Annotated in this window: 49 protein-coding genes and 4 pseudogenes; 34 read left to right on the top strand and 19 right to left on the bottom strand. The window is 61.6% G+C overall.

Going from position 1 to position 57,671, the window contains the following annotated elements:
- Positions 1–167: 167 nt before the first annotated feature.
- From P9230_RS30505 to P9230_RS30465, 9 genes are all read right to left on the bottom strand, one after another.
- Positions 168–1,151 (bottom strand): beta-ketoacyl-ACP synthase III, encoded by a 984-nt coding sequence (locus P9230_RS30505; protein WP_063169256.1) that lies wholly within the window; start codon positions 1,149–1,151, stop codon positions 168–170.
- Positions 1,148–2,413 (bottom strand): adenosylmethionine--8-amino-7-oxononanoate transaminase, encoded by a 1,266-nt coding sequence (locus tag P9230_RS30500; protein WP_063169255.1) that lies wholly within the window; start codon positions 2,411–2,413, stop codon positions 1,148–1,150. Before P9230_RS30500 ends, P9230_RS30505 begins: the two co-directional genes overlap by 4 nt.
- Positions 2,413–3,048: a dethiobiotin synthase gene (gene bioD, locus P9230_RS30495; protein WP_063169254.1), complete on the bottom strand. Its 636-nt coding sequence runs from the start codon at positions 3,046–3,048 to the stop codon at positions 2,413–2,415. Before bioD ends, P9230_RS30500 begins: the two co-directional genes overlap by 1 nt.
- Entirely contained in the window at positions 3,045–4,184 is a 1,140-nt protein-coding gene (locus tag P9230_RS30490; protein WP_024505572.1) for an 8-amino-7-oxononanoate synthase, read from the bottom strand. The genes bioD and P9230_RS30490 overlap by 4 nt, the downstream gene beginning before the upstream one ends.
- Positions 4,181–5,149: a biotin synthase BioB gene (gene bioB / locus P9230_RS30485; protein ID WP_224570943.1), complete on the bottom strand. Its 969-nt coding sequence runs from the start codon at positions 5,147–5,149 to the stop codon at positions 4,181–4,183. Before bioB ends, P9230_RS30490 begins: the two co-directional genes overlap by 4 nt.
- Before the next feature lie 174 nt (positions 5,150–5,323).
- Positions 5,324–6,205, bottom strand: a complete 882-nt coding sequence (gene nadC / locus P9230_RS30480; protein ID WP_063169252.1) for a carboxylating nicotinate-nucleotide diphosphorylase — start codon at positions 6,203–6,205, stop codon at positions 5,324–5,326.
- 1 nt (position 6,206) lies between these two features.
- Positions 6,207–7,748, bottom strand: coding sequence for an L-aspartate oxidase (locus tag P9230_RS30475; protein WP_063169251.1), 1,542 nt, complete (start codon positions 7,746–7,748; stop codon positions 6,207–6,209).
- Positions 7,745–8,719 (bottom strand): quinolinate synthase NadA, encoded by a 975-nt coding sequence (gene nadA / locus P9230_RS30470; RefSeq protein ID WP_063169250.1) that lies wholly within the window; start codon positions 8,717–8,719, stop codon positions 7,745–7,747. Before nadA ends, P9230_RS30475 begins: the two co-directional genes overlap by 4 nt.
- A 62-nt stretch (positions 8,720–8,781) precedes the next feature.
- Positions 8,782–9,744, bottom strand: coding sequence for a membrane protein (locus P9230_RS30465; protein ID WP_024505567.1), 963 nt, complete (start codon positions 9,742–9,744; stop codon positions 8,782–8,784).
- Positions 9,745–9,915: 171 nt separating this feature from the next.
- On the opposite strand from P9230_RS30465, the gene panB reads away from it, so the two are divergent.
- From panB to P9230_RS30445, 4 genes are all read left to right on the top strand, one after another.
- Positions 9,916–10,752 (top strand): 3-methyl-2-oxobutanoate hydroxymethyltransferase, encoded by an 837-nt coding sequence (gene panB, locus P9230_RS30460; RefSeq protein WP_063169249.1) that lies wholly within the window; start codon positions 9,916–9,918, stop codon positions 10,750–10,752.
- Complete coding sequence (panC, locus tag P9230_RS30455) at positions 10,749–11,657, top strand: pantoate--beta-alanine ligase (RefSeq protein WP_063169248.1); 909 nt, start codon at positions 10,749–10,751, stop codon at positions 11,655–11,657. The genes panB and panC overlap by 4 nt, the downstream gene beginning before the upstream one ends.
- A gap of 98 nt (positions 11,658–11,755) precedes the next feature.
- Entirely contained in the window at positions 11,756–12,475 is a 720-nt protein-coding gene (locus P9230_RS30450) for a LuxR family transcriptional regulator (RefSeq protein WP_063169247.1), read from the top strand.
- A 92-nt stretch (positions 12,476–12,567) separates the two neighbouring features.
- Positions 12,568–13,200: an acyl-homoserine-lactone synthase gene (locus P9230_RS30445; RefSeq protein WP_063169246.1), complete on the top strand. Its 633-nt coding sequence runs from the start codon at positions 12,568–12,570 to the stop codon at positions 13,198–13,200.
- A 365-nt stretch (positions 13,201–13,565) separates the two neighbouring features.
- On the opposite strand, the gene P9230_RS30440 is transcribed toward P9230_RS30445, so the two are convergent.
- The gene (locus P9230_RS30440; protein ID WP_063169245.1) at positions 13,566–13,814 is read right to left on the bottom strand and encodes a DUF6074 family protein; all 249 of its coding nucleotides are present in this window, start codon (positions 13,812–13,814) and stop codon (positions 13,566–13,568) included.
- A 599-nt stretch (positions 13,815–14,413) separates the two neighbouring features.
- Between P9230_RS30440 and P9230_RS30435 the strand changes: the two genes are divergently transcribed.
- From P9230_RS30435 to P9230_RS30425, 3 genes are all read left to right on the top strand, one after another.
- Entirely contained in the window at positions 14,414–14,884 is a 471-nt protein-coding gene (locus P9230_RS30435) for a hypothetical protein (RefSeq protein ID WP_224570941.1), read from the top strand.
- Positions 14,877–15,011: a hypothetical protein gene (locus P9230_RS30430; protein WP_256754986.1), complete on the top strand. Its 135-nt coding sequence runs from the start codon at positions 14,877–14,879 to the stop codon at positions 15,009–15,011. Before P9230_RS30435 ends, P9230_RS30430 begins: the two co-directional genes overlap by 8 nt.
- A 174-nt stretch (positions 15,012–15,185) precedes the next feature.
- On the top strand, positions 15,186–15,431 hold the full coding sequence (locus P9230_RS30425; RefSeq protein WP_063169243.1) for a hypothetical protein: 246 nt from the start codon (positions 15,186–15,188) through the stop codon (positions 15,429–15,431).
- A 189-nt stretch (positions 15,432–15,620) separates the two neighbouring features.
- On the opposite strand, the gene P9230_RS30420 is transcribed toward P9230_RS30425, so the two are convergent.
- Entirely contained in the window at positions 15,621–16,010 is a 390-nt protein-coding gene (locus P9230_RS30420; protein ID WP_024505560.1) for a hypothetical protein, read from the bottom strand.
- Between the two features lie 706 nt (positions 16,011–16,716).
- Here P9230_RS30420 and P9230_RS30415 point away from each other — a divergent pair.
- The 3 genes from P9230_RS30415 (at position 16,717) to P9230_RS30405 (ending at position 20,121) form a co-directional block, all read left to right on the top strand.
- Complete coding sequence (locus tag P9230_RS30415) at positions 16,717–17,931, top strand: cation:dicarboxylase symporter family transporter (protein WP_210326676.1); 1,215 nt, start codon at positions 16,717–16,719, stop codon at positions 17,929–17,931.
- A 150-nt stretch (positions 17,932–18,081) separates the two neighbouring features.
- Positions 18,082–18,387, top strand: coding sequence for a thioredoxin domain-containing protein (locus P9230_RS30410; RefSeq protein ID WP_126057771.1), 306 nt, complete (start codon positions 18,082–18,084; stop codon positions 18,385–18,387).
- Between the two features lie 732 nt (positions 18,388–19,119).
- Positions 19,120–20,121: a zincin-like metallopeptidase domain-containing protein gene (locus tag P9230_RS30405; protein WP_063169241.1), complete on the top strand. Its 1,002-nt coding sequence runs from the start codon at positions 19,120–19,122 to the stop codon at positions 20,119–20,121.
- A gap of 157 nt (positions 20,122–20,278) precedes the next feature.
- On the opposite strand, the gene groL is transcribed toward P9230_RS30405, so the two are convergent.
- The 3 genes and pseudogenes from groL to P9230_RS30390 form a co-directional block, all read right to left on the bottom strand.
- Positions 20,279–21,934 carry a chaperonin GroEL gene (gene groL / locus P9230_RS30400; RefSeq protein WP_063169240.1) on the bottom strand — a complete coding sequence of 552 codons (1,656 nt, stop codon included), beginning with the start codon at positions 21,932–21,934 and terminating at the stop codon, positions 20,279–20,281.
- Between the two features lie 65 nt (positions 21,935–21,999).
- Positions 22,000–22,293, bottom strand: a pseudogene (gene groES, locus P9230_RS30395) (co-chaperone GroES); the annotation flags it as partial.
- A 62-nt stretch (positions 22,294–22,355) separates the two neighbouring features.
- Complete coding sequence (locus P9230_RS30390) at positions 22,356–22,703, bottom strand: hypothetical protein (protein WP_063169239.1); 348 nt, start codon at positions 22,701–22,703, stop codon at positions 22,356–22,358.
- A 1,010-nt stretch (positions 22,704–23,713) separates the two neighbouring features.
- Here P9230_RS30390 and P9230_RS30385 point away from each other — a divergent pair.
- The 7 genes from P9230_RS30385 to P9230_RS30355 all read left to right on the top strand — a co-directional run bounded on the left by P9230_RS30385 (position 23,714) and on the right by P9230_RS30355 (position 31,681).
- Entirely contained in the window at positions 23,714–24,037 is a 324-nt protein-coding gene (locus tag P9230_RS30385; RefSeq protein WP_024505644.1) for a DUF736 domain-containing protein, read from the top strand.
- Positions 24,038–24,218: 181 nt separating this feature from the next.
- Positions 24,219–24,488: a helix-turn-helix domain-containing protein gene (locus P9230_RS30380; protein WP_024505645.1), complete on the top strand. Its 270-nt coding sequence runs from the start codon at positions 24,219–24,221 to the stop codon at positions 24,486–24,488.
- Positions 24,485–25,033: a S26 family signal peptidase gene (locus tag P9230_RS30375; RefSeq protein WP_024505646.1), complete on the top strand. Its 549-nt coding sequence runs from the start codon at positions 24,485–24,487 to the stop codon at positions 25,031–25,033. Before P9230_RS30380 ends, P9230_RS30375 begins: the two co-directional genes overlap by 4 nt.
- Positions 25,021–25,704: a lytic transglycosylase domain-containing protein gene (locus tag P9230_RS30370; RefSeq protein WP_024505647.1), complete on the top strand. Its 684-nt coding sequence runs from the start codon at positions 25,021–25,023 to the stop codon at positions 25,702–25,704. Before P9230_RS30375 ends, P9230_RS30370 begins: the two co-directional genes overlap by 13 nt.
- 178 nt (positions 25,705–25,882) lie before the next feature.
- Positions 25,883–27,853: a relaxase/mobilization nuclease RlxS gene (rlxS, locus tag P9230_RS30365; protein WP_063169238.1), complete on the top strand. Its 1,971-nt coding sequence runs from the start codon at positions 25,883–25,885 to the stop codon at positions 27,851–27,853.
- Between the two features lie 355 nt (positions 27,854–28,208).
- Positions 28,209–29,195, top strand: coding sequence for an ATP-binding protein (locus P9230_RS30360; RefSeq protein ID WP_024505649.1), 987 nt, complete (start codon positions 28,209–28,211; stop codon positions 29,193–29,195).
- A 17-nt stretch (positions 29,196–29,212) separates the two neighbouring features.
- Positions 29,213–31,681 carry a S8 family peptidase gene (locus P9230_RS30355; RefSeq protein ID WP_063169237.1) on the top strand — a complete coding sequence of 823 codons (2,469 nt, stop codon included), beginning with the start codon at positions 29,213–29,215 and terminating at the stop codon, positions 31,679–31,681.
- A 206-nt stretch (positions 31,682–31,887) separates the two neighbouring features.
- Here the strand turns inward: P9230_RS30355 and P9230_RS30350 are convergent, their stop codons facing one another.
- From P9230_RS30350 to P9230_RS30335, 4 genes are all read right to left on the bottom strand, one after another.
- Complete coding sequence (locus tag P9230_RS30350) at positions 31,888–33,447, bottom strand: E2 ligase fold family C protein (protein ID WP_024505651.1); 1,560 nt, start codon at positions 33,445–33,447, stop codon at positions 31,888–31,890.
- 3 nt (positions 33,448–33,450) lie between these two features.
- Positions 33,451–33,837, bottom strand: a complete 387-nt coding sequence (locus tag P9230_RS30345) for a Mov34/MPN/PAD-1 family protein (RefSeq protein WP_236383243.1) — start codon at positions 33,835–33,837, stop codon at positions 33,451–33,453.
- A 98-nt stretch (positions 33,838–33,935) separates the two neighbouring features.
- Positions 33,936–34,553, bottom strand: a complete 618-nt coding sequence (locus P9230_RS30340; protein WP_024505653.1) for a putative metal-binding protein — start codon at positions 34,551–34,553, stop codon at positions 33,936–33,938.
- A complete protein-coding gene (locus P9230_RS30335; protein ID WP_024505654.1) occupies positions 34,546–34,842 on the bottom strand; it encodes a DUF2604 domain-containing protein in 297 nt (98 codons plus the stop codon). Before P9230_RS30335 ends, P9230_RS30340 begins: the two co-directional genes overlap by 8 nt.
- A 902-nt stretch (positions 34,843–35,744) precedes the next feature.
- Between P9230_RS30335 and P9230_RS30330 the strand changes: the two are divergent.
- From P9230_RS30330 to P9230_RS30250, 17 genes and pseudogenes are all read left to right on the top strand, one after another.
- A pseudogene (locus P9230_RS30330) lies at positions 35,745–36,638 on the top strand (hypothetical protein); the annotation flags it as partial.
- Positions 36,639–36,726: 88 nt separating this feature from the next.
- Positions 36,727–37,771: pseudogene (fni, locus tag P9230_RS30325) on the top strand (type 2 isopentenyl-diphosphate Delta-isomerase).
- 86 nt (positions 37,772–37,857) lie between these two features.
- Positions 37,858–38,089 (top strand): annotated as a pseudogene (locus tag P9230_RS30320) (IS5/IS1182 family transposase); the annotation flags it as partial.
- A 667-nt stretch (positions 38,090–38,756) separates the two neighbouring features.
- Complete coding sequence (locus P9230_RS30315; protein ID WP_063169235.1) at positions 38,757–41,063, top strand: S9 family peptidase; 2,307 nt, start codon at positions 38,757–38,759, stop codon at positions 41,061–41,063.
- Positions 41,064–41,896: 833 nt separating this feature from the next.
- Positions 41,897–45,361 carry a Ulp1 family isopeptidase gene (locus P9230_RS30310; RefSeq protein WP_063169234.1) on the top strand — a complete coding sequence of 1,155 codons (3,465 nt, stop codon included), beginning with the start codon at positions 41,897–41,899 and terminating at the stop codon, positions 45,359–45,361.
- 219 nt (positions 45,362–45,580) lie between these two features.
- Entirely contained in the window at positions 45,581–47,605 is a 2,025-nt protein-coding gene (locus P9230_RS30305) for a conjugal transfer protein TraG (protein ID WP_063169233.1), read from the top strand.
- A 116-nt stretch (positions 47,606–47,721) separates the two neighbouring features.
- A complete protein-coding gene (locus tag P9230_RS30300) occupies positions 47,722–48,135 on the top strand; it encodes a CopG family transcriptional regulator (protein WP_063170364.1) in 414 nt (137 codons plus the stop codon).
- Positions 48,132–49,100 carry a P-type conjugative transfer ATPase TrbB gene (trbB, locus tag P9230_RS30295; protein ID WP_024502850.1) on the top strand — a complete coding sequence of 323 codons (969 nt, stop codon included), beginning with the start codon at positions 48,132–48,134 and terminating at the stop codon, positions 49,098–49,100. The genes P9230_RS30300 and trbB overlap by 4 nt, the downstream gene beginning before the upstream one ends.
- A 12-nt stretch (positions 49,101–49,112) precedes the next feature.
- Positions 49,113–49,421 (top strand): TrbC/VirB2 family protein, encoded by a 309-nt coding sequence (locus tag P9230_RS30290; RefSeq protein ID WP_024502851.1) that lies wholly within the window; start codon positions 49,113–49,115, stop codon positions 49,419–49,421.
- Complete coding sequence (locus tag P9230_RS30285) at positions 49,421–49,693, top strand: VirB3 family type IV secretion system protein (RefSeq protein WP_024502852.1); 273 nt, start codon at positions 49,421–49,423, stop codon at positions 49,691–49,693. Before P9230_RS30290 ends, P9230_RS30285 begins: the two co-directional genes overlap by 1 nt.
- Positions 49,687–52,137 (top strand): conjugal transfer protein TrbE, encoded by a 2,451-nt coding sequence (gene trbE / locus P9230_RS30280; RefSeq protein ID WP_063169232.1) that lies wholly within the window; start codon positions 49,687–49,689, stop codon positions 52,135–52,137. The genes P9230_RS30285 and trbE overlap by 7 nt, the downstream gene beginning before the upstream one ends.
- A complete protein-coding gene (gene trbJ / locus P9230_RS30275; RefSeq protein ID WP_024502854.1) occupies positions 52,134–52,859 on the top strand; it encodes a P-type conjugative transfer protein TrbJ in 726 nt (241 codons plus the stop codon). Before trbE ends, trbJ begins: the two co-directional genes overlap by 4 nt.
- Before the next feature lie 33 nt (positions 52,860–52,892).
- Entirely contained in the window at positions 52,893–54,215 is a 1,323-nt protein-coding gene (gene trbL, locus P9230_RS30270) for a P-type conjugative transfer protein TrbL (RefSeq protein ID WP_063169231.1), read from the top strand.
- Positions 54,216–54,947 carry a conjugal transfer protein TrbF gene (gene trbF, locus P9230_RS30265; RefSeq protein ID WP_063169230.1) on the top strand — a complete coding sequence of 244 codons (732 nt, stop codon included), beginning with the start codon at positions 54,216–54,218 and terminating at the stop codon, positions 54,945–54,947.
- A gap of 1 nt (position 54,948) precedes the next feature.
- Positions 54,949–55,974 (top strand): P-type conjugative transfer protein TrbG, encoded by a 1,026-nt coding sequence (gene trbG, locus P9230_RS30260; RefSeq protein WP_164548809.1) that lies wholly within the window; start codon positions 54,949–54,951, stop codon positions 55,972–55,974.
- A complete protein-coding gene (locus tag P9230_RS30255; RefSeq protein WP_063169228.1) occupies positions 55,971–57,185 on the top strand; it encodes a TrbI/VirB10 family protein in 1,215 nt (404 codons plus the stop codon). Before trbG ends, P9230_RS30255 begins: the two co-directional genes overlap by 4 nt.
- A gap of 12 nt (positions 57,186–57,197) precedes the next feature.
- Positions 57,198–57,440 carry a DUF2274 domain-containing protein gene (locus tag P9230_RS30250; RefSeq protein ID WP_024502859.1) on the top strand — a complete coding sequence of 81 codons (243 nt, stop codon included), beginning with the start codon at positions 57,198–57,200 and terminating at the stop codon, positions 57,438–57,440.
- A 29-nt stretch (positions 57,441–57,469) separates the two neighbouring features.
- On the opposite strand, the gene P9230_RS30245 is transcribed toward P9230_RS30250, so the two are convergent.
- Positions 57,470–57,671 (bottom strand): hypothetical protein (locus P9230_RS30245; protein WP_206520515.1); only part of this gene is annotated, 202 nt, incomplete at its 5' end.

Raw genomic sequence — 57,671 nt, 5'->3', positions numbered from 1 at the left:
TTGCTGGCCTTCGATGAGCGCTGCGATTTGAGCAAGCGGGTCGATACTTAGACATCGCGGAGCACCGCACGGACCCCAGCTCTATGGAGCTTGCCGGCGACTATTTGCGTATTGAGCCATTCTCATAGTCTCATTCATGAGCAGTCCTGTGCGCAAGCATTGCTTTGCTAAATTCCCACCACAAGCGCGCCGCCGCTGAGACCCGCACCCGCTGCCGCCAAGAGGACTTTCTCGCCAGGCCGAAACGGCTGCGCCCGATGGGCCAGCGACAATGAGAGCGGGATCGTCGCGGCGGAAGAGTTGCCATATTCGGCGATCGTCTTGACGATCGAGTGATCAGCGATGCCGAGGTTCCTGCCGACCGCGTCGAAAATGCGCGCATTGGCCTGATGCGGCACGAAACGATCGAGGTCTTGCGGCCTCAGTCGGGCAGCAGTGAGCGCATCTCTCGAGCAGGCGGTCATCATCTCCACGGCCTTGCTGAATACTTCACGGCCGTCAGTGATCGTCATCCGTGTCTGCGCGAGGTCGAGGTCGGCATGGAACGGAGTGTTGCTTCCCCCGGCGGGAATCTGGATTAGCCCGTAGCGCGAGCCGTCGGAATCCACCGAAGCGCCGAGAATGCCTCGATCCGGGTCATCGCAAGGACTGATCACCATGGCGCCGGCGGCATCGGCAAACAGCACGGCGCTGGCGCGCTCGGCCAAATTGATGCGGTGGCTGAGGATGTTGGCGGCGATGACAAGGCTCGCTTTGCCGTGCAGGCGGGTGAACCCGTCGGCGAACATCAGCGCATAGATGAAGCCGGCGCAGGCGCCGGTCAGGTCGATCGCTCCGGCGCGGCCTAGCCCCAGCCGATGTGCGACCAGCGGCGCGCTTGGCGGCAGAAGGTGATCGGGCGTCGACGTGGCGAGCAAGAGTAGACCGACGTCGCCGCGGTCGATACCGGCATTGGTCAGCGCCATGTCGCCGGCAGAGGCGGCAAGGCCCGACAGCGTGTCTTCGTCTGTTGCCCAGAAGCGCGAGCGAATTCCGGTGCGCCGCTCGATCCAGCCGGGCTCAAGCCCGAGCCGGTCTTCGATTTCCGGGTTCTCGACCTTGCGCGTCGGCGCATGATGGCCGAAGCCGAGAACGCGCGACGATAGGTTCATGGCCGCGAGCCGAAGCGTTCGCCGGCCTCCTCTATCGCGTCATAGAGCCCGTCCAATTCGTCGCTGGTGATGCAATAGGGCGGCAGAAGATAGAGGACATTGCCGAGCGGGCGCACCAACAGGCCGCGCTCAAGGAAAAAAGCGCGCAGTTTTGGCCCGATCTCGGCCAGATAACCGGCTGAGCCGGTGCGTAGGTCGAGTGCCGCGATGGTGCCGGTTGTCCGGCAGTCGGTGAAATATGGATTGTCCCGGAAGCGTTGCAGCCCCGCGGCCTGCCTCGCGCTCAAGACCGCGATCCGCTCGGCCACCGGCTCGTCACGCCAGATCTCGACATTGGCAAGTGCTGCCGCGCAGGCGATCGGATTGGCGGTGTAGGAGCTCGAATGGAAAAACGTCTTCTTGCGATCCTCCGAAAAGTGAGCGTGGAAGATGGCATCGGTGGCGATCGTGGCGGCCAGCGGGATGGTACCACCGGTCAGACCTTTCGAGGTGCACAAGATGTCGGGCGAGACGGACGCCTGTTCGCAGGCAAACATGGTTCCGGTGCGCCCCCAGCCGGTCATCACTTCATCGGCGATCACGAGCGTGCCGGAGGCTTCGGCGATCCTCTTCAATTCGGCAAGAACCCAGGCCGGATACATCAGCATGCCGCCGGCGCCAAGCACCAGCGGCTCGACGATCAGCGCGGCTGCGCGCCGGTCGCGGCTAACGGCCTCGAACCGATCCAGCGTTTCCTGCTCGCGCCCGGCGGCCGGGAAGGGGATGGTGTCGACCTCGAACAGCAAAGGCTCATAGGCGGCGTTGAAGACGCCACGGGCGCCGACGCTCATCGTGCCGATGGTGTCGCCATGATAGCTGTGCTCCATGACGGCGATGCGCGAACGCGACGCGCCGATGTTACGGAAATAGCCGAGCGCCATCTTCAGCGCGACTTCGACTGAGGTCGAGCCACTGTCGGAATAGAACACCCGGTGGAGGCCGGCGGGTGCGATGCCTACAAGCGCCTCGGCCAGCCGTTCGGCCGGCTCGTGGGTGAAGCCCGCGAAGATGATCTGGTCGAGGCTCGAGGCGGTCGTCTCGATGGCCTTCATGATGCGGGGGTGGCGATGGCCATGGGTGACGACCCACCAGGAAGAAATCGCATCGAGGATGCGGAAGCCGTCGGCCTTGTGGAGATAGGCGCCTTCAGTCAGCACGATTTCAGGGAGCGAGGGCTCTAGCGCGTGCTGCGTGAACGGATGCCAGACTCGAGACTCCGCCATCAGTCGCCTCCGGCAATCATGGCCAGGTCGAAGCCGGAAATCATTGCATCTCTCAACGTTTCACCCGTCAGCGGACCGAGGTGCGGCAGCCTGCCCAGCTGCGGCACGCCGCCGAATTCCACGATTGTCCTTTGTGTATCGGCCACCTCTTCGCCAATGAAGGCAATGCCGATGAGCGGGATGGAGCGGGCTCTCAGGGCCTCGATCGACAACAGCGTATGATTGATGGTGCCAAGCGCGGTGCGGGCGCACAGTATGACCGGCAGCCGCCATTGTTCGAATATGTCAATGAACCTTGTCTGTCGATTGAGCGGCACCATCAGCCCGCCGGCGCCTTCGATGACGAGCGGTGTCGGCAGGACCGGAAATGAAAGATCGTCGGCCTCGATCGCGACGCCGTCGATTTCGGCTGATCGATGCGGCGACAGCGGCATCGTCAGTCGATAGACTTCGGGCAGCACGCGTCCGTCGGGCAAGCCGGAAAGCCGGGCGACGACCTCGCTGTCGGTCTCCTCGTTGAGGCCCGATTGCACCGGCTTCCAGTAGAAGCCGTCGAGCAGCCCGGCAAGTCCGGCCGAAAACACTGTCTTGCCAATTCCAGTGTCTGTTCCGGTGACGACGATGCGTTTGGTCATGCTGTGGCCAACACTCCGACGAGAGCCTCGACCATGGCGGAAATGTCGGCTTCGTCGACGTTGAGAGTCAGCGAAATGCGCAGGCGCGACGTACCCTCAGGCACTGTCGGCGGGCGAATGCCGCGTATGTCGAAGCCGCGTGCCTGCAGTCCTGCCGCCACCGCCATGGTGCGGCTGTTATCGCCGATCACAAGCGGCTGGATCTGCGAGCCGCTGGGCATCACGCCGCAGCGTTCGGCCAATTGCCGGCTCGCGAAAGCGACACGCTCGTGCAACTGAGCACGACGCATAGGCTCGTCAGACAGAATAGTCAGCGCCTCACGTGCCGCGACTGCCATCAGCGGCGATGGTGCGGTCGCATAGATGAATGGCCGGCACCGGTTGATAAGATAGTCGCACAGTGTTCGCGGTCCGGTAACGAGCGCGCCGGATGCGCCAAGCGCCTTGCCGCATGTGTGGAGCGTGACGATGTTGTCGCGGCCTTCATACGCGGCGGCCAGTCCCCGGCCGTCCGGTCCCCAGACGCCGGTGGCATGCGCTTCATCGACGACGATGAATGCCTGGTACCGATCAGCCAGCGCGACCAGGCTCTCCATCGGCGCACGGTCGCCATCCATGCTGTAAAGGCTTTCGAAGGCGATCCACACCCGCCCCATGCCGCCTTCGGCGCGCCAGCGGGTGATTGCGTCCTCGACAGCGTCGACGTCGTTGTGCGCGGCCAGCTTGAACTCAGCGCGCCCGGCCTGGGCACCCTCATGCATGCTGGCATGAGCGAGCTCGTCGAGGACCAGCAGGTCGCCTTTCTGCGGCAGGGCCGTCAGCAGAGCGAAGTTGGCGATATAGCCGCTGCCGAAGAACAGTGCACGCTCGGCTCCGAAAAATGCCGCTGCGTCCGCCTCCAGTTGCTCATGTTCCGGTGCATTGCCGCGCAACAGCCGCGATCCGGTGGCGCCCACTGGCGTGCCCCGCGCAATCGCCGTCGAAACCGCATCGCCCAGTCTTTTGGAGGCGGCAAGTCCGATATAGTCGTTCGACGAGAAGTCGAGCCCGGCGCGCGGTGCGAGCGTCCGCAACCGGTCCTTGCGCCCCAGTCCCCGCAAGGTTGCGTCATAGCGGGCAAGAATTGCCTCCTTCATTGCGTGGCGAGTTCCATAGGCTCAATGCCGAGGCGCCGGAACAGAAGGGTATCCTTGTCCTCGCCGGGATTTCCCGCCGTCAGCAGCGTGTCGCCGACAAAGATCGAATTGGCGCCGGCAAAGAAGCACAGCGCCTGCGTTTCGTCGCTCATCGCCGTCCTGCCGGCGGACAGCCTTACATAGGATTTCGGCATCATCACCCGCGCGAGCGCAACGATGCGGACGAAATCGATCGGATCGATGGCGTCGGCCGCGGCAAGCGGCGTGCCTTCGATGGGAATAAGCATGTTGATCGGCACGCTTTCCGGCGGCTCGGGCAGGTTCGCGAGCGTGACCAGCATGTCGATGCGATCGGTCTTTTCTTCTCCCATCCCGACAATGCCGCCGCAGCAGACTTTCATCCCAACCGCGCGCACGTGCCCAAGCGTTTTCAGCCGGTCGGCAAAAGTCCTGGTTGAAATAACCTCGCCATAGTAGCGCTCAGAGGTATCGATGTTGTGGTTATAGTAGTCGAGACCGGCCTGCTTCAGGCGAGCAGCTTGCTCAAGATCGAGCATGCCGAGCGTCATGCAGGTCTCCATGCCGAGGGCCTTGACGCCCTCAATCATGGCGACCACAACGTCCATGTCGCGCTCCTTGGGACTTCGCCACGCCGCGCCCATGCAATAGCGCGTTGCGCCGCCATCACGCGCCTTGGCCGCTTCGTCGATGACATGCTTGACGTCCACCAGCTTCGACGCCTTCACACCGGTTTCGTAATGCGCAGACTGGCTGCAATAGCCGCAATCTTCGGGGCACCCGCCGGTCTTGATGCTAAGGAGCCGCGACAGCTGCACTCGGTTTCGATCGAAGTTCTGGCGGTGGATCGTCTGAGCCAGGAACAGCAGATCGTTGAATGGCATGCCGTAGATGGCCTCGGCCTCTTTGCGGTTCCATCGCGGAGGCGTTCCGTCGACCGATTGCATGGTCTGGTTCACGTCGAACTCCGAGTTCATTCCAATCGTCATCGTCAAACCTTTGTTTGCTAGTCCGGTACGCCTTCTTGGCTTTGGGGCGCACTCGCTAAAGGCGAGCTGCGGCACGTCTTTCCAGCACCTCCTACGCCTGCCGAGCTGATGTTGCTCCTCACGCCGTAATCCTCAGTTCAAGTGCTTGCAGATGTTCTGGTGGTCCGGCATGTCCAGGCCGATGTCGAGGATCGGGGCGCTGTGCGTCAGCCAACCCATGGAGATGAGATCGACACCGGTCGCCGCAATCGCCGCCGCCGTTTTCGGCATCACCCGACCGGACGCCTCGGTGATCGTACGGCCATCCACTATAGAAACCGCGCGGGCAAGATCCTCGACCGACATATTGTCGAGCAGCACCGCGTCAACACCAATCGCGAGCGCTGCATCGAGCTGCTTCAGCGTGTCGACCTCGACCTCGACCTTCACCATATGCCCTGCTGCGGCGCGCGCCCGCTCTATTGCTGTGCGCATATCGCCGGCGATCGCGATGTGGTTGTCCTTTATGAGCACGCCGTCATCGAGGCCGAACCGGTGATTGGCACCGCCGCCGACGCGCACGGCGTATTTCTCCAATGCCCGCAGCCCGGGCGTCGTCTTTCGCGTCGATACAATCCTCGCCTTGTGACCGCGCACGGCCTCAACCATGGCCGCTGTGGCAGTGGCAATGCCGCTCAGCCGGCATAAGAAATTGAGGGCCGTGCGTTCGGCCGTGAGCAGGCCTCGTGCGGGTCCGGACAATCTTGCAATGGTTTCCCCGGCCCCAACCTCGCTGCCATCAGGGCGCCAGATCTGGATGTTGATCGCCGGTTCCACGAGAAGGAAGGCATACGAGACCAGATCGAGCCCGGCAACGACGCCCGCCTGCCTCGCTTTGAGCACCAACGTGGCAGTGCAATCATACGGGATAACCGCATCGGTGGTCAGGTCGCCGGATCTGCCCAGGTCTTCGAGGAGCGCAACGCGCACAATCGGTTCGATCAGGGTCGCGGGGAGGGGGGAGAATGAAGTCATATCAAGTGCTCCGTATGGTAGCCCGGCAATCGAGTGCGGCCGCGGCCCGCATTGCGCTGTGCAGTGTCAGCCGTGATGGGCGCACGTTGGCATCGTGGAGCGGGAAATCGGACCGACAGTGCGCGCCTCGACTCTCTTCCCGCCTCAGGGCCGCCGCGGCGATCATCAGTGAGACCAAAGCCGGACCAGAGGCAGCGACACTATTGGCTGCGATCGGCAGCAGGGTCGCCACCGCTTCGCGCATTGCCTCGCCGTCGCGGATGATACCCAGGGCGGCGGAGACAATCGGGCGGACCACGGAAGCGTCTGGTCGTGGAGGGACGAATGTGGAGCATCTGCGCGGTCGCCGGGTATACGACGTGCCGGCAACGCTTTCGGCAACCCAGCTCGCGGTGACCGCCGCTTCGGTGAGCGAGTTGCTGGCCAGGCGGTTGGCGCCGTGCAGGCCGGTACAGGCCACCTCACCGCAGGCCCACAATCCCTCGATGGAGCTGCGGCCGGCGCTGTCTACGGCGACGCCGCCCATGTGATAATGTGCCGCCGGGCGCACCGGGATCAGGTCGGTCGCTGGGTCGATTCCTGCGCTCCGGCACAATTCGGCGATGCCTGGAAAACGCTTGCCAAATCTCGGGCCGAGACTTTGCCGTGCGTCCAGGAATACGCGGCGTCCAACGGCAAGCTGGTGCCAAATGGCGCGCGCTACGACGTCGCGAGGCGCAAGTTCACCGCCAGGTGTGTCGGCGAGGAAGCGCTCTCCTCGCTCATCGATGAGCACCGCGCCTTCGCCACGCACGGCTTCGCTCACCAGCGGCATCGGCCGGCGCGGACCGTCGAGCGCAGTTGGATGGAACTGTATGAATTCCAAGTCGGCGAGTTCCGCCCCCGCCCATGCGGCGAGCGCCAGCCCGTGACCCCATGAGCCAGCGGGGTTTGTCGTGTCGCAAAACAGCCCGCCGACGCCGCCGGTCGCCAGCACCGCGCGACGCGTGGGCAGAGCGAGCGCGCCGGCTCGTCCTGCTGCGACCACGGCGATGACCGACCCGTCCTGCACGACCAGCCGGCGGACCTCCACATTTTCGATAATGGTGATCGAGGCTGTACGCCGAACCGCGGCGACGAGCGCGCGCACCAACTCGCGACCGGTGGCGTCGCCGGCTGCATGCACAATCCGCCGTCGCGAGTGTGCCGCCTCGAGCCCAAGTCGCAACGCGCGGTCAGGGTGCTGGTCGAAGTCGACGCCGAACCTTTGGATCGTCCTAATCGCTTCGGGTGCAGCTCGTACCACTCGCCGCACCGTGGCCTCATCGCAGAGTCCGTCGCCGGCAGCTATCGTGTCGCAAAGGTGAAAATCTGGGCCGTCGTCGCCCCCGAGACTTGCCGCAAGACCGCCCTGGGCAAGTTCACTGCAGGCTCCGGTTCCAAGCGGCGCGTTGGTCAAAAGCACGACCGGTTCCGGCGCCAGATGAAGCGCCGTCATCAGGCCGGCAATGCCGCCGCCGATGACGACCGGCGCCCCCGCGATTTCGCGAACCTCCAGACTCATAGGGAAAGCATGCGCTCGACCGCGCGGCGGGCGGGGCCGGCAATTTCGGGATCAATCCGGACCTCATGCCGGTTCTGCTCGAGTGCGGCGCGAATGTTGGCCAGGTTGATGCGCTTCATGTGCGGGCACAGATTGCATGGGCGAACGAACTCGACGTCGGGATGCGCGACCGCGACGTTGTCGCTCATCGAACATTCGGTCAGAAGGACGACACGCTTCGGTTTCTCACGCTCGACATAATCCGACATCGCCGCGGTCGAGCCGGAGAACTCCGCCTCCGCGACAACGTCTGGTGGGCATTCTGGATGGGCCAGCACGATGACGCCTGGATGGGCATCGCGCAGTTCCCGGATGTCTGCTGCGGTGAAGCGCTCATGCACCTCGCAATGGCCTTTCCAGGCGATGATCTCGACGTCTGTATCGGCTGCCACGTTCCTCGCCAGATATTCGTCCGGGAGCATCAGCACACGCGCCACGCCAAGCGATTCCACCACCGCCTTGGCGTTGCCGGACGTGCAGCAGATGTCGGACTCCGCTTTTACGGCGGCGGAAGTGTTGACGTAAGTAACAACGGGGACCCCCGGATACCGCAGCCGCATTAGCCGCACGTCGTTTGCCGTGATCGATTCGGCCAGCGAGCAGCCGGCGCGGAGATCCGGGATGAGCACGGTCTTGTTCGGATTGAGCAGTTTTGCCGTCTCGGCCATGAAATGAACGCCGGCAACCACGATGATGTCGGCGTCGACCGTCACCGCCTTGTGGGCCAACGCCAGGCTGTCGCCGACGATGTCTGCCACGCAATGAAAAATTTCGGGCGTCTGGTAATTGTGCGCCAGCACCACCGCATTGCGCTCACGCTTCAGCGCTAAGATGGCTTCAATATCGCCGGCGAACGCGGGCCATTCAACGGGTGGGATCACCCGCCGGACACGCTCATACAAGGACGCAGCCATAGGTAACGCCCCAGTCATTGGCGCCTCGATTATATTCGGTTTGACAATAAGGGAATATATCTACCTTGACTATAAGTATGTCAAGCCCGCGCCAGCGGTAATTTTGTCCCGGCGATAGCCCTGTCGTCGAGGACGGCATGCCGGAAGCGATAAAGCTTCGCCGGTCGGCCGCCCGTGTCGAGGGAGGTCTCCCCGGTCTCCTCAACAAGTTCCTGCTGCTCGACCAATCTCCGGAAGTTCGGCTTGTTGATCAGCCTGCCAGCCAAAGCTTCCACGGTTCGCTGCAGTTGCAGCAGCGTGAAGGAAGGCCGCATAAGCTCGAACACGACCGGCCGGTATTTGATCTTCGAACGCAGCCGCGCGATCCCGGTTGCCAGAATACGACGGTGGTCAGCGACCATTGGTTTGCCAGCCGCGGCCGCAATCGCGTCCCTGCCGCCACCGGCCTCCTCAATCAGAGCAGCTTCATAGAGCAACTCGTAGCGTTGGAGCGTGAGTTCCTCGTTCCAATGGCGGTCGTCGAAGCCGAAGGCTATCGCAGCGCGCTGCCGGCGCTCGCGTTGAGTGGTCGGCTCGCTGGCGCCGCCGGCCCACTCAATCAGGCGGGGCCGCAATCTATCGAGCAGCACAGGCGGCGTGCCGAAGCGGTGGTCCTCCCAGGGAAAATATTCGTACCAACTTTGCCAGCCGCACGCGGCCGAGTTCGTTGCCTGTTCCTTCCTGGTCAATGCGAGATAGCTGATTGAGATGACGCGCTGGTGGCGCTCAGTGCCGATGCGATCGCGATCGGCGAAGGTGTAGAGTTGCTCGATGTATCCAAGTGCATGGCCGGTCTGCTGCTCCACCCACCCCCTCAAACCCGACTGCAGTGATCGATGCTCAAGGGCAAAAGGTCCAGAAGGGAGGGTGTCCGCATGACCGACTGTGAGGACACAGGGCTCACTGTCGTTTACGGCGACCACGACGGCAGTCAGGTCCACTTTGGCTTCGTCAGCTTTGACGGCGGCTTTGCCTTTCTTGGTTCTTCTTGTCTGAGGATCCATGTTTGCGAAAGCGGGTTGGCCCAACGGAGCGCCTTAATCGATTGAATGTAACCTTGGAAGCCAGCACGTCAACACCGGAGTACTCAAGCGCTGTTTTTAGCTCTTCGCAGTCGCACAAAAATATGCCAAACGCGACACCCGCTGTTGGTAACGTAAGGGAAGGGGCCTCGGTTGAGCGCGGCTGGTGAGATAAAAGGGATGACTCCTCCAGATATTCGATCGCGAAAAGGCCAGACGCCACTTGTATGCTTGACGGCCTACACCACGCCGGTCGCGAGGCTGCTCGATCGCCACTGCGACATCGTTCTTGTCGGCGACAGCGTCGGCATGGTGCTGCACGGCCTGTCGTCGACGCTGGGGGTCACGCTCGACATGATGATCATGCACGGACAGGCCGTTCGCCGCGGCCTTGAACACGCGCTGATGGTCGTCGACCTGCCCTTCGGTTCCTACGAGGAAAGCCCAGAGCACGCTTTCGGCAACGCTGCGCGCGTGATGGGTGAGACCGGTTGTTCAGCGGTAAAGATCGAGGGCGGCGAGACCATCGCGGAAACCATCCGCTTCCTTACCGCGCGCGGCGTACCTGTCATGGCCCATGTGGGCCTGACGCCGCAGGCGGTAAACACGTTTGGAGGCTATCGTGTGCAGGGCCGGGGAGCCGATGCAGAGCGGATCAGGCGCGACGCCAGGGCGGTAACTGAAGCTGGCGCCTTCTCCTTGGTGCTGGAAAAGATACCGGAGCAGCTTGCACGGCAGATAACCGCCGATATCGACATACCCACCATCGGCATCGGTGCCTCGCCAGCTTGCGACGGCCAGATTCTGGTGAGCCACGATATGCTCGGGCTCTTCACCTCATTTCGGCCGAAGTTCGTCAAACGCTATGCCGAGCTCGGTGAGCAGGCTGAGGCGGCAATCGCCGCTTACGCCACCGATATGCGGAACCGGCACTTTCCGGCGGTCGAACATCTCTATGTCAACGCCTTGAAGGCCGGTGACTTCACATGAGCGTGCCGATCGCTCGAACCGTGAGCGAGCTGCGCGGCGTCGTTGCGCAATGGCGTCGCTCGGGTGCCACGATCGGTATTGTGCCGACCATGGGAGCCTTGCACGACGGGCATCTGAGCCTCGTGCGGAAGGCGCTCGAAAGGGCCGAGCGGGTGATCGTGACGCTGTTCGTAAACCCCAAGCAGTTCAACAGCCCCGCCGACCTGATTGCCTACCCTCGGACGGAAAGCGACGATGCTGCCAAGCTCGCTCTGCTGGGCACGCATCTGCTCTATGTGCCGGACACAGAGGAAATGTACCAGGTGGGCTTCGCCACGGCCGTTTCAGTGTCCGGCATCAGCGAATGCCTTTGCGGCGCATTCCGGCTCGGCCATTTCAATGGCGTGGCGACGGTCGTGGCCAAGCTCTTCCTGCAGGCCGGCGCTGACTTCGCCTTTTTTGGCGAAAAGGATTTTCAGCAACTTCAGCTTGTCAGGCGCTTGGTCCGGGATCTCGACATTCCGATCACTATTGTGCCCTGTCCGACAGTCCGCGAAGCCGATGGTCTTGCGCTATCGTCGCGTAACGTGCGGCTCTCCCCAGCCCAACGCGCCATTGCCCCAAAACTAGCATCGGTCCTGCTCGATACGGCCGAGCGGCTTGCACGCGGCTCCCCCATCCTGCCTACGCTTGATGAAGCGCGTGCAGCAATTCTGGCTGCCGGCTATCGCGAGCTCGAATACCTGGAGCTTCGCGGAGAAACAGACCTGCAATCGTTAGCAAGCCTTGACCGACCGGCACGCTTGCTTGCTGCGGCTTGGCTTGGCGACACGCGGCTCATCGATAACGTCGCAATATCACCCATCGGTAGTTGGTCAGGTGGGCGGAGCTCTCTCCAATCGGAAGCAGCACAGCAATTGCGGTGATGACGGCGGCGCGTCGTATGCCCTGCAGGGACAGGCCATCATTTAGAACCACGTCTCCGTCGGCTTCCAGCAACCTCCGCGAGGTACGCTAAGCGCAGATGCATCGCGTATTTGAAACCTTGGTCGAGCAACTCTCTGCAAGCGTCGATGCCGTCGATCTCCATGAGGCAATGGCGTCCGCCGCAGCCGGGTTCGACTTTCCGCTCTTCGCTTATTTCACCTACCCATCCGCTTCCGGCGACAGGCCGCGATTGATCTCGAATTATCCATCATCATGGACATCACATTACCTGCAACAGCGCTACCACAGCGTGGATCCCGTGATCCTGCGGGGACTGCGGGGCTGGGATACCTTCGACTGGGGTGTGGACCGCGATCACCGTTATTTGCCGACCTCTCAGCAGGAAGTCCTGGAAAAAGCAGCTGAGTTCGGCATTCGCGGCGGACTGACCATGTCGATGCATGATCATCGCGGCCGGTTCGCCGCACTGACCTTCGCCTCCAACGAGGCGCATCCGCCATTTCTGAGGTCGCTGACGCGCTACGAAAAAGCAATGCAACTGGTTGCGATCAACGTTCATATCCATGCCCGGCGCAGGCTCGCCGAAGATTGCGTGGTAGATGGCATAATGCTCACCCGGCGGGAGTTCGAGTGCCTGAAATGGGCGGCGTGCGGCAAGTCGGCCTGGGATATCAGCCAGATTCTCGGTGTCTCGAAACGCACCGTGACCTTCCATCAGGAAAACGCCAAGGCGAAGCTTGGCGTGCGAACCATCAACCAGGCCGTAGTGCGGATGGCTGCTCGGGCGAGATCCTGATCCTCTCCAAGTCTAGCTGTAAAGGTCTACAGGCTGCATTCATGACGGCTTTGCCCTTCGATTGCGTGGACACATCCCGCACGGAGACGACAATGATGCAGCTGATAACACCCGACTGCTACGCCGAGTTTGCGAGCGAACTCAAGGAAATGCACGGACTTAGGTATCGGGTTTTCAAGAAGCGGCTCGATTGGGAAGTGCAGACCGAAGGCGAAATGGAAACGGACTCGTTTGACAGCCTGAACCCCGTCTACCTGCTTCTCAAGGGGTCCGATTGGCGAACTTGCGGCTGCGTCCGCCTTTTGCCGACCACCGGACCGACAATGTTGCGCGATACGTTTCCGACGCTGCTGGATGAGATGGTGGTCCCTGCGAGTGCCGATATCTGGGAGAGTAGTCGTTTCGCGCTCGATCTCCCTGCGACAGCGCCGAAGGCAGCTGGCGGCCTGGCCCAAGCAACCTACGAGCTCTTCGCGGGGATCATCGAATTCGGCTTGGCCAACAATCTCTCCGGGATCGTAACGGTGACAGATACGCGCATCGAAAGGATCCTTCGTCTCGCGACCTGGCCGTTGTCACGTATCGGACAGCCCAAGCAGGTCGGCAACACCGAGGCAGTCGCCGGCTTCCTCGATATTTCCTACGCCAGTCTCTTGCGCATCCGCTGGAGGGGACGCCTCAACGGGCCGGTGTTGTGGCAACCAGTTCTCATCCAATCGGCATAGCGCCTGCGGATGCTCAGCCGTGACTTGAGTTAAGTCTGCTCACGGCCGCCACCGCCGCCGTGAGGGTGAGCGGACCCGCCCCACGAGCTTTCGACTGTTCCGGTCGATTGGCTCGCGCGGCCGGACTTTGGATTTCCGTAGGCGCAACCCGCAGTCCAGCGTGAGCACGCCAAAATGGCGCCCCTCCGCTTCGTCCAAAGAAGCCAACGTGGCTTCTGAGGTCGTCTTAGAATATTGGACCGGCCGCCGTGAGCGATCGCAACCTCAAAGCTTTGCCGGTATGCCGGTTTGGCCGGACCGTCGGCCAGTCGGAGCAGTCCCCCGATAAGGACCCGAGCTGACGCGCGGTCCAACAGCGCCCGAGCCTATGCTTTGTGCATTACCGTTCGGTTGGCCATGTCGTCCAAGACCGCATGAAGAAGGCTTCCAACCTCCTGCGCAGCGAGCTCTGGCGCAATTCCTACATCGGACAATTGAATGAGCATTTTCTTGGCGGCACAGCGCCAGAACGCGCTCGCCGCCTCGCCGTTCTTGGTCTCGAGGGCCTGGGCGATACTTTCGACCAATATACGTCGCCGATGCAGCGGAAATACGCAAATGTTTGATTCATGCATCAATCACCTCACAGATTCAGTTCCACAAAGAAAAACACCGGCGTCTTCAAAAGAGCCCCGCTAGCGCGGTGACGGTTCGCGGCGACATGACGAGTTCCACTTCCCCATCGACAAGCCATTGGGAGATGAGCCGCCGGACCGCATATCCGGGACCGCACATAAGGTGAACCACCATTGCTCATCCGGCTGCATTTTCCTGGGCCGTTCGACGAGGCGTTCCAGCCGAATTGACGTCCAATGACTTGATCTCTGAAAGGGCAGGGCGGTACGAATCACCCGACTGTTCCGCTGCTTACATTCCTGCGAGCTTGTGTATGAACGATTAAAGCGTGCCCGAGCCGTTCTTGGTGGCCGCCGCAGAAGGGAATCATGTCATCCGCTGCCTATCGTAGGCGGCGCGACTTCTAGCATGACTGCACTGCCCCGACAGGGCTTTGCAATCGCGCGTTTCGAAGCCTATGCTTTGGCATCGGCCGGCATTTACTTCGGTGCAGCCGACAGTAAGACGTACGCGCTCTTGCCCCGTTGGAAGAGAGCCTTGCCCGATCCCTCTTTCGCGACCAGGTGCTGAAGCCCTCACCCCGCAGGACTTCGCGCTTTTGCGACCATCGCTGCATCACGTCGAACCGGGCATCAAGGACAAGTTGGAGGTCGCGCATCAGCCGATCAAGAACGTATATTTTCCCGAGAGGGGCATCGCGTCGGTGGTCGCCACCATGACCGGCGGGCGGCAAGGTGAAGTCGGCATTGTCGGCTATGACGGGATGAAAGGAATTGCCGTCATTCTCGGAAAGGAAAGCACTACCTGGCGCCTGCCGGTTGAAAACCTTCGCCCTGCGATTAGCCCGTCGCTTCGCACCTCAGTGCTGGACTATGCCCACGCGTTCCTCGTCCAATCATGCCGGACGGCACTGGTCAATGGCCACTCCAAGGTCGAAGAACGGCTGGCCCGCTGGCAGCTGATGGTCCACGACCGTGCGGAAGGAGATAAGATCCTCCCGACGCATGAATTTCTGGCGACCATGCTCGCGCCCACCGCCCGGGGTCACCACGGCCCTGCAAATGCTTGAGTATCGAGGACTGGTGCACGCCAAGCGCGGCGAGATCACGATCATCGACCGTGCCGGATTGATAAAGCTCACACATGGCGCTTATGACAAGGAGGAGCAGCGTTATTTCGGCCTGGCCGCTGCCTGAAGCATGTCGGTTGAAACGGGTTCAGCCGACGTCTCCTTGCCCCTCACCAGGTCGCCCAAAAGCATCAGCGGTTTTGAACGAATCGCAGCGATTGTCCGCAATCGGACATAGGCTTGAAGGCGGTCGAATTCGTGCCATAAGTCGGGTTGGTCAGGGTTCAGGGAGGAATTCGTCATGACCAATTCGTTTCACACCGTCACCGTCGAAAAAGCCGCAGAAGCCTATGTCCTTTCCAGGGGAAGGGTCCGCTTTCTCTCCATGGCGCAGGCGATCCGCGCCATCCGAACACTAATGCCGGCATGCAAGGCCACCGACCGCGAGTTGGAGGAACTGTTGGCGGCCGCTTCCTTCGTTCATGGCGTGCCCGTCGCCTTCGACACAAAAACAGCCGATGGTGTAGAACCACGGCTGCATTCCTAAGAGGGCATGCCGCGCCATGCAGACTGTCAGAGGGCATTCGTCAGATGGTAGTCCGCTAACTTAACTGCAGAGTCTAAAGGACGTGTTCCAGCATTGCGAACTCACCGATCGCTTTGTTGCCAAAGCTGCCAGCAAGCGATCGCCTCATCCAGCCGTTTGCACCATCTCATCACAGACATCATCGCGATGCTACCTGTCCAGCATATGTCCAGCATTTCGCAAGGCGGCCAGAAGGAGCCTCGCATAGCCTGTGACATCGATCTGGGCCTGCATCGAAAGGGGCATGCTGGTCCAGTTCTCCAACGGTGCAATGAAAGGTGAGAAGGTGCCATTGACAAGGCAACAACAGCTAACAAGGCCCTCTCGGTCCAATGCCACCACACCGATCTTGTCGCCTGGATATCCAATGGCTGCGACTCGCTGGACCTCCAGGTCACCGTCCACCCGCACGTCAAAAAGAAGGCTACCACGGCTCCTCGTGGCTATCTCAGCCGCCTTCTCATCAAAGCTTGAAGAGAGCAAGCGGACGCTTTCCACCGCCATCTGGAAAATCACCAAATCCAGTTCATTCACGGCCATATGGGCATTTCCGCGCAACGGGTGGTGATTGCAATGACACATACTGCTTGTTCACAGATGTCGGTCACGAACGATCATTCGTCGGGTTCCGGTTCCGACCAACGGTGTCGCCACCTGATCGTGCTGCGGTTCGAACCTTCCGAACGCGAGCCGAGCGCGCTATGAGGTTGGAGTCTAGGTCTCGGACCCTGCCTCGCGGCCTGCTCATCTTTGGCAGACCCGTTGCAACGCCGCCGCGATGGCGCAAACGCCAGATGACGCTGATCCATCGCTTGATCGTGAACTGAGCTTCTGAACACCATTGGGACAGCAGGGTGGAAGGGCTTGACCAACGCTGCCCCCGTTTTCCAAGAGGACCCGTCCTCGATTGAATCTTTCGAGCCCCGTGCAGCGCGCAGCCAAATGATGACCATCTGGACCCAGCTCGCAGACCGCAAGGCAAAGAGGGAACCTTCCAGGCAGCCAAGCTGCGTCGACGCAAAGAGCGGCCTTTGGAGTTCCCAGAATCGACCCTTCCATAGTTGCGACAGGCAACCACTGCACGAGTGTGGGAGAGCGAATCGCAAGCATTGCGTGAGGTCCTGCGCGTTTTCCCCTCTTGCTATTTGGCACATCGTTTGCGCCGAAGTGGGCGCAGCGTTCGACCGGAGCACTGCATGGGAGAGGGAGGAGCCCCACCCCGATCCGGTCAAGGAGAGAGACGGTGTTGGTTCCAAGAGTTCCCCGCGCGATCTTAGCGCCCCGCAAGCGCCATTTTGCCCGGACCTACGTGCAGGTACTTGCCGCCATAATCCTGGGTGCCGCAATCGGCTATTTCCATTTGGAGACCGGCCACAGCCTGAAGCCGCTCTGCGATGCCTTCGTCGATGTCGTCAAGATAATCACCGTACCTGTCATCTTCCTGACAATGGCGACCGGCATTGCCGGCATGAGCGATCTGCAGAAGGTCGGCCGAGTTGCCGCCAAGGCGATGGTTTATTTCCTTACCTTCTCGACGCTAGCACTCCTTGTCGGGCTGATTGTCGCGAATATCGTTCAGCCTGGCGCCGGCCTCAACATCGATCCGGCCTCGCTCGATGTCGAAGCCGTTAAGGGCTATGTGGCCACGGCTCACGAGCAGTCCGTGACCAGCTTCCTGATGAACATCATCCCGTCAACGATTGCCAGTGCCTTCGCGGAAGGCGACATCCTGCAAGTCTTGTTCCTCTCGGTCCTGTTCCTCTCGATCCTGTTCGGCGCGGTCTGCCGCTACAACGGCCGCTCGCTCTTCTCTCTCGTCCGATACATCAAGGACGAGCTGCTGCTCGCAATGTCCTCCTCAGAGGCCGCGCTGGCCTCGCTCATGGAGAAGATGGAAAAGGCCGGCGCCACGCATTCGGTCGTGGGTCTCATTCCATTCAATCTGGACGGCACGAATATGATGCTCGCCGCCCTTTTCATCGCCCAAGCGACGAAAACTGATCTCCCGATCGGCTGCCGGATCCTCATGCTGTTTGTCGCATTGTTCCCTTCGAACGGAACAACCCGCATTACCGGTGCAGGCCTCGTCACAATGGCTGCAACGCTCTTTCTTGTTCCGGCCGCACCGGTCACCTCCGTGGGGCTTATTCTTGGCGTCGATCAGCTTATGTCCGAATGCCACGCGCTGACGGTTTTTCTCCGCAGCGTAGCGGCAACGCTGGCTGTCACCCGGTCCGGGGCGAGCGGGATAAACGACGATTCGGGGAGCGCCTCACTAGCGGACCGTTCAGCGCTCTGGCGGTGGACGGTCAAGTCGCCCGGCGTGGTGAACACAATTCCCCGTGCGAACGACGCTCAGCTATTGGGGTGGACCCGATGGCGCAAAGCCGTATTTGAGAAACCGCCAGATCGCACCGGCACCTGTGCGCCTGTAGCAACTGCGGGGCACGATCAAAACTGACCCATTTTACACCAAAAAGGCGGCCGTTGCTGCCACGCCGTCCATGGATTGGAGACTCATGTCTAAGCCGACTGCCATCACTGTCGCAGCTCTTCTTTTACTCCTCGCCTTGCTGGCGAGCCAATATAGCGCGAACCTGCACCGGCAGGCGTGGTCGACCGACAGGCAAAAGTGGAGCGGCGCATTCGACAACGATCTCCTTCGCCAATCGCCGGCAACCCGCAAGGCGATGCCGTTCTGGTCATATTCAATGACTACCACAACTGTCCGCATTGCAGACTGGCTGATATCAACTACCAAAAAGCCTTCAAGCATGAGCCCAATCTGAAGCTTGTGATCAAACAGTTCCCGGTCCTGGGACCGGATTCCCAATTCCCAGCCTTCGCCGCACTCGCCTCGAGAAAACAGGGAAAGTTCGACGAATTCCACCGCGCCCTTATGATTTCCCCCAGTTGAAGGGTCACTCTCAAGATCGCAGCGCGTGTAGGCCTTGACGTTGAGCAGCTCAAGCGGGAATGCAAGATCCGGCCATCGCAGATGAAATGCGCGCGTCCGCGCACTCGCGAAAGGTCTGCACTTAGACGGTACGCCCGCGTTGGTGGTCGGCGATATAGTGGTCGCCGACCTTGTGGACATGGCCAGCTTGCAACGCTTGCATCGCCGATGCGCGCTCAAAGCGTGCTGGCTCTCGTGCGGGGCAGCATCTGTAGACCGGCCACGCTGTTGTTGCCGGAGCGTGCCGTTTGTGGCAGCTGGCTTTGCTGTCGCTCCTCGTAATCTTGTTGCGGTCATCCAGCTGCCGTGGGCGCCAACAACAATCCTGAGCGCCCGCGCCTGAAGTCGCTGGCCGGGTGCTCGTGAACCGAGCCCGCTTTTCTTCGGCAAGCTCAGGCGGTCTTGGCCCTGCGGCATCGCCCCCTGGCGCGGGGCAGCCTTCGGCTGCTGACGGTCGCCGGCCTGTCGGCCGGCGTCTTTCTATTGTGGCCTTCCCCCTGGCGCAGGGTGGGCAGCACTCCCTTCTAGGCCCGCCGCGGCGTCCCGCAACCCTTCGCTTGTCGCTTTCGGGTCCTCCACTCCGTTCCGGTCCTGCTGATGCAGTCCGCCTCCGACGGCGGGCCTTTCCGGTCGCTTTTGCCGCCCACCCCGCTTCCGGGGAGGGCGCGCGATTGTAGAGCGGAGGACATCACGATGCGTGCAAACAACAAACGTTGCGGCAGCCGACAGGCTGGCGCAGACAGCGGCGGGCGCACCGGCGCCAGCCTTTATCAGGAAATCACCGACCGCATCATTGCCGAACTGGAGCGCGGCACCGTGCCATGGGTCAAGCCGTGGGGCAGGGCAAGGACAGGCCTCGGCCTGCCGCGGAATGCGGCCACCCAGCGCCGATATTCCGGCATCAATATCCTGATCCTGTGGGGCGCGGTCATCGAGCGCGGTTTCCCCAGCCAGAACTGGCTCACCTTCCGGCAGGCGCTTTCGCTTGGCGGCAATGTCAGGAAGGGCGAGCACGGCACCACCATCGTTCACGCTGACCGCTTTGTTCCCAAGAACGAAAAGCAACGCGCCGACACCGATGGCGACGAACCGCAGGCGGTGCCCTTCCTGAAGCGCTTCACCGTCTTCAATGTCGCGCAGTGCGATAATCTGCCCGAACATCTTTACGCCGCCGGCGAGCCTCTGCCTGAGCGCGAGATGGTCCCGCAGGCCGAGGCGCTCATTCATGCAACCGGCGCTGATTTTCGCGTCGGCGGCGAGCGCGCCTTCTACATGCCCGGCAGCGACACCATACAGGTGCCGCCGCAGCCGGCTTTCTTCCACCAGATCGACTATTACCGGACCTGCTTTCACGAGCTTGGCCACTGGACCGGCCACCCGAGGCGACTCGCGCGCGACCTGTCCGGCTCCTTCGGGTCCAACACCTATGCGCGCGAGGAACTGGTCGCCGAAATCGCATCAGCCTTCATCTGCAGCAGTCTCGGCATCGAGCCGACCGTGCGCCATGCCGACTACATCGGCTCATGGCTGACGGTTTTGCGCGAGGACAACCGCGCCATCTTCCGCGCCGCAAGCCATGCCTCGAAAGCCGCCGATTTCCTGCTTGGCCGCAATGTCGATGTCGAAGGCGAGGCACATGCCGAAACCGCCTATGGGAGCGCGCAATCCTCACACGCGACCGCCTTGCGCCTCTGATGACGCAAAGCCGCGCGCAACCAACTCGACAGTTCTTTTGAGGTTGCCCTAACGCCGATGGCCGGCGTTGGCGTCGATCGTTCATCGGACCGAGGTTCGCAAAAAAAGAGGGCGGCATTGATGCCGCCCTCTCGTTGCGAAAGCTGCCAGAGCTGGATTAGAAATCCATGCCGCCCATGCCGCCCATGCCGCCGCCGCCCATGCCGCCAGGCATGCCGCCGCCAGCCGACTCCTTCTTCGGAGCCTCCGCGATCATGGCTTCGGTGGTGACCAGCAGGCCGGCGACCGAGGCCGCGTCCTGAAGAGCCGTACGGACAACCTTGACCGGATCGACGATACCCATGGCGATCATGTCGCCATACTCGCCGGTCTGGGCGTTGTAGCCGAAGGTCGCGCCCTTGTTCTCAAGGATCTTGCCGGCAACGATCGATGCTTCCGCACCGGCGTTGGCCGCGATCTGGCGGGCCGGAGCCTGCAGCGCACGACGCACGATGTTGATGCCGGCGGCCTGGTCGGCATTGACGCCGGTGGCCTTGATGTTGGCCGAAGCGCGCAGCAGCGCGACGCCACCACCAGCAACGATGCCTTCTTCGACGGCCGCGCGGGTCGCGTTGAGGGCGTCATCGACGCGGTCCTTCTTTTCCTTGACTTCGACTTCCGTCGCACCGCCGACGCGGATCACCGCAACGCCGCCGGCGAGCTTCGCCAGACGTTCCTGCAGCTTCTCCTTGTCGTAGTCCGAAGTGGTCTTTTCGATCTGCTGCTTGATCTGGGCAACGCGGCCCTGGATCTCGGCCTTCTTGCCGGCGCCGTCGACGATGGTGGTGTTCTCCTTGGAGATCGACACCTTCTTGGCGCGGCCGAGCATGTTGAGGCCGACATTCTCGAGCTTGATGCCGAGGTCTTCCGAGATGACCTGGCCACCGGTCAGGATGGCGATGTCTTCCAGCATGGCCTTGCGGCGGTCGCCGAAGCCCGGAGCCTTGACGGCGGCGATCTTCAGGCCGCCGCGCAGCTTGTTGACGACCAGCGTGGCCAGAGCCTCGCCTTCGACGTCTTCCGAGATGATGAGCAGCGGCTTCGAGGTCTGCACGACGGCTTCGAGAACCGGCAGCATGGCCTGGAGGTTGGACAGCTTCTTCTCGTGCAGGAGGATGTAGACGTCCTCGAGTTCGGCAACCATCTTGTCGGCGTTGGTGACGAAGTAGGGCGAGAGGTAGCCGCGGTCGAACTGCATGCCTTCGACGACTTCGAGTTCGGTCTCGGCGGTCTTGGCTTCCTCAACCGTGATGACGCCTTCGTTGCCGACCTTCTGCATCGCTTCGGCGATCATCTTGCCGACCGAAGCATCGCCGTTGCCGGCGATGGTGCCGACCTGGGCAACCTCTTCGGAGGTCTTGATCTTCTTGGCGTTCTTGATCAGGGTCGCAACGACGTCGGTTACCGCGAGGTCGATGCCGCGCTTCAGGTCCATCGGGTTCATGCCGGCGGCAACGGCCTTGTGGCCTTCCTGGACGATCGACTGCGCCAGAACGGTCGCGGTCGTGGTGCCGTCGCCAGCGATGTCGTTGGTCTTCGAAGCAACTTCGCGGACCATCTGCGCGCCCATGTTTTCGAACTTGTCCTCAAGCTCGATTTCCTTGGCGACGGTGACGCCGTCCTTGGTGATGCGCGGGGCGCCGAACGACTTGTCGATGACCACGTTGCGGCCCTTGGGGCCGAGCGTGACCTTCACCGCGTCAGCGAGGATGTTGACACCGCGCAGCATGCGCTCGCGGGCATCGCGGGAGAATTTTACGTCTTTGGCAGCCATTTTTAGCTCCTGGCAGGGGCTTCAATCGAGCCCGGGAATTCAGTTGACGAAAGGGCCTGATATGAGCCGATGATGCCCATGATGTCGGATTCCTTCATGATCAGAAGGTCTTCGCCATTGAGCTTGACTTCCGTGCCCGACCACTTGCTGAACAGGATGCGGTCGCCGGCCTTGACGTCCAGCGGGACCAGCTTGCCAGCTTCGTCACGAGCGCCGAAGCCGACAGCGATGATCTCGCCTTCCTGCGGCTTTTCCTTTGCCGTGTCGGGGATGATGATCCCGCCAGCGGTCTTGGATTCGGATTCGACCCGGCGAACGACCACGCGGTCATGCAGCGGGCGGAACTTCGACTTTGCCATTTTCGGATTTTTCCCTGGTGCGCTGTTGAGGGGTTTTTGTTAGCACTCGCGATGGACGAGTGCTAACGCGATAGTGAGGTAGGCTGTAAGCGGGCACTCGTCAAGACGGACGAGGGCAGGCGAGGAGCTCTGGCCCCCTCCCCGGTGGAACCCAACGCATACGCGGCATCCGCGTTGATGGCTGCGAGCCCCACATTTCCATTGAATTCGGCGTCATGACGCCAACTTGCTCGCGCCGCTTCCAAGTCGTCAGTCGTGCTGCCGTCAGCACGAACATAGGGCTGCGCTTCACTTCCCGTCGAAGCCGCGGCAAGCAGCGTCGCCGTCAGCACGCTCCTTTGCAGATGCTTGCCAAAGGTGGACAGTGAGCGCACCTGCGCCGGGCTGTTGGTGCGAACGTAAGACGTCATTGACAACTCCTTTTTGCAAGTCGAGCCCCTTCTCCACCTTCGGCCGCCGTCGACGCGAAGAAGTCCGCATCGCGTTGAAGACGAGCTGCGAAAAAGAGAAAGATGTGTTTGATGGCTGCGGCCCCAACGGTGCCTTCAGATTTGAGATCACTTCCGCCGCGAGCGGCTGAAGCTCCTCGCAACGTCAAATCGAATCTGCTGCCAAGCCTCCAGGAAAGGAGAGCATTGCTCATCTCGCGCTTGTGCATGCAGTCAACCTTCGATCCGTGTTGCCACATCAAGAGCAAATGCCGTGCCAAAGCTCACTGGGAAGTGAACGCATGGCTCTCCCTGAAAACCTCACAAATCCAGCATGGTCAATTGTGCGGAACCCGACATGCGTCTTCTGCCACTGTCAGCTTTCGGACAGGCATGACGCGTTTCGCGCCGACCACCGGTCGATCGGTTTTGGGGCCGGTCTGTTCGCCTCATAAGAGCGCGTTACATTGCGTAGCGGTTTCCCGAGCGCCGCCACATGACACTGGACCTGCAGGTAGCACCGGCTTCTCATCCAGCCTTACTTTGGCCCCCTCGCGTATCAAATTCCCGCTGGCGAGCCCTGCTTTCATAGATCGCACCATGCCGGATGTCTGCTCTGGCGCCCGACCCGCTGGCACGATCTCGATCCGGCATAAGGGCGCAGCATCTTTGCAGGCCGTTTCATCCCGGCGTCCTGCTTGGCTGACAGACCGCACTTGGCGAGCGGTCTCCATGCTCTCTCCAAGGACCATCCCTGCGGCTGGCTTGTCGACCTATGGGCGGGTCCGGCCGCCCGAAACCCTCGCGCCATCAGCTTTTTTCCCCGCCGCCTGCGGCGGCTTCCTCGCGCCGCTTCGCTCACAAAAAAGCTGCCCGCTCGGGTCCTTCACTGTCGCTGCGGCCCTGTCGGATTCAGGCGGTCCTGACGCGCCCATTACGGTGCGCCATCGCAGGGGATGGTCCCCGGCGAAACCACAAAAGGAGACTTCGAAATGACCGCGATCGGTTACGTCAACAAGCAGGAAAACGGCGCCTACAAGGGCCAGTTCAAGACGCTCAGCGTCCGCGCCGACATCGATATCGTCCCCAACCAGGCCAAGAGCGCCGATAACCATCCCGACTTCCGGGTGCTTACGCAAGGGGTCGAAGTCGGCGCTGGCTGGATCCGCACCGGCGAGACTTCCGGCAAGGATTATGTGAGCCTGTCGATTGCAGCGCCGGAGTTCGGACCGCGCAAGCTCTACGCCAATCTCGGCCGAGCCGCCGGCCAGGACGATCACGACACCTACGCCATCATCTGGAACCCGGCCGACTGACCGGCCGAGATAAGAGCCTCGCGCCGCAGCCCCGGCGCGGGGCTCATTCCCAGGAGTTCCACCCAAACCCCGTCCGCCCTAAAGGGCGGCGAAAACTCTCCCCCGACTCTTCGCCCGTCCCCGAGACGATCTCCCTCGCCCATCCTCGCCCTCGCTTGTCCGAAGCGAAACGAGGATCATCATGGACGACGAAAACGAACGCGCGGCCCGCGCGAAAAAGGGCAGCCCGTTTCTCAGCACAGCCCAAGCCGCCTTCTATATCGGGCTCTCCCAGCGCACGCTCGAAAAGATGCGGCTCAAGGGCGGCGGCCCGAAATTCCGCAAGCACGGCCGCTATGTCCGCTATCACATCGACGAACTCGACCATTGGTCGAAAGGACACCCGCAGCACTCCATCGCCGGCGATGGCAAGGCCGGTTCCGGCCAGGGCGGCACGGGAGGCCGTTCATGAGGCGGCGCCCTTCCATCCATCTGATCGGCAGCCGCCTGAGGCGTGTTCGAGCCCGTAAGACGGTCGCCTTGGCCGCGGCCGGTCTCGGTCTTTTGGGCTTCACGGCGCTGGGAAAGCCCGCCCCTTGGCTGGTCTGGAACGCCTCGGCCAGCGCGCCGATCGGCCTTTACCGCATCGCTGCGGGAGCGCTGGCGCGTGGCGATCTCGTGCTCGTGCGCCCGCCTGAATACGCGGCGTATCTCGCCGCCGAGCGCAGCTATCTGCCTCGCAATGTGCCGCTGGCAAAACGTCTTGCAGCGCTGCCGGACGATAATGTCTGCGCCTTCAATGACGCCATCATCATCGGCGGCGACATCGTCGCGCGCCGGCTCAAAATCGACGCCGAAGGCCGACCTTTGCCATGGTGGAACGGCTGCCGAGCGCTCGGGGATAACGAGGTTTTCCTGCTCGGCAGCGACAAAAACCGCTCCTTCGACAGCCGCTATTTCGGGCCTGTTCCCACTCAAAATGTCATCGGGAGGCTCGTACCACTATGGACCGAGTGACCCTCCTCTTGTTGGGCATGATCGCCATTGCGCCATGCGCCTGTTCCGCCTCGACCGGCGCTGAGCCGGTCGCCATCTCCCAAAGTCCGCAGCTGCGAAAGTGGCAGACGTTGGTATCGGAAGCAAGCCGGCGCTTCCATATTCCCCAAGCCTGGATCTATGCCGTCATGGCTGCCGAAAGCGGCGGCAAGACAATGCGCGGCGGCCGCCCCATCACCTCCCCCGCTGGCGCCATGGGCCTCATGCAGGTGATGCCCGGCACCTATGAAGAGATGCGGGTCGAACACGGCCTTGGGCCTAACCCCCACGATCCGCGCGACAATATCCTGGCCGGCACGGCCTATCTCAGTGCCATGTATGACCGCTTCGGATTTCCTGGCCTGTTTGGCGCCTACAATGCCGGTCCCGAGCGCTACGACGAGCATTTGAAGCGTGGCAAACCGCTGCCAGAAGAGACCGTCGAGTACCTCGACCAACTCAAGGCGGCCGGAGTTTCGGCGGCCGACATCGAGGCGTTCGAAAGCCAATCTGTCGCTCCAAAGGCGCAAATCGCTCCTCTCGGACGGTCGCTGTTCTTCATTCATGACGGTGTTCACTCAGGCGTGCGAAACGGCGATCTCTTCGTGCCGCTCGGCAAGGACGGCGCGCAGCCGAAGGAGCCGGTGCGTTAGCCATGGCGGACGGGGGCGCGTCTGGCGGGGCTGGGCGCGGAAGGCAAGATAAAGGTACCGCCTCCAGGAGGCGGTTAAATCTTTGTCTGCACATCGTTTTTCCGGGAGGCTGCCGCCGGTGCCAAGAGGGTTTGACGTGTAAGTGTCTGATTTTGCTTGATATGTCTGGGAGGCTCGCATTAAGGATGACGAGTTCAGGCCGAAGCTCGGCAAAATCGGGTCGCGCGGCTCGAAGGCCGGCAAACGCTATGCCGGCCAGGTTCGTGCGGCGATCAACCGGGCTGGCGGCCGGCCGCAACGCGGTGGTCGCTTCACAGGAAGCCGGACAGGGCGCGGCGGGGCGGCCGCCGCACTGCTGAAATCGCGCGACCGGTATGCCGCCTTCCGCCAGCGCCGGGTGATCGTCAAGGCGCGGGTCGTCAAGCTCGCCGGCAAGGGCGCGGACGGGGCGCGTGCCCATCTACGCTATCTTCAGCGCGACGGGGTCACCCGCGAAGGTGAACCTGGCGAGCTCTACGGCGCCGACAGCGGCCGCGTCGACGGCAAGGCGTTCATCGATCGCGCGGACGGCGACCGCCATCAGTTCCGCTTCATCGTCGCTGCCGAAGACGGCATCGAGTACGACGACCTCAAGGCGCTGACGCGGCGGCTCATGGCGCAGATGCAGGAAGACCTCGGCACGAAGCTCGACTGGGTCGCGGTCGATCATTTCAACACCGGCCACCCGCACAGCCACATCATCGTCCGTGGCAGGGACGACCGTGGCGAGAACCTGGTCATCGCGCGCGAATATATCTCATCTGGCATCCGCGAGCGGGCGGCCGAGCTGGTCAGCCTCGATCTCGGTCCGCGAACCGACCGCGAGATTGAGCTTCGCCTGCGCCGGGAAATGGAGCAGGAACGCTTCACCAGCATCGACCGTCGGCTGCTCAGCATGCGTGATGATGACGGCCTGGTCTCGCCGGGCGGTCCCGACGCCATTCGCCAGACGCTGCACCAGGGACGGCTGCGCAAGCTCGAGCGGATGGGTCTGGCCGCGGAGGTCGGCGCTGGCTCCTGGCGCCTCGACGATGAGCTCGAAGCCACGCTGCGCCGCACCGGCGAACGCGGCGACATCATCAAGACCATGCACCGCGAACTGACCGGCAAGGGGCTTGCCCGCAGGGCCGCCGACTGGGTGATCCACGATCGATCCGGCGAGCCCGTCCAGTCTCTCGTCGGTCGCGTTGTCGCGCGTGGACTGGCCGACGAGATCAATGACCGCCATTACATGATCGTCGACGCCGTCGACGGTAAGAGCCATTGGATCAACATCGGTAGAGGCGAGGCGATGGAAACGATGCCTAATGGCTGCATCGTGCGTGTCGCGCCAAGGAACACCGAGCCGAGGCAGGTCGATCGTACCATCGCCGAAATCGCCGCCGCGCATGGCGGCCGTTACGACGTCGATATGCACCTGAAGCATGACCCATCCGCCACCGAGAGCTTTGCGCGAACGCATGTGCGGCGGCTGGAGGCGATCCGCCGCGCGACCGGCGGCGTTGAGCGAGAGCCGAACGGCACCTGGCTCATCGCGCCGGACCATCTCGATCGCGTCGCGAATTATGAGGGCCAGCGGGCCAGGGCCGAGCCTGTCGTTGCCGACAAGCTCTCCTCAATGGCGCTGGAGCGACAGGTCAGCTTCAACGGCGCCACCTGGCTCGACCGGGAGCTGGTTGCCGATAGACCCGAGCCTTTGCACGGATCCGGCTTCGGCCGCGACGTGAGAGAGGCGCAAGCTCGCCGGCGGCAGTGGCTGATCGCGCAAGGCCTCGCGCATAAAGAACAGGATGGGATCGTCTATCGAGCCAACATGCTTTCGATCCTGCGCCAGCGAGAACTGAACCGTGTTGCTGGCCAACTGTCGGAGGAACTTGGCCTGCCCTATGCCGAAGCGCGATTCGGAGGACGAGTAGAGGGTACGCTCCGCCGCTCCGTCGAGCTTGCCAGCGGAAAATATGCCGTCGTTGAAAAGTCGCGCGAGTTCACGCTGGTGCCATGGCGGCCGGTGCTTGAGCGCCATGTGGGCAAGGAGGTCTCCGGTGTCGTGAGTGGGGAGGGGATTTCATGGACCGTCGGCCGGCAAAGGAGCGGACCTGGTGTTTCGTGAGATGGTGTACAGCTTTTTAGCCAGCGGCGCGGGCAGCCATGCGAGCCCGCGTAGACCTTATGGCCGCACGCCCGCAATCGGTCGCATGGACCTGCCAGGCGGGGCGGCTTTGGAGCGTTCGGACCCGACACGCTGCGTGAGTGGCCAGACTTCGAGCGCTCGAAGATGCGGACTGTTGTCTGCTGGCCGGCGTTATTCCGGCTGGCCTATGACCGCGGCGCAACAGTTCACCGCTGAAGTTGCCACGGGCGAACATCGACAAGAGAAAAAACACCATTGCGCGTTACAAATCGCCGTTGAAAGCGTTTAGGTTGCATGCGCTTCGCCAAGTAAACGGATACCCCAGAAGAGAGCCATGACCACGGCCCGCCATATCGTGACGCTGCTTAAAAGCCACATTGCCGGCGACGAGGATCGTTTCCTCTCTATCGCGATGCAGCTTGCTGCGCATGAGGCACGTCAAGGCCATGGCAAGCTTGCTCAGGAGCTCAAGGATCTGGTCGACGCAGCCAAGAGCAGGGACGCCCGGATTGCCAAGAGCAGTCGGCCGGTTCCCCTTTTTCAGCCAAAGGGCGAACTCGCAGGCCTCCTGCATGTGCGCTATCCGGACCTGCGACTGACGGACATGATTTTGCCGGACAGTCTGCGCTCGCGCCTGCACCGCGTGCTGGGAGAGCAGCGCCAACAAGCAAGCTTGCGCGAGCACGGGCTTGTTCCCCGTCGCAAACTGCTTCTGGTCGGCCCGCCAGGATCAGGCAAGACGATGACCGCATCGGCATTGGCCGGGGAGCTTCATCTGCCCCTTTTCATGATCGTCCTCGATGGTTTGATCACCAAGTTCATGGGAGAGACTGCCGGAAAGCTGCGGCTTGTTTTTGATGCAATGCAGGCGACGCGGGGCGTCTACTTCTTTGACGAATTCGATGCCATCGGCGCGCGTCGAGGCGAACGCCAGGATGTTGGCGAGATTCGGCGCGTGCTGAATTCGTTTCTGCAGTTTCTCGAGCAAGACGACAGCCACAGCCTGATTATTGCGGCAACAAATCATCCCGAGCTGCTCGACAGAGCTTTGTTCCGCCGTTTCGACGATGTCATCGAATACGCCGTGCCCGATCGGCCGATTATCGAGGCGCTGCTTCGGGCTCGACTCGACCGCTTCGACACCAGAGGGCTTGCCTGGAACGAGGCGATCTCTCAGGCAGAGAGACTGTCGCAGGCCGAGATCACCCGCGCGGCCGACGACGCTGCAAAAACCATCATATTGCGGGGGGGGAAGCGGATCACCTCGGAAGCGCTCATCGACGCTCTGAAGGAACGCCGGCAGGCTTCGCTGTCTGAGTAGCGACAGCACAGATCATAATGGCAGACGATTTTCCGCGCGACCGCGCCCATATCCACCTTCGCAACAACGGCATTCGGGAAGCCTATCGGCGGCCCAACCAACTTATACATGCACCGCCGCTGCCGGCGCGTGATCGGGCGTCGCATGCTGCGGCCTTGACGCAATCCATCGAACAAGCGGTCGAAAGTGCACGCCAGCAGATTGCGGCGCGTGACCCCCAGCTGTCGGTCGGCACGCCTGGCTTTTACCTCGAGATCGATCTGCCCATGTCCGGACGGGCGGCCCTCGACCAGTTGGCCGATCGTCGCCAGCACATGGAGCTGGTCGCCGTCCATGAGCCAACTCAACCCGGTGCTCCCATCACAGCGTCGGTGTTCCTGCCGCAAAGCGCGCAAGCCTATTATTTGCGGAAAGTCGAGGCGTATCGAGACGTTGACACTGACCGCGGCAGACCGCGCAACGAGCCGCTCGTCTCCCGCATGGAGACAGTCAGGCTGGCGACTGCACGATCGTTGTTTACCGACCACGACGACCTCTTCCCCCAGGCCGCTGACGAGCAGGTGTGGTGGGAAGTCTGGCTGCGCGACGGTCGCCGCGAGAACTTCGAGCACATTGCCGAAGCCCTGAACATCACTTTGCGCACGCATGCGGTCAGGTTTCCGGAGCGGGTGGTCATGCTGGCACTCGCCAGCACGGCAATGCTCGACCGCATGATTGCGCACAGCGATGTCGTCGCCGAGCTGCGGCGCGCGAAGGATACGCCGTCCTTCTTCATGGGCCTTGGCGGCGCGGAGCAAAGGGACTGGAGCGACGAGCTTCTCGGGCGCGTCAGACCGCCTCAATCCGATATTGCGGTCTGCATTCTCGACAGCGGCGTACGTCGCACCCACCCGTTGATCGAACCCGCACTTGCCGTTGAAGACTGGCACACCGTCAAACCGGCATGGGGCAGCGACGACACACCTGCGTGGAGCGGCCACGGGACGCGAATGGCAGGTGTCGGCCTGTACGGTGATCTGGTCCCGCTCCTGGTCGGAGGCGATCCAGTTCCATTGCCCTTTCGGCTGGAGAGTGTCCGTATCCTTCCGCCAGAAGACGAGGCAAACGATCCAGAACTCTATGGCTCGATCACCGCGGAAGCGATCGCCCGCGCCGAGGTGCAGGCGCCGGAGCGCCGCCGCGCGATCGCAATGGCTGTGACAAGCGCCAGTCCGGCGCGTGGAAGGCCCACATCGTGGTCTGCCGCTATCGACCAACTCTGTTTCGAAGAGGAGCAGCGACGCTTGATCGTTCTCTCTGCCGGCAACATCGGCGATGACCTCATGCCGGCCGAGCATTTGACGCGCAACGATCTGGAAGCAGTCGATGATCCTTCTCAGGCCTGGAATGCGCTGACGGTCGGCGCTTTCACAGAAAAGGTCGATATCATTGACACCGACTTTGCGGGCTACGCTCCGATCGCGCCGGTCGGCGAGCTCTCGCCGCGCAGTCGCACTTCGGTCGTTTGGGACAGGCAGTGGCCGGTGAAGCCCGAGGTCGTCTTCGAAGGCGGCAATCTCGCCCATGACGGTGTGTTGCCTGGCGAGCCGATCGACGATCTGCAGATATTGACCACTTTCTATCGACCCGAACTGCGCCACTTCACCACCCTCGGAGATACGAGCGCGGCAACGGCCCATGCCGCACGGATGGCGGGACTAATTCTATCAGCGCGCCCCGAGCTGTGGCCTGAAACGGTTCGCGCCCTGATCGTCCACTCGGCCGAATGGACTCCGGCGATGCGCGCACGCATCGATGCGTGCAACGGAGCGAAGGGCGAGATCCAGGCGCTCGTGCGGCGCTATGGTTACGGCGTGCCAGATCTTGGGCGCGCGCTTCTGTCAACGGTGAACGACCTCACGCTTATCGTTGAAGATGAGCTTCAGCCTTTCCAGCGCGAGGGCGGCGCGGCTGCCAAAACGCGTGACATGAAGCTGCATCGCCTGCCTTGGCCGAAGGAGCAGCTCGCGGCGCTCGGCGCTGCCCAGGTCGAGCTCCGCGTCACGCTGTCCTATTTCATCGAACCCAACCCCGGTGAACGCGGATGGACCCGCCGGCATCGTTACGCGTCCCATGGTCTTCGGTTCAGAGTAAAGTCAGCGACCGAGACAGTCGACGAATTCCGAGCCCGCATCAATCAGGCCGCTCGGGACGAGGAGGAAGGGGCGCCTGCTGGAGGCGGAGAAGAGTGGCTGCTCGGCACCTTCCGCGATCGCGGCTCGTTGCACGCCGATTTCTGGTCGGGCAGCGCCGCCGATCTCGCCGAGCGTGATGCGATCGGCGTGTTCCCGGTCGGGGGCTGGTGGAAGGAGAAGCCTTACCTGGAACGCGTCGACGCTCTGGCTCGGTACGCCCTGATTGTGACGATGCGGGCGCCTGGGGTCGATGTTGACATCTTCACACCCGTCGAAGCAGCCCTGACTGTCGAGACGTCGGTCGAGACCTGATGCAGCACTGTCCAAATCGGCCAACAACGGAGGTTTGACCAGCCTCTGGTGCCATGGCGGCTGGTGCTGGATCATCACGTCGGCAACAGGGATCATGCGCGGAGGACGATAGGCCGGCAAAGGAGCGGGCCAAGCGTGTGATAATGGCGCCCATGGTCACGCCCACAAGCCGCGCCCCCTGCGTCTACGGAGAGGTGCGCGTCTGTTTAGGCGGCCGAGACATCGCTTACCTGATCAACGCGCTCGCCGTATTTGCGCCTGTAAGCGGCAATGAAATCGTCGTCGCTACAGATGCAGCGGCCGCTGGAGTCCTTGGCCTTCGGATCGTGCAAGTGAGAGCCAAGGGGGCGCAGAAGATTCACCCGAGTGCTCGTCGTCGGGCTCATGGGAAACCCCGCACTATGTTTGACCAAATCCGCGGCAAGCATAATCCCGGCAAGCACCGACTGAAAGGCCATCGGAACCACAGTTCGAACGCGGCGACTTCCTTCGCTAAGCTGGAACACCAGACCGCCGCAGATAGCCTGCTGATAAAAGGAGCGCAGGGGCTGGCCGACAAACGGGGCTAGCGGTTCAAACGGCACAGCCATCGCTGTAGCCACGCGAACTACAAAGTCGTTGGGAACTCCGGCATTGGTCTGCAGGAGCGTTTTCACCTGCTCGTGTGCTTCCGGTATTCCGAGTTCCTCGGCAATCAGCTGGTGCTCGTCCTTGGATTTTCCGGATGGCAGGTACATGCAACAAAGGCAAGCCTGGCCGTCATCGAAACCATGCCGGGAGATACCGAGATCGTGCTCCTGCGTCCAAGCGTTTGCGATCCATCGCGGCAGTGCACCTTGGACAGCCAGACGGTCGGCGGCGGTGTCAAGCGCCACACCCACTTGGTCGAAGACCCAATTGCCCCGGCGCGCAACATATTCTGCCCACGTCAGAGGGTGCGCCTCGACCTCAAGGGCAGTCGATCTAAGGGCGGTGGCTGCAAGAACCGCTTTGGACATACCAATCTCCGCCTGGCCAGCCAATGCGTAGCGCTGCAGGTTTGAGAGTTCGATCGCTTCGTGATCGATTACATGCAGACGACCTTTGAGATCGGGTTGTCTCGCTAGCGCCCAAAGCGAGCCATGGCCTATCGCACCGAGCCCAACGAGGTGGGTTTCGCCAAGGTCGACTGGGAAGTCGATCGGGCCAGGCTCTCCGGCTTTGGTCTTGTCGTAGCTGCATAGCGAGAGGTCGATGGTTTCGTCCAACTCGGCGCCGGTCAACTGGGCAGCGAAGATAGTTCGAAAGACGTTGGCGGCGCCGAAGCAACTGGCGGCGCCAGCTCCATAAGGCAGCAGACTTGGGCCAGAGCCCACCGGGTCCGTACGCGACAGCTTTGCCGCCCAACCGTCCGATCCCACGAAAAAGATCGGGCACCGGAGTGATGGGCGCGTTACCCCTGCAACGACGCAGACGGTGGCAGACTTGCCGGAACGCCGGATGCCGACTTTTGGATTGATCGACTTTGCCAAGCGCTCCAGCGCTTGGGCTTGAGAGCTCGCCGCGCTGTCCAGCGGGAGTATCGCCAGAACCGGGTAGAGCCTAGCGAGCAATCTCACCGCAAGATCTAGTGTCGCCTGGCCTTCGGCGCAGGAAGCGGCCTGATGGTCGAAGGCGACTGCCACGACCTGCTTTTCAAGAGCTGCTTTGAAGTCTCCCAGATGAAAATCGGCCAGGACCTGAGATGCCGCCGTGGCGGCGCGATCGATGAAGTTAGCGAATGCCATTGTTCAACTCGATATCATGATCATTCGCGACAGTGCCGCGGGAGGGAGCGCATTCCATTTGGCCTTTTCGTCAAGCCGATAGGCGGCGACCCGAGCAAAATCGAAAGGCTCGCGGGCGAAATTCGGCACTACCAGCGACAGACACCCAACCGTGGTAGCAACCGCATAAGCGTCGTCCGTCGTCGAATGGTAGGCGCGGCCCGGATGGCTGTGAATCTGGGCCAAGAGTTTCAGGCCGCTTTTGTAGAGCCAGACATTGAGCCGGTGCAGTTCTTCGGCCGCAACGATCACGCAAACGCCATCGTTTGTCCGAATGTGACGCTGCGCCGGGATAACCGTCTCTGTTACGGCAAAGTGCCGCTCTTGCTGAACGCCGACCCAGAGCGCCATCCCCTCATTGCCCTCGCGACCAACTGAGCGCAGATGCCCATGCGTGGTCGAGATGCAGCCGCGCGGGAGAGTCACGATCGTTACATCTCTCAAACCAGTCATTCTTGTATCGCCTGAGGGGATACCACCATTCCTACGATTGTCGGTTGGAGTTGAATCTGCAACTGCTCTATAGGAACGATTCCGTACTTGATGATCTTGTCCAGGATGAAGGCCAAACAGCCTTCGCCAGAACCCCGATGAAGCAGCCATGGATCACCTGAATGGGCTGGATTGTCGTGGTATTCCCGGACGCCCGCCATGCACAGGAATGGTTCGTCCTCGGGACTGTTGGCCTGGATGAAGTCCGTCAGCGGCACGGCGTTCTGCTGGATGAGAGCTCCTATCATCTCCGGCGGCGTTCCGGGCAGCGGCGGACGTCTAAGCATTTTCAGGTATAGATCTTTCCGGGCAATCGGATGACGCGTAAACGGATCGACGAAGACCACGGACGGTGGTCTTAAGTCGTAGTCGGTGAAGTCGACCTCGCTCGCTGCGCTGACCACCCGTGGCTTTAACTTGGGGCTGGCGAAAATGAAGAAAGCGCGCGGAAAGGTCGCCTCGATCAAGAAGCAGCCCTGAGCCCGATAGACATCAGCATATGGCCGGAACCGGCCGATCTCCCGATCAAACTTCGCTCGGGAGACCTCCGGATCCACACTTTGGTGTTTAGGCACCTGCGACGCCCGCCTTCAGGCTGAGGAACAGGGTCACAGTATTCGGGAAACCGAAGTCGCCAAGCTTCTTGTCGACATCGAGCAAGTTGCCGGCCTCATCCTTGAATTCCCAATTCTCGGCTGGTTGGGCGACATTCTGCGTGTTCTCAAGGGCTTTGGTACGAATGACGTGAAGCGGCTGGTTGGGATTGGCTTCGACCTGCGTGGGCTGGCCGTTCACCACCACCGTGATCTCGATCTTGCCCGGTCCGCCGCCGTGATTATCGCCCTTACCCGAATCCTTCGACATTGTCCTACTCCTGTGGCTTGCCAACCGCCCCACGCCCTGGCGCCCACCTGCGAGTGAGACCGGCGGTCTTCAATCGTTCACCCGGCGCCACGGCCGCGAGTACGCGAAAGACAGGGGATAAGCTACCGAATCGGTGCTTGCCTTCTTTTATGGGTGACTTGAGCCGCAAGTAAATGGTCTCAAATTGCTCCTCACAACTATAATCGATTAGAGCAATGCAAAAATATTGGCGACACGCCTATTCATCTGCTCTCTCACTCGCCTGCTCCGTGCTTGGCAAGGGGAGCTTTGACTGCGTCACGCGTCCCCCAAGCAGCCGATTGCGCCGGCAGCGCCGTAGGAACCGTCGTTCAGAGTCTTCACCACTCAAGCAGCCGCATGGATGCAGCCGACGCTCGTCTCCACAAACAGCGCAAGTGGTGCCTTGTTGGATAAGGTCGCCTCGTCCCTGGTGCAGCATCTGTCGGAACGGGTCCGCTGCGAGACCATGCCTCATCATCGCGCATGCGCAGCAGCCGGCGGTCGATGCTCGTAAGGCGTTCTGCTCATTTCGTGGCGAAGGCGCTGCTCGACTCGCGGACATATGCGGGCACCGAGGCGGAGGCTGACCAGTCGGCGCCGCGTTCGCGGATGTCGCTTGCAATGTGCTCGCGTGCGTTTGCCGCCGGCGACCTTGCCGTCCTCGCCTGCTATGGCGAGCCGGCGCAAGCGGATTGCTCGATACTGCCGGCGAGGCTGCGGGCCGGTCCTAACGGCCGTTCACAAGAGCTTGCATCAGCAACTGGCAATCGGATCGATAACTTCGCGATCGCCGTTATGGCGCGGAGATGCGGTCTCGCCGGGTTGTGGCTGGCGCTTCGTTGTGGGCGGCGCGTCGTAGCCGAGGGAGCAGGGGCGGCGCCATGATCCAGACCGAACGCGCGCTGCAGCAGGTGCTTGAGTGGGGGCGTGCCCTGACCGGTTTCGCGGATGAGCATGCTGAGGAAGCGGTAAGGGGCGGCCAGTATATCCTGCAACGCATTCACCCGAGCCTGCGCGACACCAGCGCCCGCACCGGCCGCGATCCGCAGGACGAAACGCTGATCGTGGCGTTCTATCGCGAACTGGCGCTGCTGTTCTGGCTAGACGATTGCAACGACGTTGGCCTGATCGCGCCGGAGCAGCTCGCCGCCCTGGAGCAGGCGCTGGGGCACGGCGTACCGTGCGTGCTCTCCGGATTCGAGGGCTGCGCTCAGCTGCGCGCTTCGCTGGCTGCGCTCGCTTACGATCGTCACGACTATGCTCGGCTTCTCGACTATACCCGGTGCTACTGCGCGGCGCTGCGCGCCGGACACGCGCAGGCGGCAGGGGCGCGACGCTGGTCTTACGCCGAGTACCTGCACAACGGCATCGATTCGATCGCTTACGGGACCGTGTTCTGTTGCCTGTCGCTGCTGTGGGGGCTGGACATGGCGACCTTGCGCGCGCGTCCAGCGTTTCGCCAGGTCCTGCGGCTCATCTCAGTGATAGGGCGCCTGCAGAACGATCTGCATGGACGCGACAAGGACAGGTCGGCCGGCGATAACGCGGCGATCCTGCTTCTGCAGCGCTATCCGGCTATGCCTGTGGTTGAGTTCCTCAACGACGAGTTGGCCGGCCATACGCGCATGCTGCACCGGGTGATGGCGGAAGAATGCTTTCCCGCGCCGTGGGGACCGTTGATCGAGGCGATGGCGGCGATCCGCGCGCAGTACTACCAGACTTCGACCAGCCGCTATCGCAGCGACGCTGCAGGGGGAGGCCAGCGTGCGTCGGCCTGGACGCGCCGGAGGCGGCGGCTTGGGCGCGCTGCCGTCGGTTCGATCCGACGCAACGCCGTCGCCCGCTGCTACGGATGGAGCGAGCATGAGCGACACCGCCCTGAGCCGGGGAAGGACGAACATCTGGACATCGTGCTGGATCGGCGAACGGCGCCGGCCACGGTGGCCGCTGGCTGGGAGTACATCCATCTCGAACACTGCGCACTGCCCGAGTTGGACCTGACGCAGATCGACCTGCGCGCCTCGCTGCTGGGCAAGGCTATGCGCGCGCCGCTGCTGATCAGCTCTATGGCCGGCGGCATGCCACGGGCCGAGGCCATCAACCGGCATTTGAGCGAGGCAGCGCAAGCCTTGGGGATCGCCATGTGCGGTTCGCAGCGTGTGAGCCTGCAATCCCGCAACTCCCAGGGGCTAACGCGCGCGCTGCGCCGCCTGGCGCCAGACATTCCCTTGCTGGCCAATATCGGCGCCGCGCAACTGCGGGAGGCCGACGGCCTGGACCTGGCGCGTCGCGCGGTGGACGCGCTGGAGGCCGATGGGCTCATCGTCCATCTCAATCCGCTGCAGGAAGCGGTACAGCCGGAGGGCGACCGCGAACTGGCGCGGCGTCCTGGCGCTGATCGCTGGCGCCGCGCGCATCGTGGGCGTGCCGATGGTGGCCAAGGAAGTGGGGGCGGGCCTGTCCGCCTCGGTGCCTGTGCGCTCGTCGAGGCGGGCGTGGCGGTAATCGATGTCGCCGGCGCCGGCGGCACCAGTTGGGCCGCAGTGGAGGGCGAGCGCGCCCGCAATGCCGCCGACCGTGCAGTGGCGATGTCATTCGCCGATTGGGGGATTCCACCCTGACCAGCGTGCAGGCGGTGCGTCGGGCGCTGCCAACGGTGAAGCTGATCGCGTCGGGCGGGATCCGCGATGGCGTCGACGTGGCCAAGGCCATCCGCCTGGGCGCGGACATCGCCGGGCAGGCGGCCAGCGTGCTGGGCGCGGCGACAGTGTCCACCGGGGCCGTTGTCGCGCATTTCGAGATCGTCATCCGCCAGTTGGCCGTCGCCTGCTTCTGCACGGGCTCGGCTGATCTGGCGGCGTTGCGTCAGGCGCGCTTGTTGCCCTCGTCGCATTTGTCCGCCGGTTGATGTCGGCGTCGTCCGCACGCTAACAGCAGGCTGCTGAAATACCTACGCCAAAGACAGACTATTGATCCCCCTGGCGAGACGGCTCGATTGACGGGAGCGATGTGTTCATGGAGCAGCTGTTCACGATGAAGCGGTTGGAAGATTTCGTTCCAGCCGGTCATCCTGGTGCCCGCACCGGCTGATGATCAATGGAGCGCTGGTGCGGCTAGACGGCATCCTTTCCGGCATGTACGCCTGCAGTGCCAAAGGCGGTCGCCCCAGCGTTGCGCCGGAGAAATTGCTGCGGGCCGTGTGTTGCAGGTGTTCTACAGCGTCCGTCGGAATTGATGCAGCAGGTGCTGCTGTGGCAAGGCCAAGACCCGGGAATGCCGTCAGCTTTGATCAGGCGCTTCGGGCCGTCGGAAACGCGCGAAGAGTCCGGCTTTCGAAAAAGGCCGAACGCCTCAGATAAAGCCAGAACTCCTTGGGTCACCATCAAACCAATTTGACGCCCCGGGACAATTTCGTCCGGCATTGTCCGGTGTGCGACGATGTTGGGGATGCGACATAGGCGGATTGCCGTGTATTTAAACCGCTTTTCCTTTGGCACGCATATTGCGCCCTATCGGTAAACCTCGTCATGGGCCGGCGGCAATCGCTCGGAGATTGTCGAAATAGCACAATGATTTCTGCCGGGGTGACATCCGGCCCGACTAGAGCAGGACCTTTCAGATGATGCAGAAAAGCAAGCGGCCATACTCGCGGGGAAATAGTCGCGTCAGGGCTGCATGGACGCTCTTTCCTGGTTGTTTCGGCGGCGGACGCCAACTCTTCAATCGGCACCCGAACCAGTGCCTGGATGTCCAAGGAGCGCCCCTGTTGCGCGTGCCTGGCTGCACCCGCGTGCTGGCTCTCCTCCAAGGCGACGCTTCGGCGCTGCTGCAGACCGGCGACGAGAACCCAACTTCAAAATTAGCATTCCGAAAACCGAAAGAAGTGAACAGGTATGTCCAGGATCGGCGCTTTGACGCGCGCCGCATGGCGATCGGCAACTCAGACGCTGGCCAAGGGTTCGAAAAGTTTACACCCGACGCTAGCGCCGGCCGATTTCAAGCGCGCACTTACGATCAACGATCGATATGGCGGGCTCACTGTCAATGTCCCCAAAATGCCTTTCTGGCTGACCGGGGGTGAAGCCTTCGTCTACCGCCGGACTAGCCACGGCGAGCAGCAGTTCATGCAGGTCGATGCTGCCACGGGTTTCAAGCGGCCCGCTTTCGATCAGGCGCGTCTGGCGGCAGCGCTAAACAAGGTGAGCCATGAGAGCTATCAAGCCGGCAATCTTCCGTTCGACCGTTTCGAACTGAGTGAGGATGGTCGCAGGCTCGACTTCCAGATTGAAGACACCCGGTGGAGCTGCGACCTTGCAAGCTATGACTGTACCAGCACCACATTCGATGCAAGGAAAGGGGACCGTAGGGAGCTCAGCCACCGCTACACGCCGCCAGCGGAGAACAACCCCGACAAGAGCAACGCGTCGCCCGACGGCAAATGGATCGCCTATATCAAGAACTGCAACGTTTTCCTGCGCAGCGAGGACGGATTGCAGGATGTTCCTCTGAGCCGGGACGGAGCCGAAGGCAATTGCTACGTCTTTTCGACGCTGAGCTGGTCGCCGGACTCGCGCCACCTCGCCGCTTACCTTGTTCGCCCCGGCTATAGGCGAGAGGTCCGCTACCTCAATTCTTCGACGGACCAGTTGGAGCGGGAATATTCAACAAAATTCTATCCCAGGCCGGGCGATGTCCTTCCGCTGCCCCAGCCAGTCCTGTTCGACATTGCCGGCCGGCGCCAGATCGTGATTGACGGTGCCCTCTTCTCGAACGTCTTCGAACTTTCCCCTCTCCGGTGGTGGGCGGACAGCCGCGGCTTCACTTTCGAATATAACCAGCGCGGGCATCAGCTTTATCGCCTGGTCGAGGTAGACGCCGCCTCGGGCCGCGGGCGCTCCCTGATCGATGAGACCAGCGAGACATTCGTTGATTATTTGCCGCTGGGGCATGGCCAGGAGGATGCCGGAAAAATCTTCCGTTACGATGTCGATGACGGGAAGGAGATCATCTGGGCATCAGAGCGCGACGGGTATGAGCATTTGTATCTTTTCAACGGCCGGACAGGCGCGCTCGAAAACCAGATCACGCGAGGTGAGTGGGTCGTCCGGAGGGTCAACCATGTCGATCCGGTCAAGCGTCAGATCTGGTTCGAGGCGAGCGGGATGAACTCGCAGGAGGACCCCTATTGGGTCCATGCTTACCGCATCGGCTTTGACGGCAAGGGACTGACTGCACTGACGCCCGAACCGGCCAACCACCATATCGAGTTCTCGCCTGACAGGCGCTATTATGTCGATCTCTGGTCACGCATCGATCTGCCCCCGCGCATGGCACTCTACCGCGCCAGCGACAATGCCAAGCTCCAGCAGATCGAGACGGCCGACATTTCTGAGCTCGTCGCCGCAGGCTGGCAGCCGCCGCTCAGTTTCCATTCCAAGGGGCGCGACGGCAAAACTGACATCTGGGGCGTGCTCCACCTGCCAGCCAACTTCGACCCGACGAAGAAATACCCGGTTGTGGAGAATATCTATGCTGGACCCCACGGCTCCTTCGTCCCAAAATCCTTCTCGCGGTGGACAGAGCCGCTCACGCAGCTGGGCTTCGTCGTTGCTCAGATCGACGGCATGGGCACCAACAACCGCTCCCGCGCCTTCCATGATGTTGCTTGGAAGAATCTGAAGGACGCAGGATTTCCCGATCGCATTCTGTGGCACAAGGCGGCGGCCGCGCAATATCCATGGTACGACATATCCAACGTCGGCATTTTTGGCGCATCCGCCGGCGGCCAGAGTGCAGTCAGCGCGCTGCTCTTTCACCCCGATTTCTACAAGGTCGCCGTCGCCAAAAACGGCTGCTTCGACAACAGGATAGACAAGACCTGGTGGAACGAACTTTGGATGGGGTGGCCGGTCGGCATTGAATATTCGCAATCCTCCGCCGTTGACAATGCTCACAGGCTGCAGGGCAAGCTGATGATCGCGGTCGGCGAAATGGATGATAATGTCGATCCGTTTTGCTCGTTCCAGCTTGCCGATCGACTCATCAAGGCAGGAAAAGATTTTGACATGGTCTACGTTCCTGGTGCCAATCACCATACTCTAGGCACCTACACCGAGCGCAAACTCCTAGACTTCTTCGTTCGCAACATTCTCGGTCAGACCCCGCCCGACTGGAACACCAAACCGATCGAGCTGGAATAGCTTGTGGCTCTTGCAATTGTTAGCTCGCCTTATCAGCTGTAATCAGGGCGAGGCGCGAGCAAATCTGCACCGAAGGACGATCGTGGAGTCTAGGACTTGCGCTGCGTATTGAGGATCGGCTCGCCGCGACGTTGGTCTGAGCAAACTGCTTGATAGGCACGCCTGCAGACCGCGTGTGTGCGATTGCAAGATCCCCTATCAGCCTGGTGTGAAGCGTTCAGGGGAAAAGCCGCACCCAACGCCGCTTCCGCTCGCCGTAACGCTACGGCGGTGCGGCCCACCGATCCGCTCGACGAGCATTGGAACACATAGGTCCCCGAACGGACGATTGCCTTGGCAATAGAAGACCCTCGTCGGTCATCGCCGCTGTGGGTGGCAGCCCGTCGGTCTGGAGCTGCCACGATTCTCATCCTCGCGTCACATATGAGCTGAAGCTTTCCGGATCGGGTATCCAATCGGCATCCAGTTGCTCGGCGATATGGTTGAATTCTGCCCTCAGGACAAGAGTGAGTAGAGCAGCCCCGCTACGAAAATCCCATCCTGGTTCGTTTGACGCATCGACTATTCAGATTGATTGGCGTGATACCCGGCGCGGCCGCAACACGCGAGGCCGTCAACCGCTGAGCAGAAAACCAGCCTTCGCCTTCCGCGGCGGCGGACCTCGTCAGCCTCTCGAAAGCTTGCCTGAGTAGGTTGCTCATGTGATCTGTGGAAGTGAGGATAGCGTGCACCCGTACAAACTAGACATTCATCGTGGCAGCTTGGCTGCAGGTGCAGCACGCCGTACCGCACGAGCAAGCGGACAGGCCGGCCAAGCCGGTTTTGAGCAGCACTTGGGCGAACTGCAGGCGGCGGACGAGTTGATGGGTGCGCTAGGCGAGGAGGTCCTCGTCAATGGCTCGCATGGTAAAGGTGAGTTGAGACCAACGAAGAGGCAGAGGATCCAAAGCAATCTGCAGCATGCTGTCACTGAGCGGCAACCAGGTGAGGTTGGCAACTCAGGCGCTCGCGTGATGATGCAACTCCCCACCGATCAGGTGGGTACATCGGAACGGGAGGCGCAACTTGTGATGCAGGGGGACGAGCACGAATACACCCCAGCACCGCATCTCGACGGGTCGATGCCCTCGACAGTGCAGCCGGATCGTCCAATTGTGGTCCCCGACGGTGCCGACAAGCGTCCTGTTTATTCCAACGATGCCACCGCCATCGAAGGGCTGAAGTCAGCACTCCTTGCGGGTAAAGCCAGGCCGGACACGGTCACTCGCAGCACAAATTCTCTTTTCGGCTTTAGTCGTTGGCTCTTTCAAAACAACAAGCCAGGGCTTGCTGCTCGGCTTTACCATCCGTCGCTGAGCCAGGATCTCGAGGAGTACGAGAGTAGGGGTGGTTCCTCCACCGTGGCTGGCGCACTGCGTCAATTGATGAAGTCGATGGGCGGAGCCGGCCCGATTGTGGGTCGCGCTGTCCTGAACCCCCATCCTGACGACGCCGCGCTCACCAGACATTTCAGATCCGCGAGCGGCTACGCAACTGCTCTTAACCATTTCAGTCATTACCTACGTCAAAATGACAAGCTCGGAATTGCGGGTCGCATTTACGATAAATCGCTGGATAAAGATGTTGAGAGCTACAAGGCCGCCTCCTCTAATGGTGGAGCTCCGATCGAATCTGCGCTGGTTTATCTCCGCAAGAACCCGCCGCGCGTTATACTCGGGAATCATCTGGAAAACGCGGTCAGCATGGAGGCTCGTCCCCGTGGCGACGCTGCTCAGCATACCGCACCACAGCAGGGATTCGATTGGCCAGAGGAGCTCCTGCCGGTAGGTTATAAGGAGGGCACCGATCTACCATTGTCTCTCGCCCCAACCGCGCACCAACACCAAGCGCCCGACTTTGGAGAGGCCGTCCCTCACTTGAACTGGCGCCACGGCGACCAGGGCGCCCCGGAGGAGCTGGTAGCTGCACGGGACAGGAGCAGCCCGCTGCCAAGCGAGGCGGTGCCACATAAATCTGGACGGGGACTCGCTACGCAGCCCAGATTGTGGGCGGAGAAATCCGCCTCGCCAGAGCTCTTTCGACGGCGGGCGGAGCAGGCTCTGCCGGCGTCCGCCAGAGGTGTGGAGACATCCTCCGCGGTTGATGAAGCCGCGCAGGCCGCTCGCCAAGCTTTGGCTTGGTTGCAGCAGGAGATGGAGGGGATCGAACCGATGCAGGATCCTCATGAGGTGGCTACACCGGAATGTGAGGCGCAGCTCGTCAGGCAGAGGGATGAGCACGAATCCACCCCAGCACCGCATCCCGGAGGTGGTGGGTCGATGCCCTCGACAGTGCAGCCGGATCGTCCAATTGTAGTCCCCGACGGTGCCGACAAGCGTCCTGTCTATTCCAACGATGCGACCGCTATCGAAGGGCTGAGGGCAGCATTCCACGCGGGTAAGGCCAAAGCGAACACGGTCACTTACAATGTAAATTCTCTTTTCGGCTTTAGTCGGTGGCTCCTTCAAAACAACAAGCCAGGGTTTGCTGCTCGGCTTTACCATTCGTCGCTGGATCAGGATCTCAAGGAGTACGAGAGTACGGGTGGTTCCTCCACCGTGGCTGGCGCACTGCGTTACCTCAAGAAGTCGACAGGCGGAGCCCCGATTATGGCTCGCCCTGTCGTGATCCCCTATCCTGACGATGCCGAGCTCATTAGAAATTACAGAGCCGCTTCGACCAAGGAGTACCTGGCAGCGCCTGCGACCGGACGGAATCCAGATACCGTGGGCGGCTATACAAATTTTCTTAGACATTTTAGTCAGTACCTGCGTCAAAATAACAAGCTTGGGATTGCGGCTCGGATTCACGACAAATCGCTGGATAAAGATGTTGAGAGCTTCAAGGCTGTCTCCTATGGTAATAGGCTAAGTATCAGTTCTGCATTGGCTCACCTCCGGGATATCCTGCCGCGCATTGTGCTCGGGCGCGAAACTGTCCTTTCTGCTCATCCGGCAGACGCAGTCACCAGGCGCGTTGGGGCCGCTGCTGAAGCTGGGCCAGCGGCACCGGCAAGAGCTCCCCAACCCGCCTCGCCAGCAACCGCTAGGCTGCCAGGCACCTACCGCGGCCTTCCACTGGTTGATGTGACCACACTGACTACCAGTTCCTCTGGGGCTCAGATCGGGGCGCTCGATCCGACAGCCCCGTCCAACGTTGCAACGGGGCGGGTGCTCGGCGCCGCCGAATGGCTGAGCGACGCCCATATCCAGAGAGATTACAATTTGCTGGAGGGGCAACTGCAGGGGATCAATCCGGCGCTCGCTGCCCGGACTCGGCTGGTGGATCCTTCCGTATCCCATCTACTGCGACACACGTCGCCGCAAGACGCTCGAGGCATATTGCAGTCCATCTATAATCAAAACAACGCCACAGCCGACTTCCTGTTCTTGCCAGTGAATAATGGCACGGCTACTAGCCCCGGCACCCATTGGTCGCTGCTGCTCGTTGATCGCCGCGACCCGGAAAGGCGGTTCGCCTATCACTACGACTCCCTCCAGCGAGAGGGATATAACGACGTGCCTGCAAAACAGCTCGCAGGACTGCTGAATGCCACCTTGGCGCCAGCCCCCATGGCCAGACAGACGAACCATTATGATTGCGGCGTATTTGTCCTGGAGGGCACGTGGGCGCTGGTTGAACGATTGGTGAAAGGGCAGCGGCCAGACCACGAGCCGCTGCCCCTCGACAACCTCGTTGCCGATCGGCAGGCGCTGCAAGACCGGCTAAGGAGGCGCTTGCCGCACGAGGAAGAGCCGCGGCAGCTGCTGGAGGATGAACCCGCCTCCCCACCGATGATGGCATTCGAGCCAGGGGAACTGCGGCAACTGTTGGAAGACGAGCCTGCCTCCCCACCAATGATGGCGTTCGAGCCAGGGGAACTGCGGCAACTGTTGGAGGACGAACCTGCCTCCCCACCAATGATGGCGTTCGAGCCAGGGGAACTGCGGCAACTGTTGGAGGACGAGCCTGCCTCCCCACCAATGATGGCGTTCGAGCCAGGGGAACTGCGGCAGCTGTTGGAGGATGAACCCGCTTCCCCACCGATGATGGCGTTCGAGCCAGGGGAACTGCGGCAACTGTTGGAGGATGAACCCGCTTCCCCACCGATGATGGCGTTCGAGCCAGGGGAACTGCGGCAACTGTTGGAAGACGAGCCTGCCTCCACTTGGGCACAAATCAATTCGACCCCACATGCGCGAGCGGACGGTGTTCATCAGCCAGCCCAGGCGCCGTGGCTCCCTGAACGCAGAAGATAACTTTGCGGAGGAGCGGTCACGCAACTGTCGGCGGCGCCGGGCCTCAGGGTGAATGGAAAGGATGGAGTGGCGGATGGTGTCGCGTGAAGGCGCAACACGCGTGCTGACCGACCTGCATACGTAGGAAGTCGTTCATTGCTCCCAAATCGTATGTGAGGAACATTCCTGTCCCGGCTGCGCCGCGCGATGCTAGGTCGCGTTGTTCAGCGGGCCAAGCCGATGACACCTACGAAGCTACTGATCGGGCAGATCGCCGTTGTGTGCGCAATTGTCATTATCGGCGTATGGACGGCAACCCAATGGTGCGCTCAAATGCTGACCTACCAGACGCCTCTCGGCGCACCATGGTTTCTCTTCGCCGGCTGGCCAATCTACAAGCCGTGGAAGCTGTTTGAATGGTGGTTCCACTTCGATGCTTATGCGCCGGAGGTCTTCGACAAAGCCGGTACGCTTGCAGGCGCCAGCGGATTCCTGGGTTGTGCCGCCGCAATCGCTGGCTCGCTTTTGCGCGCGCGACAGCGCGGGTCGGTTACGACCTATGGGTCTTCACGGTGGGCCACGACTCATGAGGTCGAGACGGCAGGGTTGTTACGGCCGGCGGGCGTTTTCCTCGGTAGGCTGAACGATCGCTATCTGCGCCATGACGGCCCGGAGCACGTCATGGCATTTGCGCCGACGCGTTCGGGCAAGGGCGTGGGGCTGGTTGTTCCAACGCTACTTTCCTGGACCGGGTCTGCCATCATTCATGATATAAAAGGCGAAAATTGGCAGTTGACCTCCGGCTGGCGGTCGAAATTCTCGTACTGCCTTCTGTTCAATCCGACCGACCCGAGATCGGCACGCTACAACCCGCTGCTGGAGGTGCGCAAAGGCCCAGATGAGATCCGGGACGTTCAAAACATCGCCGACATCCTCGTCGATCCCGAGGGCGCGCTGGAGCGACGGAACCACTGGGAGAAGACCAGCCATTCACTCCTAGTTGGCGCCATTTTGCACGTGCTCTACGCTGAAGAGGACAAGACGCTGGCCCGCGTCGCCACCTTCCTGTCGGACCCGCAACGCTCGTTTGCCGCAACGCTACGGCGGATGATGACGACAAACCATCTCGGGACGGGGCATAACCCTCAGGTCCATCCCGTAGTGGCCTCGGCGGCTCGCGAACTCCTGAACAAGTCGGAAAACGAGCGCTCAGGCGTCCTCTCGACCGCCATGTCCTTTCTCGGGCTTTATCGTGATCCAACGGTCGCGGCGGCCACTTCGTCCTGCGACTGGCGCATCGCTGACCTAGTGGATGGAGAGCGACCGCTGTCGCTCTATCTGGTCGTGCCGCCTTCGGATATCTCGCGCACCAAGCCTTTTGTGCGACTGATCTTGAACCAGATCGGCAGGCGGTTGACGGAGCGTCTGGAGGGGGACCCGAAGAAGAGCCGTAAGCATCAGCTGCTCATGATGCTGGACGAGTTTCCGGCGCTCGGTCGCCTCGACTTCTTCGAAACGGCGCTCGCCTTCATGGCAGGTTATGGCATTCGCTCCTATCTGATCGCACAATCTTTGAACCAGGTTTCAAAGGCCTATGGCGAGAACAATGCTATTCTCGACAATTGCCACGTGCGAATTGCCTTTTCCTCCAATGACGAACGCACGGCCAAGCGCATCTCGGATGCCCTCGGCACCGCAACCGAACTTAGGTCGATGCGCAACTATGCGGGCCATCGGCTTGCGCCCTGGCTTTCACATGTCATGGTGAGCCGCCAGGAAACCGCGCGCCCGCTCCTGACGCCAGGCGAGGTGATGCAATTGCCGCCGTCAGACGAATTGGTCCTGGTTTCTGGGTTGCCGCCGATCCGCGCCAAGAAGCTGCGCTATTATCAGGATCAGAATTTCACAGATCGGGTGCTGCCTGCGCCGGTGCTGCACGACGGACCCTATGCGGACTGCCCTGCATCACGCCCGGACGGCTGGACTGGACAAGTGTGCAGCGTCGATAGCCGACTTGCTGCGGACGAGGAAAGCGCCGACGCGCCAGTTGAAGACGAGGGAGGCGTTCAGCAGCAACGCCATCCAAGCCTGCCCGAAGAAGACGTTGTTGTCTCTCAAGAGCCCGATCAGGCCGATCTGTACAAGCCCGCAGACGATGACAGCGAAGCGCTCGCGGACAAGCGTGTCATGGATCGGATTTCCACTGCGGCCCGCGTCTACGGTATCAACGAGGGCAGGGGCGACGATGTCATTCCCGGCTTCTGAAGTCCGCTGAGTTGCAGAGCGCACCTCAGCGTAGATAACGGCCATAAGCAATTTTGAGCGTCTGGCCGATGCTTCTCCCGTCGCCGGCGCAACGCCGGGCCGTCGGAACGATCCGCATGAAGCCGCACCGCATTCGCCATCAGTTTCTGCTTGAGCCGGAGCTCAGCGAGAAACTGGACAACCTCAGTCGCGATCCGTCAACGACCAAATCAGCGATCGTGGGGAAGGCGATCGAGGCGTTCATCGAGCGGCGTGGCGAGAGCGAGTTCGATCGGCGCTACGGCGTAAGGCTTGACCGGCTCTCCCGCGATCTTGCCCACGTCAGGCGCGATTCCGAGGTGATCCTGGAGAGCCTGGCGCTCTTCATCCGCTTTTCGATCACCCTTCACGCCCACACGCCGGTCCCGGATCGGGCAACGCAGGCTATTGCCCAAGAGCGTTTCGAGAAATTCGTTGAGAAGGTCGGCCGCCAGATCGCTTCCGGCAAAAAGTCGCTTAGCAAAGACAATGGTGGGGGAGGGGAAGGATGAGCTCTCATCCCGAGGCCGACCACCGGCGGCGTGTCATGCTGCGCACCGCCATGGGTCCGGCAATCACCGAAGCCCTGGCCGATCCGTCCGTCATCGAGGTGATGGTCAATCCCGACGGCGCGCTGCGACTCGACCGGTTAGGCGAAGGTCGGGTCGATACCGACGTTCACATGCACCCGTCCGAGGCAGAACGTATCATCCGCCTGGTTGCTTCGCACGTGCGCGCCGAGGCGCACGCCGACAACCCGATCGTCAGTGCCGAATTGCCGTCTGGCGAACGCTTCGAAGGCCTGCTGCCACCTGTGGTGTTGGCGCCATGTTTTGCCATCCGCAAGCCCGCCGCGAAAGTCTACACCCTGGCCGACTATGTTGCCGAACGCATCATGCTGCCGCTGCAGGCCGATGCGCTGAAAAAGGCCGTCCGCGAGCGGCGCAACATGCTGATCGCCGGCGGCACTTCCTCGGGGAAGACAACACTCGCCAACGCTCTGCTGGCTGAAGTCGCCGAATGCGACGATCGGGTGATCCTGATCGAGGACACACGCGAACTGCAGTGCGCGGCCAGGGACTGCGTTGCCCTGAGAACAAGGCGGGGCTCGGTCACCCTTGCCGATCTCGTGCGCTCGACGCTGAGGCTCAGGCCGGACCGCATCATCGTGGGCGAGGTGAGGGGCGCGGAAGCGCTCGACATGCTGAAGGCATGGAACACCGGGCACCCAGGCGGCATCGCTACCGTACACGCCAATTCCGCGCGCTCGGCTCTCTATCGCATTGAGCAACTCGCCCAGGAAGCGGTGGTCACCGTTCCCCGCCGGCTCATCGCTGAGGCGATAGATCTGATCGTCTTCATAGCGGGACGCGGCTCGTCGCGCCACATCGACGCAATCGCCGAGGTCACCGGTCTCGACGGCAGCGGCGATTACGCCGTTGCCCCGCTCACGCTTTCGCAACTCCAGCAGCTTTGAAAGGCCTTCCTCATGCGCAAGAAGCTTCGCTTTCTTTCGTCCACAGCGCTCGCGTTTCTTATCACGGCCCCGGTTTATGCCGCCGGCTCCGGCATGCCGTGGGAGCAGCCGCTGCAGCAGATCCTGGAGTCCGTGCAGGGACCGGTCGCCAAGATCGTTGCGGTGATCATCATTATCACCACCGGCCTGACGCTTGCCTTCGGCGACACCGCCGGTGGTTTTCGGCGCCTGATTCAGATCGTCTTCGGTCTGTCGATCGCCTTCGCGGCATCGAGCTTCTTCCTCTCCTTCTTCTCCTTCGGTGGTGGGGCGCTCGTCTGATGGCCGCCGGGGAGCAGCATATCGAGGGCTTCGCAGTACCGGTCCACCGGGCGCTGACCGAGCCGATCCTGCTCGGCGGGGCTCCGCGCGCGGTGGCGATCCTCAACGGTACAGTGGCCGCGGCCATTGGCTTCGGCTTGCAGCAATGGATTGCTGGTCTGGTGCTTTGGATCGCAGGCCACTCGTTAGCGGTGTTTGCCGCAAGACGCGATCCGGACTTCGCCAGCGTGCTTGTGCGCCACCTACGTCTGAAGGGGTGGCTTGCATGCTGAACCTTTCGGAATATCGAAGCAAAGCCGACCGGCTTGCCGACCATCTACCCTGGGCTGCCTTGGTGGCGCCCGGCATCGTGCTCAACAAGGACGGCAGCTTTCAGCGGACGTTGCGGTTCCGCGGCCCGGATCTCGAAAGTGCGACGGAGGCTGAACTCGTCGGCATTTGCGCCCGGGCGAACAATGCTCTCAGACGCCTTGGCTCTGGCTGGGCATTGTTCTTTGAGGCCGAGCGCACAGAAGCGCTGGGCTATCCGAACTCGCATTTTCCTGACGCCGCGTCGTGGCTGGTCGACGAAGAACGCCGCGCTGCTTTCGAGGGGAAGGTAGCGCACTACGAGAGCCGCTATCATCTGACCTTGGTGTTTATGCCACCGCCGGACGCCCAGGCGCGCGCAGAAAGCACGCTCGTCGACTCTCATTATTCCCGAGGAGAAAGAGACTGGCGCCAGGATCTGGCGAGGTTCCGTGACGAGACCAACCGCGTGCTCGATCTCTTCTCGGGTTTCATGTCCGAAGTACGCGTCCTCGATGATGCTCAGACGTTGACCTACCTCCACGGCACGATTTCGCCTCGTCGCCATCCTATCATGGCCCCGGAAACGCCGATATATCTGGATGCAATCCTGGTCGATGCGCCGCTTACCGGTGGCCTGGAGCCGATGCTGGGTGAGCAGCATCTTCGCACACTGACCATCCTCGGCTTTCCGAACCTCACCCGGCCCGGAATCCTCGATACCCTCAATCATCAGGATTTCGCCTATCGCTGGATGACGCGCTTCATTCCGCTCGAGAAAACGGAAGCCACGAAGACGCTGACGCGATTGCGCCGGCAGTGGTTTGCCAAGCGCAAATCGATCGTGGCAATCCTACGCGAGGTCATTACCAACGAGCCGGTCCCGCTTGTCGATAGCGATGCCGACAACAAGGCGCTCGATGCCGACGAAGCCCTTCAGGCATTGGGCGGTGATCATGTGAGTTTCGGCTATCTCACCACCACCGTGACGGTGTGGGGCGAGGATCGCCAAGCCGCTGCAGAGAAGCTTCGCGCGGTCGAGCGCATCATCAATGGGCTCGGCTTCACCACGATCCGAGAAGGCGTCAATGCGGTCGAGGCTTGGCTCGGCTCATTGCCTGGCCATGTCTACGCTAACGTTCGCCAACCGCTCGTTCATACATTGAACCTTGCCCATCTCATGCCGCTGTCGTCGGTTTGGGCCGGTCCTGCGACAAACGAGCATCTCGCGAAAGTCACCCAAACCGAAGCGCCACCGCTTTTCGTTGCCGAGACCAGTGGGTCGACACCGTTTCGGCTTTCCACCCACGTCGAAGATGTCGGCCACATGCTGGTTGTTGGTCCGACCGGCGCCGGCAAGTCGGTTCTGCTTGCTCTGATTGCTCTGCAGTTCAGGCGCTACGCCGGCGCCCAGGTTTATGTCTTCGACAAAGGCAATTCGGCCCGTGCTGCAACACTTGCCATGGGTGGAGAACACCACGCGCTAGGAGCGGACGGTTCCCTTGCCTTTCAGCCACTGCGCAGCATCAACGACCAGGCTAGCCGAAGCTGGGCGGCCGAATGGATCGCCAGCCTTGTTGCCCACGAGAACGTCACCGTCACGCCGGAGGTGAAGGAGGCTATTTGGTCAGCGCTGGCCAGCCTTGCCACCGCGCCGGCGCAGGAACGCACACTGACCGGTCTTTCGGTCCTGCTTCAATCCAATGCGCTGAAGACCGCATTGATGCCCTACACGCTCGACGGTCCCTTCGGCCGCCTGCTCGATGCCGATCATGATGGGCTGGCCTTGTCGGATGTGCAGTGTTTCGAGACCGAGGAGTTAATGCACAGCCAAAGCGCTTTGCTGCCGGTGCTTACCTATCTGTTCCAGCGACTTGAGGAACGGTTCGACGGACGGCCCACGCTGATCATGCTCGACGAGGCGTGGGTCTATCTCGACAATCCGCTGTTCGCCGCCCGCATCCGCGAATGGCTGAAGGTGCTGCGAAAGAAGAACGTGTCGGTTGTCTTCGCTACGCAGTCGCTGGCTGATATCGCGGGCTCTGGCATAGCGCCGGCAATCATCGAAAGCTGCCCGCAGCGCATTTTCCTTCCCAATGATCGTGCCGTGGAACCCCAGGCGCGCACAGCCTACGAGCGCTTCGGTTTAAGCGAGCGGCAGATCGAATTGATCGCCCGCGCCACGCCGAAGCGTCAGTATTATCTGCAATCGCGCCGCGGCAACCGTCTGTTCGAGCTCGAGCTTGGCCCCATCGCTCTTGCGCTTTGCGGTGCTTCCGATCCGGCCACGCAGACTCTGATCGACAGGATCATGTCCGAAGACGGGCAAGGCAGCTTTGCCTCGCAGTTCCTGATCGCGCGCGGCCTCGATTGGGCCGGCGAACTTCTCAAGCAATTCCCTCAACCAGACAAGGAGCAATTCTCATGATGCGGCGACGCCTTCTCTCCGGCCTGATCACCGTTTCCCTGATCGCCAAGCCTATGGCCGACTATGTGCAGCCCGCCTACGCCCTTATCGTGTTCGATCCGTCCAATTATGCGCAGAACGTGCTGACGGCCGCGCGCGCATTGGAGCAGATCAACAACCAGATCCAGTCGCTGCAGAATCAGGCGACCATGCTGCAGAACATGGCGCGCAATCTTCAGCGTCTGGATTTCTCTTCCGTTGGCCAACTCACCGGTTCGCTCCATCGCATCGACGGCTTGATGGACCAGGCGAGTGGCCTCAGCTTTGATCTGGGCAAGCTTCAAGACCAGTGGCGCAGCCAATATCCGGAAAGCTACGACGCCACGATCAAAGTCAGCGATGTGGCGAGTGCTGCGCGGGAGCGTTGGCAAACCGCCATGCAGGCGTTCCGCCAGACCATGGGTGTCCAGTCGCAAATCGTCGAGAACGTCCGCGCCGACGGCGATCTGCTCGCCGATCTCGTCAACCGCAGCCAAGGGGCGGCCGGTGCGCTTCAGGCAAGCCAGGCCACCAACCAGCTGATGGCGCTTTCGACAAAACAGCAGATGCAGATCCAGACGCTGCTCGCAACGCAGTTTCGAGCTGAGGCCGAGGATGCCGCCCGCAAGGCCCAGTCAGACGAAGCCGCCCGCGAGATGACGAAGCGATTCTTGGGTACCGGCTCGGCTTATCCCGGCAATTAATCACGAGTTCATCACGACGAGAAAGGCAGCGGCATGAACGACCTTGGCGTCATCGATCGCTTCATGGAGACCTTCATCCGCTACATCGACAGCGGGTTCGGTCTGCTATCGGGCGACCTCGCCTTCCTCACTACCATTCTGATCGGCATTGACATCACACTTGCCGGCCTGGCGTGGGCGCTCGGCGACGAAACCAGCGTTCTCGGCCGGCTTGTCCGCAAGGTGCTCTATGTTGGCGTCTTCGCCTTCATTCTGAACAATTTCAAGAACCTCGCCGATATCGTTTATCGTTCTTTTGCCGGTCTCGGGATTAAGGCGTCGGCCGGCAATCTGTCGGCAGACAATCTCTTGCGCCCGGGCCGCATTGCCGCGACCGGTTTCGAAGGTGCTTGGCCAATGCTTGACCAAGCCAGTCAGCTCCTGGGCTTCCCGGAAATCTTCGGCAACGCACTGACCATCTTCGTGCTGCTGATGGCCTGGTTCCTGGTCATCATCGCCTTCTTCATCCTTTCCATCCAGCTTTTCATCACCATCCTTGAGTTCAAGCTCACCACGCTGGCAGGTTTTGTTTTGGTTCCATTCGCACTTTGGAACCGTTCAGCGTTCCTGGCCGAACGCGTGCTCGGCCATGTTATCTCGTCAGGCATCAAGGTGATGGTGCTCGCCGTCATTGTCGGTATCGGCTCCACGCTCTTCGGGGAGTTCGCTTCCGCATTGCAAGGCAAGGAGCCGGATCTTGCCGGTGCCATGTCCCAGGTACTGGGCGCACTGGCATTGCTTGGCCTTGGCATTTTTGGGCCGGGGATCGCGTCGGGTCTTGTCTCAGGCGCACCGCAGCTTGGGGCGGGCGCCGCCCTCGGCACGACCGCGGCGGCAGCGGGTGTATCACTCGTTGCTGGAGGCACAGCATTTGCTGGCGCGCGTATGGCAACCAGCGGCGGTGTCGCCGCCATCCGAGCCGGCACAACAATGGGATCGGCTGCTTCCACGTCATGGCAGATCGGGCGCGCAACCTCGCCCGACGCTGGCCTCTCCGGTGTGGCTGCTGGAATGCATGGTGTAACCAGTGCAGCTGGCGGCGCCGCTATACGCATAGCGCGATCCGCCACTGCAAGTGTTGGGCGCAACGCCGATGCCGGGCGCGATGCCGCGTGGACCGCGACCGGCGGCACGCCGACAGCGCCAATGACCGAACGCTCTGCCGGTTCGGCCACTGTTTCGGCGCCGACGTGGGCAAGGCGCCTACGTTCTGAACAGACCGCCCGTGCAAATCGCCACGCTGCCATGCAAGCTGTCCGAGACGGAGACCGGCCGGGAGGCAGCGCCACCCCCTCTCTCAACGACAAGGATGACTAGATGCTCTTCAAGCGACCCGTGCACCGTTACGGCAAAACACCCGAACCGGTCACGCCGTATCAAAAAGCCGCCCAGCTGTGGGACGAGCGCATCGGCTCATCTCGACTGCAGGCCAGGAACTGGCGGATCATGGCCCTTGGCTGCCTGGCCTTGGCGACCGGGCTTTCCGGCGGACTCGTATGGCAGTCGATGCAAAGCCGTGTCGTGCCTTATGTCGTCGAGGTCGATGGCTTCGGCGAGACGCGCGCCGTCGCGCCGGCGATCCGGAATTATGAGCCCTCGGATGCTCAGATCGCCTGGCATCTCGGCCGCTTCATCCAGAATGTCCGTTCCGTTTCCACCGATCCGGTTTTGGTACGGCAGAACTGGTTGGCAGCGTACGACTTTGCTAGCGATCGCGCAGCGCTCTTCCTCAACGAATACGCCAAGGCGAACGACCCCTTCGGTCAGATCGGAACGCGCAGTGTTTCGGTACAGGTCACCAGCGTGGTCAGAGCCTCCGAAAGTTCATTCCAGGTCAAATGGACCGAGCAGGTGTTTGAGCGCGGAAGCCTTGCCAGCACGATGCGCTGGACTGCGATCCTCACGATCGTGATTCGCTCGCCAAGCAATACGGATCAGCTGCGCAAGAATCCGCTCGGCGTCTTCATCAATGCCATTGACTGGTCACGCGAGCTCGACAGCGCCGTCCCAACCCCCCTTTCTCCGACGGAGTCCACCAATGAAAGGTAAAATGTCACCGATTCGTGCCGTGCTGATCCTATCGGTGTCGGCAGCGGTCGTTTCCGCTTGTGCATCGAAGAAGGTGCCGCCGCCTGAGATTTCCTATGACGCTGCCGACTTCAAACCGGCCGCGATCGAAAAGGCGCCGGAGAGGCCGATTAGAATTGTCGAGGTGCCAAAACCACTGCCGCTGCCTGGCCAAATGCAGCCCGAGCCCGGCAAGGCCGAGGACAAGCGCCCCCCTGAAGAACGCGTCGCTGATGCCAACAAAGCCGCGACCCAGCAACCCACCAAGTACGGGTATGTTAATGCCGTGCAAGTCTACCCCTTCACCGATGGCGCGCTTTATCAACTCTATGCCGCGCCGGAGCGCGTGACCGACATCGCTCTGCAGCCGGGCGAGAAACTAACCGCCGTGTCGGCTGGCGACACCGTGCGCTGGGTCATTGGCGATACCGCAAGCGGCACCGGTGACAATCAGCGCACCCATGTTCTGGTAAAACCCTTCGCGCCGGGTCTTGCCACCAATGTCGTCATTACGACGGACCGGCGGACCTATCATTTGCAGCTTCAAAGCACCGAGAAGACCGCAATGGCGGCAATCTCCTGGACCTACAGCCAAGACCAGATCATCGCGCTTCGCCAGCGCAATGCTCAAGCCGAGGCAGTTACACCGGTCGCGTCGAATATCGCGCTCGAAAACCTTCGCTTTCGCTACTCAATCAGTGGCGACACACCGCCCTGGAGACCGACGCGAGCCTTCGACGACGGCAGCAAGGTCTATATTGAGTTCCCTCGTCGCATAGATCAGGGCGAGGCGCCACCACTCTTCATCGTCGGCGCAGATGGGAGCAGCGAGCTCGTCAACTATCGCGTGCGCGGCAACTATTACATCGTCGATCGGCTCTTCGCCGCGGCCGAACTTCGCCTCGGCACCAAGCGGCAGCAGGTGATCCGCATCAGCAGGATTGACGGCAGGCAACCGCAACGGCGGATCTCGCTCTTTCGCGGCAGCCGGCGAGGTGAGGACTCATGATCGAAAATTCCCGCTCTGGCATCCCGCCGAAACTGGATCCCGAGGAACTGCAGCTTCGGGCCTCTCCCCGCCGCGTGGTGCGGTTCAGGCGCGGTGTGATCATCGCGATCGCAGCGCTCGGATCCGGCGCTGTCTTCGGCGTTACCATGATCGCCCTCCAGGGGCCGGCCCTTCGCATCAGGGATCAGGCGGAAGATCTCTACAACACTGAGCGCAAACCAACCGCCGAGGGGCTCGATACGCTTCCCCATGACTATTCCGGCATGAAGCCGAAGCCTCCCGTCCTTGGGCTACCTTTGCCGGGCGACCTCGGCCGCCCCATCCTCGAGCGGCAGCGCCAGCTCGGCATCGTGCCGGGCCAAGACATCTCGGCCGAGGAGCAGCGTCTAGCGCAGCAGGCGATCGAAGCGCGTGAATCGCGGGTGCTTTTCCGCGTCGAAAATCGAGCTCAAAAGACAGATGTCGGAGAGAGCGTGCAAACTGCTCAGCATCCATTTGAGGCGCTTCCCCAATCCGAAGCAGGACGCGCGTCAGCCTCGGTGGCGGCGGCGGAAGGCGACCAGAACAATCAGCAGCGAAAGCTTGATTTTCTCAGCCAGCGGAGCACTGGCGGGATCTACAATCCGCATGCGCTGCAGACGCCGATCTCGCCATATCAACTGATGGCTGGCAGCGTGATTGCCGCCAGCCTGATCACCGGCATCAATTCCGATTTGCCGGGCCTTGTCGTCGCGCAAGTCACCGAAAATGTGCACGACACGGTCACGGGCAACATATTGCTGATTCCGCAGGGCTCACGTCTTATCGGCGTCTACGACAGCGTCGTCGCGTTCGGGCAAAAGCGAGCGCTGCTGGTCTGGCAGCGCATTCTGCTGCCCGACGGCTCGTCGGCCGAAATCGACAATCTGCCCGCGAGCGACACCGCCGGCTACGCAGGGCTGGAAGACGAAGTCGATTTCCACACTTGGCAGATGATCAAGGGAGTGGCGCTTGCCACATTGCTCGGTGTCGGCACAGAATTCAGCCTCGGCGAAAACGAGAGCGATCTGGTCAAGGCGATCCGGGAATCAGCCCAGCAGAACGCCAGTCGAGCCGGCCAGCGCATCACCGAAAAAAACCTCAATATCCAGCCCACCATCGTCGTCCGCCCAGGTTGGCCACTGCGCGTCATCGTGCACAAGGACATCGTGCTGCGGCCATACGCCAGTTGAGCAGGAGTTATCATGGCTGACCTGAAACTTGGAAAACTTCCGGACCGAACAGCTTCGAAGATCACCATTACCGTCAGCGCGGAGCTGAGCCAAACACTCAAGGAGTATGCTGCACTTTACCGTCAGACCTATGGTCAGTCTGAAACCGTGGCAGAACTCATCCCTTTCATGCTGGCGGCGTTTCTGGAAGGCGACCGAGCCTTTGCCAAGGCCAGAAAGGAACGTCTGCCGACGGAGCTTGCCGGAAAATCGTGACTCCTCCGCTAGGGCAGCTGGAACATTGCCTAGCTGTCGCGACCTACCTGCTCCTCGCGAAGCATAGGATCAAACACCTTGGAATGCAGGTATGCGCAAGAGATGATGTGGAAGGAGATACCGCGCAACAGCCTAAGTTTGCATTTTCGATTTGGTCGGCCGTGAACTATCCGCAAGCCATTGATCTGGCCTGTTGATTGAGGCGGATAGCGGCTTTGGAATTGCAGGATT

It is taken from the genome of Mesorhizobium sp. WSM4887 (genome assembly GCF_029625865.1).
Lineage (GTDB): Bacteria > Pseudomonadota > Alphaproteobacteria > Rhizobiales > Rhizobiaceae > Mesorhizobium.
The sequence above is the reverse complement of the archived record's forward strand: the minus strand, read 5'-3'. Positions and strand labels throughout refer to the sequence as shown.

What these genes read in the sequence shown, in the direction of transcription:
- bioD (WP_063169254.1), bottom strand. Translation starts at nt 3,048, where the DNA reads ATGACCAAACGCATCGTCGTCACCGGAACAGACACTGGAATTGGCAAG.
- P9230_RS30345 (WP_236383243.1), bottom strand. Translation starts at nt 33,837, where the DNA reads ATGGCGCTCTGGGTCGGCGTTCAGCAAGAGCGGCACTTTGCCGTAACA.
- trbB (WP_024502850.1), top strand. Translation starts at nt 48,132, where the DNA reads ATGAGCTCTCATCCCGAGGCCGACCACCGGCGGCGTGTCATGCTGCGC.
- trbE (WP_063169232.1), top strand. Translation starts at nt 49,687, where the DNA reads ATGCTGAACCTTTCGGAATATCGAAGCAAAGCCGACCGGCTTGCCGAC.
- trbL (WP_063169231.1), top strand. Translation starts at nt 52,893, where the DNA reads ATGAACGACCTTGGCGTCATCGATCGCTTCATGGAGACCTTCATCCGC.
- P9230_RS30505 (WP_063169256.1), bottom strand. Translation starts at nt 1,151, where the DNA reads ATGAACCTATCGTCGCGCGTTCTCGGCTTCGGCCATCATGCGCCGACG.
- bioB (WP_224570943.1), bottom strand. Translation starts at nt 5,149, where the DNA reads ATGCAATCGGTCGACGGAACGCCTCCGCGATGGAACCGCAAAGAGGCC.
- P9230_RS30440 (WP_063169245.1), bottom strand. Translation starts at nt 13,814, where the DNA reads ATGCATGAATCAAACATTTGCGTATTTCCGCTGCATCGGCGACGTATA.
- P9230_RS30350 (WP_024505651.1), bottom strand. Translation starts at nt 33,447, where the DNA reads ATGGCATTCGCTAACTTCATCGATCGCGCCGCCACGGCGGCATCTCAG.
- P9230_RS30370 (WP_024505647.1), top strand. Translation starts at nt 25,021, where the DNA reads ATGGACCGAGTGACCCTCCTCTTGTTGGGCATGATCGCCATTGCGCCA.
- P9230_RS30375 (WP_024505646.1), top strand. Translation starts at nt 24,485, where the DNA reads ATGAGGCGGCGCCCTTCCATCCATCTGATCGGCAGCCGCCTGAGGCGT.
- P9230_RS30405 (WP_063169241.1), top strand. Translation starts at nt 19,120, where the DNA reads ATGCGTGCAAACAACAAACGTTGCGGCAGCCGACAGGCTGGCGCAGAC.
- nadA (WP_063169250.1), bottom strand. Translation starts at nt 8,719, where the DNA reads ATGACTGGGGCGTTACCTATGGCTGCGTCCTTGTATGAGCGTGTCCGG.
- P9230_RS30255 (WP_063169228.1), top strand. Translation starts at nt 55,971, where the DNA reads ATGATCGAAAATTCCCGCTCTGGCATCCCGCCGAAACTGGATCCCGAG.
- P9230_RS30445 (WP_063169246.1), top strand. Translation starts at nt 12,568, where the DNA reads ATGATGCAGCTGATAACACCCGACTGCTACGCCGAGTTTGCGAGCGAA.
- P9230_RS30250 (WP_024502859.1), top strand. Translation starts at nt 57,198, where the DNA reads ATGGCTGACCTGAAACTTGGAAAACTTCCGGACCGAACAGCTTCGAAG.
- P9230_RS30355 (WP_063169237.1), top strand. Translation starts at nt 29,213, where the DNA reads ATGGCAGACGATTTTCCGCGCGACCGCGCCCATATCCACCTTCGCAAC.
- trbG (WP_164548809.1), top strand. Translation starts at nt 54,949, where the DNA reads ATGTCACCGATTCGTGCCGTGCTGATCCTATCGGTGTCGGCAGCGGTC.
- P9230_RS30380 (WP_024505645.1), top strand. Translation starts at nt 24,219, where the DNA reads ATGGACGACGAAAACGAACGCGCGGCCCGCGCGAAAAAGGGCAGCCCG.
- P9230_RS30285 (WP_024502852.1), top strand. Translation starts at nt 49,421, where the DNA reads ATGGCCGCCGGGGAGCAGCATATCGAGGGCTTCGCAGTACCGGTCCAC.
- P9230_RS30305 (WP_063169233.1), top strand. Translation starts at nt 45,581, where the DNA reads ATGACACCTACGAAGCTACTGATCGGGCAGATCGCCGTTGTGTGCGCA.
- P9230_RS30290 (WP_024502851.1), top strand. Translation starts at nt 49,113, where the DNA reads ATGCGCAAGAAGCTTCGCTTTCTTTCGTCCACAGCGCTCGCGTTTCTT.
- P9230_RS30420 (WP_024505560.1), bottom strand. Translation starts at nt 16,010, where the DNA reads ATGGCCGTGAATGAACTGGATTTGGTGATTTTCCAGATGGCGGTGGAA.
- P9230_RS30425 (WP_063169243.1), top strand. Translation starts at nt 15,186, where the DNA reads ATGACCAATTCGTTTCACACCGTCACCGTCGAAAAAGCCGCAGAAGCC.
- P9230_RS30430 (WP_256754986.1), top strand. Translation starts at nt 14,877, where the DNA reads ATGCTTGAGTATCGAGGACTGGTGCACGCCAAGCGCGGCGAGATCACG.
- P9230_RS30475 (WP_063169251.1), bottom strand. Translation starts at nt 7,748, where the DNA reads ATGAGTCTGGAGGTTCGCGAAATCGCGGGGGCGCCGGTCGTCATCGGC.
- panC (WP_063169248.1), top strand. Translation starts at nt 10,749, where the DNA reads ATGAGCGTGCCGATCGCTCGAACCGTGAGCGAGCTGCGCGGCGTCGTT.
- trbJ (WP_024502854.1), top strand. Translation starts at nt 52,134, where the DNA reads ATGATGCGGCGACGCCTTCTCTCCGGCCTGATCACCGTTTCCCTGATC.
- trbF (WP_063169230.1), top strand. Translation starts at nt 54,216, where the DNA reads ATGCTCTTCAAGCGACCCGTGCACCGTTACGGCAAAACACCCGAACCG.
- groL (WP_063169240.1), bottom strand. Translation starts at nt 21,934, where the DNA reads ATGGCTGCCAAAGACGTAAAATTCTCCCGCGATGCCCGCGAGCGCATG.
- P9230_RS30450 (WP_063169247.1), top strand. Translation starts at nt 11,756, where the DNA reads ATGCATCGCGTATTTGAAACCTTGGTCGAGCAACTCTCTGCAAGCGTC.
- P9230_RS30315 (WP_063169235.1), top strand. Translation starts at nt 38,757, where the DNA reads ATGTCCAGGATCGGCGCTTTGACGCGCGCCGCATGGCGATCGGCAACT.
- P9230_RS30465 (WP_024505567.1), bottom strand. Translation starts at nt 9,744, where the DNA reads ATGGATCCTCAGACAAGAAGAACCAAGAAAGGCAAAGCCGCCGTCAAA.
- P9230_RS30500 (WP_063169255.1), bottom strand. Translation starts at nt 2,413, where the DNA reads ATGGCGGAGTCTCGAGTCTGGCATCCGTTCACGCAGCACGCGCTAGAG.
- P9230_RS30300 (WP_063170364.1), top strand. Translation starts at nt 47,722, where the DNA reads ATGAAGCCGCACCGCATTCGCCATCAGTTTCTGCTTGAGCCGGAGCTC.
- P9230_RS30360 (WP_024505649.1), top strand. Translation starts at nt 28,209, where the DNA reads ATGACCACGGCCCGCCATATCGTGACGCTGCTTAAAAGCCACATTGCC.
- P9230_RS30390 (WP_063169239.1), bottom strand. Translation starts at nt 22,703, where the DNA reads ATGACGTCTTACGTTCGCACCAACAGCCCGGCGCAGGTGCGCTCACTG.
- P9230_RS30385 (WP_024505644.1), top strand. Translation starts at nt 23,714, where the DNA reads ATGACCGCGATCGGTTACGTCAACAAGCAGGAAAACGGCGCCTACAAG.
- P9230_RS30335 (WP_024505654.1), bottom strand. Translation starts at nt 34,842, where the DNA reads ATGTCGAAGGATTCGGGTAAGGGCGATAATCACGGCGGCGGACCGGGC.
- P9230_RS30490 (WP_024505572.1), bottom strand. Translation starts at nt 4,184, where the DNA reads ATGAAGGAGGCAATTCTTGCCCGCTATGACGCAACCTTGCGGGGACTG.
- nadC (WP_063169252.1), bottom strand. Translation starts at nt 6,205, where the DNA reads ATGACTTCATTCTCCCCCCTCCCCGCGACCCTGATCGAACCGATTGTG.